This window comes from Nostoc sp. DedQUE09 (assembly GCF_034530915.1).
In the GTDB taxonomy this organism is placed as follows: Bacteria; Cyanobacteriota; Cyanobacteriia; order Cyanobacteriales; family Nostocaceae; genus Nostoc.
In genome coordinates this window covers 115,343-162,692 of the sequence record NZ_JAVRCE010000001.1, presented here as the reverse complement: position 1 = coordinate 162,692, position 47,350 = coordinate 115,343, and the positions used below count along the sequence as shown (strand labels likewise).

At 42.5% G+C, this 47,350-nt stretch carries 37 protein-coding genes; 22 read left to right on the top strand and 15 right to left on the bottom strand.

All coding sequences use genetic code 11. The features are described 5' to 3' along the window. Nucleotides 1-205: 205 nt before the first annotated feature. From RMY27_RS00645 to hetR, 3 genes are all read left to right on the top strand, one after another. A complete protein-coding gene (locus tag RMY27_RS00645) occupies nt 206-1,465 on the top strand; it encodes an inorganic phosphate transporter (protein ID WP_322659510.1) in 1,260 nt (419 codons plus the stop codon). Nucleotides 1,466-2,085: 620 nt separating this feature from the next. Then, a complete protein-coding gene (locus RMY27_RS00640; protein ID WP_322659508.1) occupies nt 2,086-4,500 on the top strand; it encodes an EamA family transporter in 2,415 nt (804 codons plus the stop codon). Between the two features lie 2,087 nt (nt 4,501-6,587). Next, nucleotides 6,588-7,487, top strand: a complete 900-nt coding sequence (gene hetR, locus RMY27_RS00635; RefSeq protein ID WP_322659506.1) for a heterocyst differentiation master regulator HetR — start codon at nt 6,588-6,590, stop codon at nt 7,485-7,487. Nucleotides 7,488-7,938: 451 nt separating this feature from the next. Here hetR and RMY27_RS00630 read toward each other — a convergent pair whose 3' ends face one another. Together RMY27_RS00630 and RMY27_RS00625 are read right to left on the bottom strand one after the other, a co-directional pair. After that, nucleotides 7,939-8,109: a hypothetical protein gene (locus RMY27_RS00630; RefSeq protein WP_322659504.1), complete on the bottom strand. Its 171-nt coding sequence runs from the start codon at nt 8,107-8,109 to the stop codon at nt 7,939-7,941. Nucleotides 8,110-8,453: 344 nt separating this feature from the next. Next, nucleotides 8,454-9,107 carry a hypothetical protein gene (locus RMY27_RS00625; protein ID WP_322659502.1) on the bottom strand — a complete coding sequence of 218 codons (654 nt, stop codon included), beginning with the start codon at nt 9,105-9,107 and terminating at the stop codon, nt 8,454-8,456. Nucleotides 9,108-9,568: 461 nt separating this feature from the next. Here RMY27_RS00625 and rpsD point away from each other — a divergent pair, with 461 nt between their 5' ends. Continuing rightward, nucleotides 9,569-10,177 (top strand): 30S ribosomal protein S4, encoded by a 609-nt coding sequence (gene rpsD / locus RMY27_RS00620; RefSeq protein ID WP_069071263.1) that lies wholly within the window; start codon nt 9,569-9,571, stop codon nt 10,175-10,177. A 59-nt stretch (nt 10,178-10,236) separates the two neighbouring features. On the opposite strand, the gene moaA is transcribed toward rpsD, so the two are convergent. Further along, entirely contained in the window at nt 10,237-11,226 is a 990-nt protein-coding gene (moaA, locus tag RMY27_RS00615) for a GTP 3',8-cyclase MoaA (protein WP_322659500.1), read from the bottom strand. A 162-nt stretch (nt 11,227-11,388) separates the two neighbouring features. Here moaA and RMY27_RS00610 point away from each other — a divergent pair, with 162 nt between their 5' ends. Then, nucleotides 11,389-12,420 (top strand): hypothetical protein, encoded by a 1,032-nt coding sequence (locus tag RMY27_RS00610; protein ID WP_322659498.1) that lies wholly within the window; start codon nt 11,389-11,391, stop codon nt 12,418-12,420. Between the two features lie 55 nt (nt 12,421-12,475). On the opposite strand, the gene RMY27_RS00605 is transcribed toward RMY27_RS00610, so the two are convergent. The 5 genes from RMY27_RS00605 to RMY27_RS00585 all read right to left on the bottom strand — a co-directional run bounded on the left by RMY27_RS00605 (nt 12,476) and on the right by RMY27_RS00585 (nt 19,843). Then, complete coding sequence (locus RMY27_RS00605) at nt 12,476-14,884, bottom strand: filamentous hemagglutinin N-terminal domain-containing protein (protein WP_322659496.1); 2,409 nt, start codon at nt 14,882-14,884, stop codon at nt 12,476-12,478. Between the two features lie 201 nt (nt 14,885-15,085). Beyond that, nucleotides 15,086-15,313, bottom strand: a complete 228-nt coding sequence (locus RMY27_RS00600; RefSeq protein ID WP_322659494.1) for a hypothetical protein — start codon at nt 15,311-15,313, stop codon at nt 15,086-15,088. 539 nt (nt 15,314-15,852) lie between these two features. Then, nucleotides 15,853-18,315 (bottom strand): filamentous hemagglutinin N-terminal domain-containing protein, encoded by a 2,463-nt coding sequence (locus tag RMY27_RS00595; protein WP_322659491.1) that lies wholly within the window; start codon nt 18,313-18,315, stop codon nt 15,853-15,855. 168 nt (nt 18,316-18,483) lie between these two features. Beyond that, nucleotides 18,484-18,810, bottom strand: coding sequence for a hypothetical protein (locus RMY27_RS00590; protein WP_322659488.1), 327 nt, complete (start codon nt 18,808-18,810; stop codon nt 18,484-18,486). Nucleotides 18,811-19,015: 205 nt separating this feature from the next. Beyond that, the gene (locus RMY27_RS00585) at nt 19,016-19,843 is read right to left on the bottom strand and encodes a carbohydrate ABC transporter permease (protein WP_322659486.1); all 828 of its coding nucleotides are present in this window, start codon (nt 19,841-19,843) and stop codon (nt 19,016-19,018) included. 180 nt (nt 19,844-20,023) lie between these two features. Between RMY27_RS00585 and RMY27_RS00580 the strand changes: the two genes are divergently transcribed. From RMY27_RS00580 to folE, 5 genes are all read left to right on the top strand, one after another. Continuing rightward, nucleotides 20,024-20,722: an aldehyde oxygenase (deformylating) gene (locus RMY27_RS00580; protein ID WP_322659484.1), complete on the top strand. Its 699-nt coding sequence runs from the start codon at nt 20,024-20,026 to the stop codon at nt 20,720-20,722. A gap of 126 nt (nt 20,723-20,848) precedes the next feature. Next, nucleotides 20,849-21,868 carry a long-chain acyl-[acyl-carrier-protein] reductase gene (locus RMY27_RS00575; RefSeq protein ID WP_322659482.1) on the top strand — a complete coding sequence of 340 codons (1,020 nt, stop codon included), beginning with the start codon at nt 20,849-20,851 and terminating at the stop codon, nt 21,866-21,868. Between the two features lie 121 nt (nt 21,869-21,989). After that, nucleotides 21,990-22,970 (top strand): acetyl-CoA carboxylase carboxyltransferase subunit alpha, encoded by a 981-nt coding sequence (locus RMY27_RS00570; protein WP_094349744.1) that lies wholly within the window; start codon nt 21,990-21,992, stop codon nt 22,968-22,970. Nucleotides 22,971-23,479: 509 nt separating this feature from the next. Next, the gene (locus RMY27_RS00565; protein WP_322659480.1) at nt 23,480-24,205 is read left to right on the top strand and encodes an SDR family oxidoreductase; all 726 of its coding nucleotides are present in this window, start codon (nt 23,480-23,482) and stop codon (nt 24,203-24,205) included. A gap of 91 nt (nt 24,206-24,296) precedes the next feature. Further along, complete coding sequence (gene folE, locus RMY27_RS00560) at nt 24,297-25,004, top strand: GTP cyclohydrolase I FolE (RefSeq protein ID WP_322659478.1); 708 nt, start codon at nt 24,297-24,299, stop codon at nt 25,002-25,004. 170 nt (nt 25,005-25,174) lie between these two features. Here folE and RMY27_RS00555 read toward each other — a convergent pair whose 3' ends face one another. Continuing rightward, nucleotides 25,175-25,852: a phosphoribosylanthranilate isomerase gene (locus RMY27_RS00555; protein WP_322659476.1), complete on the bottom strand. Its 678-nt coding sequence runs from the start codon at nt 25,850-25,852 to the stop codon at nt 25,175-25,177. A gap of 110 nt (nt 25,853-25,962) precedes the next feature. Between RMY27_RS00555 and psaK the strand changes: the two genes are divergently transcribed. The 4 genes from psaK to RMY27_RS00535 all read left to right on the top strand — a co-directional run bounded on the left by psaK (nt 25,963) and on the right by RMY27_RS00535 (nt 30,675). Continuing rightward, a complete protein-coding gene (gene psaK, locus RMY27_RS00550) occupies nt 25,963-26,217 on the top strand; it encodes a photosystem I reaction center subunit PsaK (RefSeq protein ID WP_322659474.1) in 255 nt (84 codons plus the stop codon). 413 nt (nt 26,218-26,630) lie between these two features. Then, nucleotides 26,631-27,827, top strand: a complete 1,197-nt coding sequence (locus RMY27_RS00545) for a site-2 protease family protein (protein ID WP_322659472.1) — start codon at nt 26,631-26,633, stop codon at nt 27,825-27,827. A gap of 339 nt (nt 27,828-28,166) precedes the next feature. Next, on the top strand, nt 28,167-29,537 hold the full coding sequence (der, locus tag RMY27_RS00540) for a ribosome biogenesis GTPase Der (RefSeq protein WP_322659470.1): 1,371 nt from the start codon (nt 28,167-28,169) through the stop codon (nt 29,535-29,537). 220 nt (nt 29,538-29,757) lie between these two features. Beyond that, entirely contained in the window at nt 29,758-30,675 is a 918-nt protein-coding gene (locus RMY27_RS00535; RefSeq protein WP_322659468.1) for an energy-coupling factor transporter transmembrane protein EcfT, read from the top strand. 366 nt (nt 30,676-31,041) lie between these two features. On the opposite strand, the gene RMY27_RS00530 is transcribed toward RMY27_RS00535, so the two are convergent. After that, nucleotides 31,042-31,278 carry a hypothetical protein gene (locus RMY27_RS00530; RefSeq protein WP_322659466.1) on the bottom strand — a complete coding sequence of 79 codons (237 nt, stop codon included), beginning with the start codon at nt 31,276-31,278 and terminating at the stop codon, nt 31,042-31,044. A 225-nt stretch (nt 31,279-31,503) separates the two neighbouring features. Here RMY27_RS00530 and pipX point away from each other — a divergent pair, with 225 nt between their 5' ends. From pipX to RMY27_RS00505, 5 genes are all read left to right on the top strand, one after another. Beyond that, entirely contained in the window at nt 31,504-31,782 is a 279-nt protein-coding gene (gene pipX, locus RMY27_RS00525; protein ID WP_069068710.1) for a transcriptional coactivator PipX, read from the top strand. Next, nucleotides 31,779-32,447 carry a YggS family pyridoxal phosphate-dependent enzyme gene (locus RMY27_RS00520; protein WP_322659464.1) on the top strand — a complete coding sequence of 223 codons (669 nt, stop codon included), beginning with the start codon at nt 31,779-31,781 and terminating at the stop codon, nt 32,445-32,447. Before pipX ends, RMY27_RS00520 begins: the two co-directional genes overlap by 4 nt. 367 nt (nt 32,448-32,814) lie before the next feature. Then, nucleotides 32,815-33,420 (top strand): cell division protein SepF, encoded by a 606-nt coding sequence (locus tag RMY27_RS00515; RefSeq protein WP_322659462.1) that lies wholly within the window; start codon nt 32,815-32,817, stop codon nt 33,418-33,420. 176 nt (nt 33,421-33,596) lie between these two features. Next, on the top strand, nt 33,597-34,415 hold the full coding sequence (gene proC, locus RMY27_RS00510; RefSeq protein WP_322659460.1) for a pyrroline-5-carboxylate reductase: 819 nt from the start codon (nt 33,597-33,599) through the stop codon (nt 34,413-34,415). 121 nt (nt 34,416-34,536) lie between these two features. Further along, on the top strand, nt 34,537-37,212 hold the full coding sequence (locus RMY27_RS00505; protein WP_322659458.1) for an RNA helicase: 2,676 nt from the start codon (nt 34,537-34,539) through the stop codon (nt 37,210-37,212). A 239-nt stretch (nt 37,213-37,451) separates the two neighbouring features. Here the strand turns inward: RMY27_RS00505 and RMY27_RS00500 are convergent, their stop codons facing one another. Continuing rightward, complete coding sequence (locus RMY27_RS00500; RefSeq protein WP_322659456.1) at nt 37,452-37,826, bottom strand: hypothetical protein; 375 nt, start codon at nt 37,824-37,826, stop codon at nt 37,452-37,454. A 679-nt stretch (nt 37,827-38,505) separates the two neighbouring features. Here RMY27_RS00500 and RMY27_RS00495 point away from each other — a divergent pair. Both RMY27_RS00495 and RMY27_RS00490 read left to right on the top strand, forming a co-directional pair. Further along, the gene (locus RMY27_RS00495) at nt 38,506-40,500 is read left to right on the top strand and encodes a heavy metal translocating P-type ATPase (RefSeq protein WP_322659454.1); all 1,995 of its coding nucleotides are present in this window, start codon (nt 38,506-38,508) and stop codon (nt 40,498-40,500) included. 95 nt (nt 40,501-40,595) lie between these two features. Then, nucleotides 40,596-41,273: a hypothetical protein gene (locus RMY27_RS00490; protein WP_322659452.1), complete on the top strand. Its 678-nt coding sequence runs from the start codon at nt 40,596-40,598 to the stop codon at nt 41,271-41,273. A 615-nt stretch (nt 41,274-41,888) separates the two neighbouring features. Here RMY27_RS00490 and RMY27_RS00485 read toward each other — a convergent pair. Then, nucleotides 41,889-42,977 (bottom strand): aromatic ring-hydroxylating dioxygenase subunit alpha, encoded by a 1,089-nt coding sequence (locus RMY27_RS00485; protein ID WP_322659450.1) that lies wholly within the window; start codon nt 42,975-42,977, stop codon nt 41,889-41,891. Nucleotides 42,978-43,372: 395 nt separating this feature from the next. Between RMY27_RS00485 and RMY27_RS00480 the strand changes: the two genes are divergently transcribed. Further along, the gene (locus RMY27_RS00480) at nt 43,373-43,756 is read left to right on the top strand and encodes a heavy metal-responsive transcriptional regulator (protein WP_322659789.1); all 384 of its coding nucleotides are present in this window, start codon (nt 43,373-43,375) and stop codon (nt 43,754-43,756) included. A 70-nt stretch (nt 43,757-43,826) separates the two neighbouring features. Here the strand turns inward: RMY27_RS00480 and RMY27_RS00475 are convergent, their stop codons facing one another. The 3 genes from RMY27_RS00475 to RMY27_RS00465 all read right to left on the bottom strand — a co-directional run bounded on the left by RMY27_RS00475 (nt 43,827) and on the right by RMY27_RS00465 (nt 47,263). Further along, the gene (locus RMY27_RS00475) at nt 43,827-44,477 is read right to left on the bottom strand and encodes a hypothetical protein (protein ID WP_322659449.1); all 651 of its coding nucleotides are present in this window, start codon (nt 44,475-44,477) and stop codon (nt 43,827-43,829) included. A 178-nt stretch (nt 44,478-44,655) separates the two neighbouring features. Beyond that, the gene (locus RMY27_RS00470) at nt 44,656-44,883 is read right to left on the bottom strand and encodes a hypothetical protein (protein ID WP_322659447.1); all 228 of its coding nucleotides are present in this window, start codon (nt 44,881-44,883) and stop codon (nt 44,656-44,658) included. A gap of 19 nt (nt 44,884-44,902) precedes the next feature. Further along, complete coding sequence (locus RMY27_RS00465) at nt 44,903-47,263, bottom strand: heavy metal translocating P-type ATPase (protein WP_322659445.1); 2,361 nt, start codon at nt 47,261-47,263, stop codon at nt 44,903-44,905. Nucleotides 47,264-47,350: the final 87 nt, after the last annotated feature.

Sequence of the window (47,350 nt, the reverse complement as noted above, 5' to 3'; positions counted from 1 at the left end):
AGCTAAAAGGTTCAACGATGAAGCTAAAAGGTTCAACGATGAAGCTAAAAGGTTCGACGATGAAGCTAAAAGGTTCAACGATGAAGCTAAAAGGTTCGACGATGAAGCTCAAAGGTTCAACGATGGAGATCAAAGGTTCAAAGTTCAACCTTACAAGCTCAAGTTTCATCCTTATCTCTCTCACTTTCCCCTTGTCTGCAACAAAATGCTTATTACCCTACTTTTCGTCGCTCTACTAGCTTTCTACGTCGCCTGGAATCTCGGAGCAAACGATGTCGCTAATGCGATGGGAACCTCTGTAGGTTCCAAAGCTGTCACCCTCAAACAAGCACTAATAATTGCTGGGGTATTAGAGTTTACGGGTGCTGTATTGTTTGGACATGAGGTAACGGAAACTCTCGCAACGAAAATTGCTAATCCCGCTTTATTCGCAGCTACACCCCAAATATTCGTAACTGGAATGGTAACGGTGCTAATATCCTGTGGTGTGTGGTTGCAAATTGCCACATCACGCGGCTTACCTGTATCGTCTTCTCATGCAGTTGTTGGTGCGATCGCTGGATTTAGTTGGGTAGCTTTGGGAGTAAATGCAATTGATTGGTCATCAATTGGCTTGATTACCATTGGCTGGATTTTAACGCCGTTAATTAGTGGTGCGATCGCTGCTTTATTTTACAGTCAAATCAAGCACTGGATTTTAGATCAACCCAATCAAGTAGTCCAGTTACAAGAATGGATTCCCTGGTTGAGTACTCTCCTGCTAGGTGTCTTCGGCGTGATTGTCTTACCATCGCTGACTGAACCGCTAACCAATTTTGTAATTGAGCAAGTTGGTTTTACAATCCCTGCTTACGACATCCCCCTGTTAACAGGTGCAGTAGCAGCAGTTGGACTCACAATTATTAGCTGGCGACAATTGGGAGATAAGGGAGACAAGGGAGAAATACTCTCCAATCCCGTAGAAAGATTATTTGGTCGATTTCAACTACTAAGTGCTTGCTTTGTCGCCTTTGCTCACGGTTCTAATGATGTGGGAAATGCGATCGCTCCTTTAGCTGCGATCGTTTACATCAATCGCACTGGTAGCGTACCTACTGATGGTATAACTATCCCGCTTTGGATTTTAATTCTTGGTGGTGCTGGTATTGTTGGTGGTTTAGCTGTCTGGGGAAAAAAAGTCATTGCTACCATTGGCGAAAATATTATTGCCTTGCAACCCAGTAGTGGATTTTGTGCCGAACTGGCTACTGCTACCACCATCCTTATCGCTTCTCGGCTAGGTTTACCAGTCTCCACCTCTCACGCTCTCGTCGGTGGTGTAGTTGGTATTGGATTAGTGCAAAATCTCAAATCGATTAAGTTTCAAACACTAAAAGGTATTGCCGCCGCATGGCTAATTACAATCCCTGTGAGTGCTGCCCTTAGCGCTGCCATTTTTAGCATCGCCCAGATTTTATTCTTCTAAGAATTATTAATATTTTCCCAACTTTTCCTCTATTGGAATTTACTCAAAGCAAAACCCAGACTGCAACAACGCCAAAAAAAGCGTACTTTTGCAGAATTGCTGCTCATTCATTAGAATGTTGTGCAGGGGATAACGTAACTTAGAATTTCCACAGAAGGATACTTTAATCCCCATTTAGAGATATAAACTGTCACACCAGTTACATTCCACACAAATTTACAGTTAGTTTCGCAAGTCAGACAATTTGGTGGGGATATCTAGCGACGAGTTACCTACGCAAAAGCATCTCTGAATCTTTGACAATTATTATTGGCAGCAAAACAATAAATATTTATTTGAAATAAGATTTCTTTGGGATCGCCAAGACGAGTGCTACCTCACCAAAATTCCCAATCTAATGGTTAAATACTTATCAATGCTGAAGAGGACACGCTGTAGTAACTTGTGTGGCAAACTTAGATGCTTTGCTAACTTGTGTCTAGTATGACAGAATTACGTTGAAACGCGGAAGTGCTGTTAAAATTTTTAATTTATCTGACAAAATACAGGAAATTAGGATGACCGCCAATCAAGTGTACGGGAAGCAGCTTTATCGTCAAAGTGTTAGAGGTTAGAAGCTAATGGGGCGATTCGAGAAGCAACCAGAAAACCCAAGAGTCAGAGGGGAGCTATCTAGAGCAGCAGAAAATGCTCTTTGGGCTGTAGTTGAAGACTTAGAAAATCTTCAGCAGAATGTCCTCAGAGGCTTGCAGGAAGACGTAAAGCGGCTTCAGTCAGAAAAAAATCGGTTATCTGATGAAATTCAAAGCTTGGTAGAGGAAAAAGAGCATTTACAACAAGTGCGCCAAATCACTGAGCAGCAAGTGTTAATTCGGCAACTCGCAGAAGTTCTGGCAAAGCATATATCTTCACAACTGCAATCCTCTCTGGCAACTTTAGCTAATCAAAGTATCGAGGGCAAATCTTACGAACAAGCCGCGCTGAAGTCTGCTGAAGTAAGCAGCAATGTAGTAGGTGAAATTGGTGAAAAAGTCGAACACATGTTTGACAGTTTGGATGATACCGTTACTATTACCTTTAATTCCTTACAACAGGAACTGAAAAACTATCAAAGTAATCTTTCCCAACAGTTGTCACGGATGTATAGCCAGCAGCAGCAAGGGGAAACGATTTTGGCGGAGTTTGTTAACCGCCTGCATGGAGAACTAGAAAAAACTATAGAAGAAACTACACGCAAATCAGCAACAGCAGGTATACCGACTGTTTTGCAGTTTACGGAGCCACAAAAAAACAGTTCTGTTGATACATCCTTGCCAGAGTTTGAGGAAGTAGTAAGAAATTCCCTTGAGCCAATTTCCCCGATCTCCAATAAATTTTCACCAAGGGAAACGACATCAGAGCCGCCGATTATTAAAGAAAACACCGCGAATCCAATTTCTTCTCCCAGCAAGGAGTTATCGGTAAGAGAAATAACATTAGAGCCGCCTATTGTTAAAGAAAGTACCACGAATGCAATTTCTTCTCCTAGCAAGGATTTGTCGGTAAGGGAAACAACATTACAGCCGCCGATTGTTAAAGAAAACGTTGCAAATCCAATTTCTTCTCCCAGCAAGGATTTGTCGCCAAGGGAAACAACATTACAGCCGCCGATTGTTAGAGAAAATACCACGAATCCAATTGCTGTCCCCAGCAAAGACTTGTCGGCAACAGAAACGCCATCAGAACCTACTGCGGCTGTAGTTCCGCCACCAAAGGATAATGCCACCGAGCCAATCTCTGTCCTAAATCAGGAATCGCCGGAAAACGAAACGAAATCAGAGCCTCCGATCGCATCTGTGCTACAGCCGAGAATAATCCGCCCTTCTCTAAAGCTTCCTACTGAACCACTTTCTGTCCGCCGTAAGAACGTATCGCAAAGCAAAGTTGAACCCTCATCGACCACTGCGCCAGAACCGCAGGCAGAAGCAAAACCCACACAATCGCGATCGCCTAATTCTTCTAACTCATCGACACTCAAAATCGGTTTGTTTTTGATCGTCTTATCAGCAGTGGTATCGTCGCTTTACAACGTAGCCATCAAAGTGATTTTCCACGAAGGTTCCCAGATTTTTGGAGTATTAGAGGTAGAACAATTGCTACCGCCGACTTTGGGCAATACTCTGTTAATTTTGACGCTACGGTTTATGGTAGTCGTACCATTAATGGTACTTTTGTCTCCGATATTGCATCCAAGACTGTGGCAAGACTTGGAAACTTTGTCTGCTTCAGTTCGAGGAAATGCCACACCTGCCAATGCAGCTACCAAGCAGATTTTGGTGTTGTCAATTGTGAGTGGGTGCTTTTTGTTTTTATCGCAGGTACTAATCTACATTGCGATCGCTCAAGTCACAACTGGAATGGCGATCGCACTGTTCTTTATCTATCCAATGGTTAGTGGTCTATTTTCGTGGTTTCTGTTCCGCGATCGCCCCACTCTATTCCGCATCGCTGCGATCGCCGCGATTTGCTGCGGTGAATTGTTGGTTTTAGGGGGTTCTCCCAGCATCGGGATCGGTAATACTTCAATGGGAAGCAGCACCGCCATTCTTTCGGGTGTGGCTTTTGCTGCCTACATAATCCTGACGCGAGTCTGTGCTAGCAAACTGCATCCGGTGACTTTTACTTTAATTAACTTCACTACGATGTTGTTATTGAGCTTTATCTGTTTAATGCTACCTTTGCCCAGCAGTTGGAACTTGGTAGTAGTTGACCCCTCGAAAATGCTGGAACTAGTTTTAAGCGCATTTATTTTAGGTGTGCTGACTCTTGCAGGTTATTTGCTCAATAATGTTGGTATTAGTAAATTAGGTGCCTCGCGATCGGCGCTCATCGGTGGTAGCATCCCAGTTTTAACCGTGATTTTCGCTGGGTTAATCATTCAAGAAAATTTGGATATTGTGCAGATTCTGGGAGTGTTATTTGTAACCTTTGGCGCGGCTGCTTTCAGCTTTGAAACAATGCGAAATCAGGTTAAACCCTCTAGTCCCACCAATTAAATGGCGAGTTCAATCAGCTTAAGAGTGATGGAAACTACTTTACCTTCCAATACGGTTCGGTTAAAGGGGAAAGGGGAAAGGGGAAAGGTTTTGAATACATCCTTTACCCTTTACCCCTTACCCTTTCCCCAGACCAGAAGGAAAGTGAAAAATGCTTATCCGAACCGTATTGCTTTACCTTCCATCACTCTCAACATCAATCCTGACGCTAATGCACCCCCTTGTAACTTCTCTAAATCATCTGTGACAAACAAGATCCCCGCCTTCTCAAAGAAGTCGGGGATTTAAATTTTTACGAATGATTTCAGAATGCTGTATAGGTGCAGATAACACTTAATAGCTCGATCAGCAGTAATCAGAATAAATCAATTTGTAATATATTTTTAAGGATTTAGCCTGATACAGGTAGGGAAAACACGTATATGTAAGCAATATGAGTAGTACTGACTCCAGCAATTGAGTACGAGTACTTGCTCACAGAGAAGATTCGTAAGGAGTTAAGACTATTGCAGTACATTTTGGAACTAAGAGATGGAGAAGTCGCAGAAATGTTTAGAGTAACTCGTTTTCTGAAGCCAAACGCACTTTGTTGATATTAGCGGTCGGCCTACCTGTTTTTTCGTAGGGAGGCAAATTAAGTGGGCAAGAATAAACCAACTTATGTTAAGCAATGTAAATTTAATTAAATTGCCTTGTCTGAAGGGCTAAAGCCCTTATCCCTCGGTTTTATTTGTCGCTAATGGGGAAGCCTCCCAGACCGCACTAAGTCACGAAAAATCTTTAATTATTCACACCCACTTACTAATTGTGTTTCGTAAAATGGTATCTTTATTTCTGTCGTTTTATACAAGTAAGCTTAATCTGCGTAGGCATAGCCCACCGTAGGTATCGCCCAGACACCTAGAAAAAGCAGCTTATATCGTACCTTGCTACGGATTATCATCCTTTTATAGCAACAAACTATCTAGGTAATTCAAGTCTATCAAATCTATAAAATAGCGAGGTAAAAACATACTTAAAAGTAGCCAATAAATTAGTTAAATCATGAAAGCTCTAAAATTTTTTCATGAAATAAATATAAATTTATTGCTAAACAATTTCTAAATAATCATAGGATGTAACCCAAAATGTTTTATTATATGTCTGGCTATTAACTAATCTTTCGGTTATTAGCAGGAGCCGCAAAGCCTTATAAATACGCGATTTGGTCGGAAGTCATCGCGGCTTTTTGTGTCCAATAATCATATATAAAATAATAAATAAAACTGGAGTTTAAGAGTAAATATAAAAATATCATCAAACCTTGATTTAAGCAGAATATAAAATATCTAAATACTCATCATTTATAAACTTTAAAATGCACAATTTTATTTCAAAACGAAAAAATAGTGATATGATAATGAACAATATTTGAAAAACAACAGGTATTTTGAAATTGGAATTATTTGCTCTACTTGATGTCTACTATGTTTCCTCAAGCCAACGGCTGATACTGCCGAGACATCACTGGAGGTTGTGAACGGAATGATAGTTTACAACGAGCTGTATAGCTTAACCTCTAAATGTGGTTACACCTGGAAAGCAATTTCTTTTGAGACTATTCCCAATTATTTCTAGTCATTTGTGTACTACAAATAATTCGCCAAAGCTGAAAACAAGCATCTTTTTCTAGTAACAGATATCCCAAATTAACCACGCAAACTAGTTTTTATTCTGAGTCGGCATAGTGCCATAATTAGGTATAAGCAGCTTGACGTTGTTGCTCTTGAAAGATGAAAAAACCAGATAAATAAAGGGCTTTGGAGATCAATTGCAGCATAGTTGACTGTTGGGAGATAAACCGCCGTTAAGCTAGATTTGGTGGTGTCTCTAATTTTCCGGTTAGATGCAGAAACAGTTATAGTCACAACTACCGACTCTGCTTTTGTACCAGGAAATATGCGAAAACGGTAGTTTGCGCTACCACCGATATCATCGTTATCGCATACTAATATAGTTTGAAGTAAAGACAGCTTTCAGCCAGGTGTATACTACCTATTTTCACTCGATTAAAAATTCTGTAAACGTGCTATTCAATTGTCTGTAATATGAGTAACGACATAGATCTGATCAAACGTCTTGACCCCAGTGCGATGGATCAGATCATGCTTTATCTGGCTTTTAGTGCCATGCGGACGAGTGGGCACAGGCATGGGGCATTTTTAGACGCAGCCGCAACAGCAGCAAAGTGTGCAATTTACATGACCTATCTAGAGCAGGGACAAAACCTGCGAATGACAGGGCATTTGCATCACTTAGAGCCAAAACGAGTAAAAATTATTGTAGAAGAAGTCAGACAGGCACTAACAGAAGGCAAACTGTTAAAAATGCTGGGTTCTCAGGAACCTCGCTATTTAATTCAATTGCCTTATGTCTGGCTAGAAAAATATCCTTGGCAACCGGGGCGATCGCGTGTTCCTGGTACTAGTCTGACAAGTGAAGAAAAAAGACAAATTGAGCAGAAACTGCCCAGTAATTTACCTGATGCTCAGTTAGTTAGCTCCTTTGAGTTTCTGGATTTGATCGAGTTTTTACACAAGCGATCGCAAGAAGACTTGCCACCCGAACACCAAATGCCTTTGAGTGAAGCTTTGGGTGAGCATATTAAGCGCCGTCTGCTTTACTCAGGAACGGTAACACGGATTGATTCTCCTTGGGGAATGCCTTTCTACGCGCTTACCCGTCTTTCTTATACCCCAACAGACGATGAAGAACGTACACACATCACCGTGGAAGATACTGCTCGGTATTTCCGCATGATGAAAAATTGGGCAGAACGGCGACGAAATGCCATGCGCTTGCTGGAAGAACTTGATATCCTCCCAGAAAAAATGGATCAGGCTATGGAAGAATTGGATGAAGTTATCCGTGCCTGGGCAGACAAATATCATCAAGACGGTGGTATTGCAGTGGTTTTACAGACGGCTTTTGGTGAAAAAGAAGACTAGTACAGCTAACTGTGCAAACTGTGCAAAATTCTAAATTCTCAAAGCTGAAAAACTGACGTGAGTTCAACTAACCTCTCTCCAACTCCTCTTGGCGTTGGAGAGGAGCATGATAATATTTTTCATTTATTTGAATGCTTACCTGGTAAGTGGACACTTTGGGAACAGTGCTAGGTATGGGAATGCCCATAAGTGACTGAAGTGGTACTGAAGTTTGTCTGAGCTAATAAAGCGTTTGACGGAAGTTGCATTAGTGTAAAATCCGCCTGAAGGTTCGCGTGATATCTTTCTAGTCTGGATAAGACTAGGTGTTGGCATAATCGAGAAGGGCAAAAAGACGGCTTTTTTGGGCGAGGTGCTGAAACTTCTTCAAACTTTCAATGATGATATAGATACAAAAGTAAGAAATATAGTAACTATTATTGCTTCAATTTCAGCTTGTTATGACTTGGGACTAGTGTGACAAAGCGATCGCTTTCTTTACGATCAAACTACCGATAATCTTTTCTTTGACGCAGATGGGATTGGTAAAGCTGCACAAGTTCAAATCGCCTAGTTCTCGAATCAGGCAATGGTGACTAATGTAAATATAGCTGTAAATATAGCGCTTCTTGCTTGAATTCAATACAGACCTAACCCCCAGCCCCTTCCCTGCTAGCATTGGGGAGCAAGATTCAAAGCCTCTCTCCTAAAAAGAGAGATGTTTGGAGAAAAGTCAAAGTGTATTGCTTCCATTCGAGAACCGCTATATTACTGTCATTGCCTAACCAAAGCTATATAGTCAGCAAAGGTAAATTATCCAGTCAGGTTGAGGCATTGTAATATATGAGGCTGGGTTTCGCTGTTGCTCAACCCAACCTACACATTAAAATCGGATGATTTATTTTTTGGTAGTCCCTGAATCAGGTTGACAAATAGCCACTCTATATTCAACCTGTATTTTCAATCAATTACACAAAGCACTGTAATCTAATTAGTGCCCGGTTGGGTTGGAACAACTGGTTGAGTTGGAACAACTGGTTGGGTTGGAAATGGGGTAGTCTCTAAACTTGGACTTGAACCCGCAGGAATTATTGTTGGCGGTGTAGACGAAGATGAAGCACCGATAACACTATCATCAGCACTGATACAAGTATCTAGCGCTTGAGTAGGGGGAAAGTCGATTTGACTACGCAAGCCAACCACACACTGCCCAAAGCGCACAGGTAACAAACTGCGTCCACAGTAATCTAAAACTGCCGGATTAGCTTCTTCCTTAGTACTTAAGCTAACGCCGACTACACAGGTTGCTAACTCTTCAGGACGCCGGGCCTTTCCACAAGAAGAAAGCGCATCTGTCGCAGCAATTTGGGTTTCCTTATCAATTTTCACCACGCAAGCAGCCAAATCTTTTGGACGCAGTGCTGCTGCACAACCTTCTGATGCCGCTTCTGCCTTTACACCTACACTCAGGAGGCGACCTGCACAGACACTATAATCATTCCTGTAGGAGGCAGCAACAGCCACATTAGGCAAGATTGTTAAACATCCAGCGATAGCCAAAACTGGTAATGTTAAAATCCTGGAGGTGGAACTGCCTTGTTTGTTCTTACCTTTGCTAACCACTTTTTTGCTCATTGACATTGCCATTCTCCAAACACCCAAAGTTATGCTAACTCAAATATCTTAAAAATCCTCTGTAATTCAATAATTTCAGAGGTAGTAAAGTGTAGACATAATTAATTATGTCGAAAATTGTGTTAATATAGCTGTTTGAAAGATAAGTAGGCAACGTAAAAAGTATTTCAGAGTAAGAATACTGCGTAAACCAATCTGATGATTGAGTAGTCTACGAAACTAAATAAACACAAAAAACTTATTGGCAGTAGTACGGCGGGGCACGTCGGAATTCAGGCTTGGAAGCCAGTTTGTCGGCTCAACCGACTTAAAGCAACTGGTGTAAAGGAGATGCCTCTACATTGGTAAGATACGTCATACCAATGTAAGCAACTTCAAAAAACCAAGAATCCGCTGATTTATGATCAGTGGAATGTCAAAATGGAATGTTTGGGTAAAGTTTAAACAGGATTAGATTAAGGAAACTCATGTCCCGATATAGAGGGCCCCGCCTCAGAATTGTCCGCCGCTTGGGCGACTTACCAGGATTAACTCGTAAAAGTGCCAGACGCGCTTACCCACCTGGGCAGCATGGCCAGAATCGCAAGAAGCGCTCTGAATATGCTATCCGTCTAGAGGAAAAGCAAAAGCTCCGCTTCAACTACGGTTTGACTGAAAAGCAATTGCTCCGCTATGTGCGAAAAGCCAGACGTGTTACTGGTTCTACCGGACAAGTGCTGCTGCAATTGCTAGAAATGCGCTTGGATAATACCGTTTTCCGCTTGGGTATAGCCCCGACTATCCCAGCCGCTCGTCAACTGGTAAATCACGGTCACGTAACTGTTAACGGTCGTGTCGTAAATATTGCCAGCTACCAATGCCGTCCTGGGGAAACAATTGCAGTCAGAGATCGGGCACAATCACGGAAGTTGGTGGAAGCGAACTTGCAATATCCCGGTTTGGCCAACCTCCCCAGTCATTTGGAGTTTGACAAAAATAAGTTGGTTGGTAAAGTCAACAGCGTTATTGAGCGCGAATGGGTGGCACTACAAGTTAATGAACTACTTGTCGTGGAATACTACTCACGACAAGCGTAATAGTCATTTGTCCTTAGTCATTTGTCCTTAGTTATTTGCAAGGGACAAATGACCAATGACTACCCGCCAATTTGCGACATGGTGCGGGTGTATGTACCTAAATTATTGCCAGAATCACGTTGTTTAAAGTTAATTTCTGGTTTGATTCCAAGTAAATGTCTCACCTGTTCTTGTAATTGAGCGGTGCTGACACCAGAACGCAAAGCAGTTTTTAAATCTATTTGACCAGTTTCATTTAATAAACAGGGACGCAGCCAGCCATCGGCACTCAGGCGCATTCGGTTACAACGATCGCAAAAACATTCTGACATCTGACTAATAAATCCTAGTGTCCCCTTCGCACCAGGAATTTGAAAGACATCGGCAGGGCCAGCACCACGAACTTGTGATTCTGTCAAGCCCCAACGATCGCGAATACGTTCTCGTAAATCGGCTGAAGATACCCAACCGCGATCGCCAAATAAATGCACATTACCAATGGGCATAAATTCAATAAATCGAACGTGCCACTGTTTATCAATTGTCAGGGCGGCTAAATCGAGAACTTCGTGGTCATTAACCCCAGGAATCACCACCACATTCAGCTTCAGGGGGTCGAATCCGACTTGATGGGCAGCTTGAATTCCCTGCCAAACTTGTTGCCAACGAGAACGCCCCTGATTACCAATAATTTGGTCAAAAATGTCGGGATCGAGAGAGTCCAGACTAATATTAATTCGTCGCAGACCAGCATTATAGAGGTTTTGTGCCATCGGAGCCAGCAAAAAACCGTTAGTGGTCATTGAGAGGTCTTGAGTTTGGGGTAAAGTTGCGATTGCACCGACTAAATCCACCACACGCGGACGCAATAAGGGTTCTCCCCCAGTCAAACGAAACCGGGTAAAGCCTACTGGAATAAATACCTCTTGAATTAAAGTGAGTAGTTCCTCATCAGTTAACAGTTGTTGCTTGAGAATATAGTCCAGTTCTACTCCCTCTGGCATACAGTACTGACAACGAAAATTGCAGCGATCGATTAAGCTAATGCGGAGGTAGTCTACCTGGTTCATCGTTTTATTTTTATTCTCTCTGATTAATTAAAGACTTTACAAAAGTGGTTTACTCCTTCCTACTATATTTGTTGTAACTCAAAATACCTTACTCCCCCTTAAGTATGAGTCCACAGATTGTGGCATAATAAGCCGATCGCATCCACTAGTTAGCCATCAATCGTGCAAGATACCGACTCCATCAACGACCTTGCTGCTGCTTTACTACAGCCAGCCGATATCAACTTTGAACTGCCCGATCCAGAAGATGAACAGATTCTAGAGTCAGATTTTCAACAGCAGCTAGAAATAGCTTGGCAGGTATGCGATCGCTTTGATTTGCAAACTGAAATCTGGCGGGGGCGAATTTTACGGGCGATCCGCGACAGAGAAAAAGTGGGTGGTGACGGACGCGGTACTGGCTTTCTCCGATGGCTAAAAGAGCGGGAAATCAGCAAAAGTCAAGCATACTCCTGGATACAACTGGCGAATAGTGCCGATACTCTGATTGAAGACGGTAAACTTGACCCCGGATCTGTGAATAATTTCAGTAAACGGGCATTTGTCGAAACCTCCAAAGCAGTCCCAGAAGTGCAACAGATGGTGAGTGAAGCTGCCCAAAAAGGCGATCGCATCACTAGACGGGAAGTGCGTCAACTCAATGATGAATGGACAGCCATGTCCTCAGATTTATTACCCGAAGCAGTTAAAGAAAAAGCCGCAGATAATACCCTTCCTCCACGCTATATCGCCCCACTGGTGAAGGAAATGGAAAAACTGCCAGAATCGCACCAAAAGTTTATCCAGAAGGAAATAGCTGCTAATCCTGATGTGGATACCCTGAAACAGGTAACTAGCGAAGCGCGTAACTTGGCGAAATATCTCAAAGGTGCGGCTCAAGTTCAGGCGTTAACGCAGGAAAATGTTGATATTGAAACAGCTTTAGAAGAAGCGCAAAGGGTCGGCTGTTTGAGCATTGCTGCTGATTTGGTAAATCAAGCATCGCAAATTGAACAAACGATCGCTAAATTGTACATGACTTGGAAACGGATCGGTAATTTAGCAGATCGATTATATGTAGATACTGGTGCAAGTACACCCAACTTGCGATCGCTCCTCACCTGTTTGGAACCTCTAGGTGGTGAAATCATGGAATTGCAACTTAGCGGTGCGACTGAACACACTGTTCGTTTGCAAATTCAGGAGACGAGTTAGGCAGCAGCGATCGCACTTGGCCGCGAAGTTACGAAATATCGCCATATCTCAAATTTTAATGAGCAGGGCAAGATGGAGCGGTGAGCGAGGAGTTATGGAGCGTTGTCGTGGGTACTTGAGCAACCAGAACTACGTTCCCATTGGCATCTATAATCCAGCCTTGGGCTTCTACAATTTGAGTAGGTTCATTGACAGAATTAACTTTCTGTGATTTTTCTTCTGTGTTTCGCTGCGCCTGAACAACAGCTATTTTCTGAATACCGCCAGCACGATTCTGACTCTCTGGAGGGAGGGCGATCCAATCTGCTAACACAGCATCATCAGCTATCAATGGCTCCGTGGGATCGGCTACTAGTCCTCCACGTCCAGTTGTAATAAATGAATTTCTTGCTATTTTTCCACCAGAACTACAACTAGCAGCGATTTGCTGAGAAACATCAACTAGATTTACGGGTAATTCCACTAATCCTTTACTGGGGTCAGCGTCCGGTGAGTTGATTTGTACAGTGCCATTTAATGAAGGGTCTTGCTGAGAAAATGCGGTAATATCACTGGTTGCAAGCTCACTTGGTTTTAGTTGATCTGGGTCTTTAGTATTTAACAGACTCTCTATATCTGTACGGGTGCGCTGCACAAAACCAAAAATATTCTTAGCAGTGATTGTGATTTTACCACCAGAGCCAGAGAAGGCATTGGCGGTGATATCGCTATTTCCCAAGGTAGAGGCGACAAGAAAGCCATTAGATGCATTGATGAAGATGTTACCACCATCTCCATCACCCTTTGCATTAGTGGTTATTTGACTATTGCGCCGCATCAGTAATAAGTCCCGCACCTGTAGAGAAATATTACCGCCCCGTCCTGACTTAGTGTCAGATGTAAGTTTTCCTTGGTTGTCCAGAAGTATCGAGCGAGCAACTATATTAAGCTCACCTGTTTTCCCTGGATTACTTGTATACCCTAAACTGCTCACACTTATTTCAGAACCGTCCCCAACAATCAATTGCTTTGTAGTAATTGTCACGTTCCCAGCATCTCCAGAACCGAAAGTCGTAGCAAATAAGCCACTGGGATTACCTGTTGCTGAAGTTCCAGTTATCTCTACAGAATCTAAAGCATCCACAGTTAAATTCCCTCCTTTGCCTGTAGCTACTATATATTGTGAGTTTTCTAATCGTTGACTAGACTCTGTTGATATTGTTGCTCCATCTTTAATACTTAACTGACTAGTGGTAATTGTTATGTCACCAGCCTGTCCAGCAGCGCCGGTTGTGCTAAACAATGCACTCGATATACCATCAGTAGAAGTACCAATGACATCCAGAGACTTGGAGGCATTAACATTCAAATTTCCTCCCGCACCCTCAGATATAGTAGAAGTTCCCACTTGTGCGCCATCCTGGACAATCAATTTCTCAGTGGTGATCGTTAAGTCTCCAGCCTTTCCGACTGCAAAAGCCTTAGTCCCAGTCCTTAAAGCTGTATCTCGGTCAATCAATTCTACGGACTCTGAGGCTGTCACTGTCAAATTCCCTCCTGGTTGCGATCCCAAAGTTAAAGTCCACATTCCTGAACCGCTACTGAGCAGCACCTGCCTACCCTGCACCTGGATATTACCGCCACCTTCACCACTGGCATCTACAATAGATGGAATCTCAAAACCATCAGTTCGCTGGATTAATTTAATATTTTGAAAATTTTGGACATTTTCATATCCCAAAACCCAGCCTTTGTTTATTGAGTTCAGACTAACAAGACTATTACTGGCGACACTTCCTAAGTCAATTCGTCCCGATTTTGCTGTTAAATTTCCACCCTCTAGCACAAGATCACCACCGACAAGTGCCAAGGTGTGACCTGGCTGGACCTGTAGACCAACAGGTTGCTCAAAGAGATTTTTTACGCCATCAACCTTTGCTTGAGATTGATTACGGATGGAATTTGCAGTTGCTCCAAATTGTAAGCCAATGGGTACACTTAATGTTAGCAGGGGTGTGCTTTGAGGATCTGTGGCACTAAACTTAGTACCATCGGCAAAGTTCAGACTACTTGCTGTACTAGCCAGGAATGAACCACCGACTTGTAAAGAAGCATTGGGACCAAAAATAATCCCGTTGGGATTAATCAGAAATAGGTTAGCTGGCCCATTAGTTTTAAGGATGCCATCAATATCAGAAATAGACTTACCCGTTACCCGGCTAATAATGTTCTGAATATCGCCAACATTTTGAAAATCAGCTGTACTATCCTTCATTACGGAAAACTCCTTAAAACTGTGGAACAGATTGCTTCCAGATCGGGTTCCTCCTTGAATAATTGTGATGTTACCTTGTTGTGTAACTTGAGAATTATTAGGTAAAGTATTATCTTGGGTAATTTGGGCAATAGCAGAGTTTGCAGAAAAAGCTGTTGCACCACCTATAATAACTCCTAGACTTTTAAACCAGACCCAACAAGTGCTCATACCTAATACACTCCAAAAAATTAACAGTTATTGAACAATGGTGATGCTGCACTTGTATTAAGTAGATTACATTAGAATCCCTAATCTGCATTTTGCTTTTTACCGACAAATAGTAAGCACTAAGGTACAACGTTGTTGCACCTTACAAAAAATCTGTCATTATTAATAAATTGAGATGACTGCCATGAAGTTGACAAACTATTACCTTGGTGGTGGGGGACATGGAATACAACGTCCAAATTGATCCAGACAACAATGCGCTAGATTCAAGTGAATTGTATTTGGGTCGATATCGATCTGTAAATCTAACGAATTGTCTTCTGATATACTGTCATTTTCGATCGCAACATCCACCTCAGAGTTCTTCAGACCTTCACTCAATTCGTTTTGAATATTGTTTGTTGACTGCTGTATCTTTTGAGAATTCATAATTTTCGCTCTTTTTGCAGATTGGTAAATGCGTGAACTTATCTTGTGATGTACTAAATTAACGTGAGTTTGATTAGTACTGTTTGGCAACGAAGGAATTAATAATACGAAGTCTAGAGTGGCACGAAAGCATTAGGTTTTTAACGCTCTTGTGAACTTCCATAATTATGAATTCAACTTGGCTAGTAATAATTACGCATTGTTTAACAAAACTTCATATATTTCTGCCGGATTTCCTTAAAGCATTGATGAATCTGGCTACTGACCGTTGATCGCTTAAGATGCTTGAGTAATTGATACCTCCTCAACTCTCACACTCTGCTTACGGTTTGGATAAGCCCGTAACCTTTCACGTGGGTAATAAGAGAATAAGGGTTGCAGGAGCGATCGCTTGCATAAAGTTCATTGTGAATCAGCGATCGCACTCACACCTATTTGAGTAAAAAAAGCGATCGCTCATATAAAGTTCATTGCAAAGATAGCGATGTCTACGACGGCCTACGCCAACGCACCTACAAAAGTTACGAAAATCTGAATTTTTAATTAGCACCGCAAGATGTAGCGACAAGCGAGGAGTTATGGGGCGATGCAGTGGGTACTTGAGCAACCAAAACCACGTTCCCCTTGGCATCTATAATCCAGCCTTGGGCTTCTACAATTTGAGTAGGTTCATTAACAGAATTAACCTTCTGTGATTTTTCTTCTGTGTTTTGCTGCGCCTGAGCAACGGCTCTTTTCTGAATACCCTCAGCCCGATTCTGACTCTCTGGAGGGAGTGCGATCCAATCTGCTAGCACCGCATCATCAGCTATCAATGGCTCTGTAGGATCGGCTTGTATTCCTCCACGCCCTGTAGTGACAAATGAACTTCTTCCTATTTCTCCACCAGAACTACAACCAGCAGCAATTTGCTGCGAAGCATCAACCAGATTGACAGGTAGTTCCACTAATCCTTTACTGGGGTCAGCATCTGGCGAGTTGATTTGTACAGTGCCACTTAATGAAGGGTTTTGTTGAGAAAATGCAGTGATGTCACTTGTTGGTACGTTATTTGGGTTTATATCTTTTGGGTCGAGCCTCTCCACCTCTGCACGGGTGCGTGACACAAACCCAAAGGTATTCTTAGCGGCGATCGCAATTTTACCACCAGAACCAAAGTTGGCGTTGGCGGTAATATCGCTATTTCCGAAGGGAGTCGCGACGAGAAAGCCATTAAGTGAATTGATGGTGATATTACCGCCAGTTTTATCACCTCCGGCATTAGTAGAGATTTGACTGTTGCGACGCATCAGTAATAAATCCCGTACCTGTACCGCAATGTTACCGCCCTTACCTGACTCACTATTAGATGTGAGTTTTCCTTTATCCAGCAGGATGGAACGAGCGTTTATATTGAGTTCGCCTGCTAGACCGAAATTGGGTACACCCCCTTGATAGTTAACATTTTTTCGAGCTTCACTGCTGACAGTTATTGCCGCACCATCTTTGATAATTAATTGCCCTGTAGTTAAGGTCAAGTTCCCGCCATTTCCAGGCCCTTGAGTCCCAGCAAACAAGCTACTGAGCCTAGAACCATTTGCTGAGGTTCCCATTAATTCTACAGACTCAGAGGCGTTCACTATCAAATCTCCTCCATTTCCTGTAGCTGGTATCAATTGGTTAGAAAACCGCCCAAGTATACCCTCAGAACTTGTTGATATTGCTGCCCCTCCCTCAATACGTAACTTTCCAGTATTAATTATTATGTTGCCAGCATTTTGAGCGGCATAAGTTGCACTAAATAATCCACTAGATATTAAATCACTACCATCTGGCAAAGGAGAAATGGGGATGCCTGCGATTAGTTCTACGGAATCTGAGGCGTTGATGGTCAATTGCCCCGCCAATCCAGACCCCAGATTGAACATTACAACTTGCGCTCCATCTTTAACAATCAAATTTCTGGTAGTGATATTTATATCTCCAGAGTTTCCAGTGTCGAAAGTTCCAGTAGACAAGAACGCATTTAGTCCAAGTTCTACAGATTGGGAAGCGTTCAGTGTCAAATTTCCTCCTGGTTGCGTTCCCAGGCTAAGAGCCCAAACTTGTGAACCGTCAGTTACCAGTACTCGTTGTCCTTGCAGGTGGATATTACCGCCACCTTTGCCACTGGTATCTACAGTAGATGGAATCTCACTTTGCTGGGTGAGTTCGATGTTCTGAAAATTTTGAACGCCTTCATATCCTAATGCCCAACCTTGATTCGTTGAATTCAGACCAACTAAACTATTGCCAGCAACGCTTCCTAACTCAATTCTTCCCCCACTTGCCGTTAAATTTCCGCCCTCTAGCGTTATATCACCGCCCACTAATGCCAAGGTTTTACCTTGCTGCACCTGTAGACCAACACCTTGTCCGAAGGTATTAATTGCATCATTGGGACTTGCTTGGGATTGATTGCGGATAGGTCGAGCATTTGTTCCGAATTGTAAACCTATAGGAACACTTTCTGTGAGTAGAGGTGCAGTTTGACCAGATGTAGCACTAAATTTTGTACCATTAGCAAAGTTCAAACTACTTGCCGTACTAGCTACAAATGAACCGCCGATATTTAAAGAAGCATTGGGCCCAAAAACAATGCCGTTAGGATTAATCAGAAATACGTTGGCTGTGCCGTTAGCTTTGAGAATGCCATCTATATTAGAAACAGAATTGCCTGTCACCCGACTGATGATGTTCTGAATATCGATTGCATTGTTAAAATGGGCTGTCCTTCCCGCAGAGACAGAAAACTGTTCAAAGCTGTGGAACAAGTTTTTACCACGAACTGCTCCACCATCAATCTGGTCTATAGGCTGACCATCGATTAGCTTTGGTGTAATGATTGAACTTTCAGATCCAAGTGTGGCATCTTTTTGAATTTGAGCTAAGGCAAAACTCTCAGCAAAAATGAGCACTCTAGCAATTACTAAAGTACTCACTATTCCTAACTTCCAGTGGCCACTGCTTCGATTTTGAGACATGAAAAACTTACGCTCAAAAAATCAGAGTTTATTAAAATACTGTTTTTTGCTAAATAGTGGTGTTAGTACGCTGATGTTATCTCTGTAACCTAACTACTACATAAAAGCAAAGTTTAGTATTTTTACATTCACTAGAATAAACTCTTTGCAGTCCGAAGATAAAATTATTTAGCAGTTACAGCCTAAAGGGCTACCAGTTGATGGGCAAGGGATACACAATGCTTTTTTGACTAACACAATTTCTGGTATTGAAGCTGTTGGAGTTTGTGCCAATAATGCATTGGGTTGCTGTTCATCAACTGCATCATCAGATTTGAGTTGATTGGGATCGAGATTACACTGCCAATGAATTCTCAAGACTCTATATTCTAATAAGCCGTACTTTTCAAGCACTGAGTGCAAGTCAGCGTTTTCTAGGCTTTCATTCATTTTCTGCTGAATCTCTTCTTGTAACTGCTGTAATATTTGAGGATCTATGACTTGTTGAGAACTCATAAGTGTTTTCGTTCCTGGCAGAATGTGTATAATTATTGCTTCAGTTTAGATAGCAATGATTACGCTCAGTGTCATAAAAGTTCATCTTTATCCTGCGGGATTTCCTTTACAGCTATTTTTAGGTAATACCAATTCAAATTATTGATTGTCGGGTGGGCATCTCGTCTAGTAACTAAAATCGGGCTTCAATTTACCGCCTTCCCCACTAATTCTTAATCCCTGTCGCCGCAATACCTTGAAGAAATTGACGCTGACCGATGAGAAATAATACCATCACTGGAACTGTCGCTATTGTCACTGCTGCCATCATCAAAGGCCAATTATTCGTAAATTGCTCCTGAAACTCAGCTAACGCTAGTTGTACTGTTCTTAATTCTGGTCTTGTGGTAAATACTAGAGGCTTAAACAAATCATTCCACTCACCGATGAAGGTGAACAAAAACAGCGTCACCAAGGCTGGACGAGCTAAAGGTAACATCACCCGCCACAAAATTTGCAGTCGGTTCGCCCCATCTATAGCTGCTGCTTCCTCTAACTCTACAGGAATTGTCTGGAAATACTGACGTAATAAGAAAATCCCAAATCCGCTAACCGCAGTGGGTAAAATCAGCGCCCAGTATGTATTTATCAGGTGTCCCCACTTCAACACCAAAAAGATGGGAATCACCAATAATTGAAAGGGAATCACTAAAGTTGCTAAAACGACTAATAGCAGTGCTTGGCGTCCCCGAAACTTCAAGCGTGCTAGGGCATAACCAGCCAAAGCAGAAGTGACAATCTGAAACGCCGTCACAGCGATCGCTACCAAGGTAGAATTAGCAAACGCCAGCAAAAATTTTCCCTGTTGCCATGCAACGCGGTAATTTGCTAAAGACCAGTTATTTTTGAACAAATTTTCTGGGCTGGCGGATGTCGGTGCAAAGGAGGTGAGAAAGACCACAAACAGCGGTAGTAGAACGATAAATGCCCCTAGCAGTAAGACTACTAGGCTCAAAAAATCACCAGATTTCACATTCAGGTTTGGTTTAGACATAACTTGAGCTGCAAAGCATTTATTTCGCTAGTACTAGAGCATTGCCCCCAGCAACCATTAATCTATAAACATAGTCTACTTGTTAAGTTAAATTAAACCACAATGATTGTTACCCTCAGTTCATAGGGTAAATCGAATTTTGGTGTCAAATAATTCAGTTTTACGGGAGTAAACATAACCATGCAGCAGCTTGCAGACCAATTTAAAGAATTAGATTTCAAGAGCGAAACATACAAAGATGCTTATAGCCGGATTAATGCGATCGTGATTGAAGGGGAACAAGAAGCCCATGAAAATTACATCACATTAGCCGAACTGCTGCCGGAATCTCATGATGAATTGATTCGTCTCTCCAAAATGGAAAGCCGACACAAGAAAGGATTTGAAGCTTGCGGACGCAATTTGGAAGTTACCCCAGATTTGCAATTTGCTAAGGAATTTTTCTCTGGACTACACCAGAATTTCCAAACAGCAGCAGCGTCCGGGAAGGTCGTCACTTGTCTGTTGATTCAGTCTTTGATTATCGAATGTTTTGCGATCGCAGCATATAACATTTACATCCCCGTCGCCGACGCTTTTGCCCGCAAAATCACGGAAGGAGTAGTTAAAGAAGAATACAGCCACCTCAACTTTGGAGAAGTTTGGTTGAAAGAACACTTCACAGAATCCAAAGCTGAACTTGAACTTGCAAATCGCCAGAACCTACCCATTGTCTGGAAAATGCTTAACCAAGTAGAGGGTGATGCCCACACAATGGCAATGGAAAAAGATGCTTTAGTAGAAGACTTTATGATTCAATACGGTGAAGCATTAAGTAACATCGGCTTCACGACTCGCGACATCATGCGCTTGTCAGCCTACGGACTCATCGCCGCCTAACAAAGTGCTGAGTAACGAGTGCTGAGTGCTGAGTAGTTTAAATTCAGAACTCAGAACTCAGAACTCAGAACTCCTAACTCTACTAAATTCCACGTCTCAAGACAGCACAAGCCTAATAATCACTACATGTTTGGTCTAATTGGACATCTGACTAGTTTAGAACACGCTCAATCGGTAGCTAAAGAATTGGGATACCCAGAATATGCCGATCAAGGGCTAGACTTTTGGTGCAGCGCACCACCGCAAATTGTCGATAGCATTATTGTCACCAGTGTAACTGGGCAAAAAATTGAAGGACGGTATGTAGAATCTTGCTTCTTGCCGGAAATGCTAGCTAGCCGTCGCATCAAAGCCGCGACACGCAAAATCCTCAACGCGATGGCTCATGCACAAAAGCATGGCATTAACATTACAGCTTTAGGCGGATTTTCCTCGATTATTTTTGAAAACTTTAAGTTAGACCAGTTTAGCCAAGTCCGCAACATTAAACTAGAGTTTGAACGCTTCACTACAGGAAACACACATACTGCCTACATTATTTGTAAGCAGGTAGAAGAAGCCTCAAAACAACTGGGAATCGATCTATCAAAAGCGACTGTTGCTATCTGTGGGGCAACTGGGGATATTGGTAGTGCAGTTACTCGCTGGCTAGATGCGAAAACAGATGTCAAAGAACTTTTGTTAATCGCCCGCGATCAAGAACGCCTCAAAGAACTGCAAGGTGAACTGGGGCGAGGAAAAATCATGGGTTTGACAGAAGCACTGCCTGAAGCTGACGTTGTAGTTTGGGTTGCTAGTATGCCCAGAGGCGTGGAAATTGACCCGACCACTTTGAAACAACCCTGTTTATTGATTGATGGCGGCTATCCGAAAAACTTAGCAACAAAAGTTCAGCATCCTGGTGTATTTGTATTAAATGGTGGGATTGTAGAGCATTCCCTGGATATTGACTGGAAAATTATGAAAATCGTCAATATGGACGTGCCAGCCCGCCAGCTGTTTGCTTGTTTTGCCGAATCAATGCTGTTGGAATTTGAGAAGTTATACACGAACTTTTCGTGGGGACGGAATCAGATTACCGTAGACAAAATGGAGCAGATTGGTAAGGTATCAGTGAAACATGGATTTAGACCGCTGCTGGTTTAGTCATTGGTCATTAGTCATTGGTCATTAGTCATTTGTTATTTGCACAAAGGACAAAGGACAACTGACAAAAGACAAAGAACAAAGGATAGATAACTTATAACTCGTACTTATAACCCCTACGATGGCAACTACCGAGCGTAAACCGCTACTGTTAGATTTTGAAAAGCCCCTAGCAGAACTCGCAACCCGAATCGATCAAATTCGGCAACTTGCAGAAGAAAATGGCGTTGATGTTTCTGGTCAAATTCGTCAACTAGAAGCACGAGCCATGCAACTACGTGAGGAAATTTTCACTAGTCTATCCCCGTCCCAGCGATTACAAGTTGCTCGTCATCCTCGTCGCCCCAGTACTCTCGATTACATTCAGGCAATTAGTGATGAATGGATGGAATTGCATGGCGATCGCTGTGGTGGTGACGATCCGGCTTTAGTTGGTGGTGTTGGTCGTCTGAGTGGACAACCTGTGGTGATGTTGGGTCATCAAAAAGGACGCGATACTAAAGACAATATTGCCCGTAACTTTGGAATGCCTTACCCTGGTGGCTATCGCAAAGCTATGCGGTTGATGGAACACGCCAACAAGTTTAGTATGCCGATACTAACTTTTATCGACACGCCTGGAGCTTGGTCTGGGGTAGAAGCAGAACACCAAGGTCAAGGAGAAGCGATCGCTTACAACTTACGGGAAATGTTCTGCTTGGATGTGCCAATTATCTGCACAGTCATCGGTGAAGGTGGTTCCGGTGGCGCACTCGGTATTGGTGTAGGCGATCGCCTACTCATGTTTGAACACTCAGTTTATACTGTCGCCACCCCCGAAGCCTGCGCTGCAATTTTGTGGAAAGATGCTGGTAAAGCTCCCCAAGCCGCCGTGGCTCTGAAAATTATTTCCCACGACCTGAAAAAGTTGGGAATTATCGACCAAATACTGCCTGAACCTACTGGTGGCGCTCATTCCGACCCGTTAAAAGCCGCTACCACTCTCAAGCAAGTGCTGATGGAGAACTTAGACGAACTCAATCGTTTAACCGCTCCAGAACGCCGCCAACTGCGCTATGAAAAATTCCGCAAAATTGGTGTTTTTACAGAAGTTGCCCACTAACGGCACTGCATAATAGACTTCTTGGCATTTGTCGGGGTAAAGGGGAAGGTGGGGCCCCCTCTGGGGATAAGGGGCAGGGGAAAAGGGTAAAAAAACTCAAAATCCTTGCCCTTTAACCTTTTCCCTTTTCCCTAAGAGTGCAAAAATATATTTTTGCAAGAGGTCTAATGATTTATTAGTAAAGCAGCAATGCTATAATTGCCTATGTGCTTAAAGATTTTTAACAATCTAGCCATAGGCATTTGTATGTTTGGCAAATCTACTCAATTTGATTGAGTGGGTTTTGTGTTATCAATTAATCTAATTTGAGTGTACGGCGTGGTTTTCCAGGCGATGATTTGTTGTCTTCATTGGTAAAACCCAAAATATGCCCACTATTGCACTGCATCATAACAGTTACTTAATGAAAATCATCAGATTTTTAGATTCCTTTAATCTATCCAAACCGACAAGTGTGAATAATTGGGTGTTAATAGGCTTTGGGAACTGCCAAAAAATTGGGAGACACCATGAGTGTTGAGCAAAAACGACGCGCCCTGATTACTGGGGCAAGTAGTGGAATTGGGAAAGCAACGGCTTTAGCCTTTGCGAAAGCGGGAATAGATGTTGCCTTAGTCAGCCGTTCTTTGGATAAATTGGAGGCGGTAAGAGAAGCCGTAGAGCATACTGGGGTGGAAGCGAAAGCTTACGCTGTAGATTTAGCGCGGATCTCCGAAGTCAAAGAAAAGATCCAAGCGATCGCTCTTGACTTTGGTGATATAAACATTTTGGTAAACAATGCTGGCATCGCTTATACAGGTGCTTTGAGCGAAATCCCCCTAGAAGGCTGGCAGCAGGTAATTGATTTGAATCTCACCAGTGTGTTTCAGTGCATTGTGGGGATTTTACCTTCAATGCGCGATCGAGGCACAGGCACAATTATCAACGTCGCCTCAATTTCCGCCAAGCAACCCTTTCCTGGTTGGGGAGCATACAGCGTTAGCAAAGCTGGTTTGATAGCCCTCTCTCAAACTCTGGCACAAGAAGAACGCATTCACGGCATTCGTGTCACAGCTATTTGTCCCGGCGCAGTTAATACCGAACTTTGGGATACAGAAACAGTCCATATCAACTTAGACCGTTCTAAAATGTTAACCCCGGAAATTGTAGCTCAGTCAATTCTCTACACAGTTCTGTTACCACAACAGGCAGTGATTGATGAATTGACCCTGATGCCCAGTGCTGGCGCACTCTAATTAGTCCTTCGTCCTTTGTCCTTTGTCTTTTGCAAATGACCAATGACCAATGACTAATAACTAATGACTAAACCATAATCAAGACTGAATCATGACTATTGCTAGTTCCAACGGTTCCAATTACTCTCAATCACCTCTGATTCCCGATTTGGCAGAAGCCATAACTCCTAGACCCGATCGCAACACCCACAACGGGCGACAAGCGGATGTATCCCCGCCAAAAGAGGAACATCTGGAGGAAATGAAGGACGCCGTGCGGACATTAATATTGGGAGTTGGCGAAGACCCAGAACGCGAAGGACTCCTCAAAACACCCAAGCGAGTGGCCGAGGCAATGCGGTTTCTTACCAGTGGCTACAACCAATCCCTTGAAGAACTCGTTAACGATGCCATCTTTGATGAAGGGCATAACGAGATGGTACTAGTTAGAGATATTAATTTCTTTAGTCTGTGCGAACATCACATGCTGCCATTTATGGGTAGAGCGCACGTTGCTTATATCCCTAACCAAAAAGTTGTGGGACTGAGTAAGCTGGCCCGCATTGTTGAGATGTATTCTCGCCGCTTGCAAGTGCAGGAAAGATTAACCCGCCAAATTGCCGAAGCAATCCAGACCATTCTAGAACCTCAAGGGGTAGCCGTTGTAATGGAAGCTAGCCACATGTGTATGGTAATGCGGGGCGTCCAGAAACCAGGCTCTTGGACTGTCACTAGCGCAATGGTTGGTGCGTTCCAAGATGAACACAAAACCCGCGAAGAATTTTTTAACTTAATTCGCCATCAACCAGCATTTTTTTGAGTGCTGAGTGCTGAGTGCTGAGTGCTGAGTACTGAGTTAGGAGTTAGGAGTTAGGAGTAAATTCACAACTGATGACTCCTAACTTCTAAGTAACTCAATAGACTTCTTGCAGAAGTGGGGTAAGGGGTAAGGGGTAAAGGGGAAAGCGGCGATAGAATTACCCTTTCCCTTTAACCTTTACCCTTTCCCCCCTCTTGCAAAACTATTTTTGCAAGAGGTCTAATGTTCTTGAGACTGTGAAATAGGAGTGCTACTTTATCTAAATCCTTATCTCCTGGTGTCCGTTCCACACCACTAGATAAATCAACGCCGCTAGGATTAACCTGATTTAGGGCTTCCACAATATTATCGGCTGTTAGTCCCCCTGCTAAAAGCCAAGGACAATTGGGGTTAAATTGCTCTAGCATCGTCCAATCTAAAGTTTTGCCTGTACCACCCAGTTGTTGCGGATGGTAAGCGTCAAGTAGCAAAGTATCGACGTATTTTGTGTAATTATGTGCTGTGTCAAGATGCTCAAGACTACGAATTCTCAGCGCTTTAATAATTTCAATACTGGGTAAAGCTTGACGCAATTGGTAGCAAAAATCTAGTGATTCATCTCCGTGTAACTGCACACCTGTCAATCCAGAATCAGCAACTATCTGGCTGATTTCAGCGATAGTAAAATTGGCAAAAACCCCAATTGTGTCAATATTTGTCGGGAGTTCTGCCACTGCTGCCCGAATTTGGGATGTAGTCACGTAACGAGGTGAGTTTGGCACACAAATAAATCCTAGTGCCGTTGCGCCTAGAGAGGCGATCGCTATAGACTGCTGTGGTTGAGTGATGCCGCAAATTTTAACACGCATATAAATTTAACAAATTTAAAATAATATCAACAAATTCTAAATTATCTGAAAAACTTTTGTGCCTTGGTAATTTTATAATCTTGTAGGTCTACATTTTAGGAGACAAAAGCTTGATTTCATCTATTTTACTAGCAGCCCAGGCAACTGTTCCCCCAACACCTGCGTGGAGTCCTACAGTCGGCATCATTATCAGCATCAGCAGCTTAGTAATAGTTTTACTAAGTACTAGGATTGAAAAACCTTTAGTTGGCCCCAAGTTCCCTATCCTGCCGATTAGTATTCCAACATTCGTTGCAGCGATGGCTTTTGGTCATATTATTGGCGTTGGCATCGTTTTAGGATTGACTAACATTGGCCGTCTATAGTTTTGTGATGACAGAGGTGTTACTTGTAACCCCGCTATCAATGCAAAACTTCTAAAACCGATTTTGGGTAAGGGAAGTAGGGAGCAGGGGAGGAGGGGAGCAGCACTTCTCTACGAGAGGCTGCACTTCGACTAGGCTCAGTGGCCACGCCAACGGCTACGCTCTGTTACCGAGGAGAAGTTGCAGTGAGTCTTTCCCTTCTGTCCCTCTCCCTCCGCTTCCCTGCCTCTTATGCCTCATGCCCAATTCCCAATTCTAGAATTTTGCTTACAACCATTAATTGTCTATTCTAGAAATAAGAGCATTTCGTAAATCGGCACTACCGAGTTGATGCTCAGAAGTATATGTATAAGTATATACGTAAATATTGCAGTATAGGAATTACTGGCGATATCTAGTTTTAGGGCAGTGTAATGCAAACAAATTGGAAAATTGGGTCATTATTTGGAATTCCCCTGTTTTTAGACCCGTTATGGTTTGTGATTTTAGGGTTGGCAACCCTGAATTTTGGGGTAGCTTATCAGGAATGGGGGCCTGTTGTAGCTTGGAGTGCTGGGATAGTTATGGCACTGCTGCTATTTGGTTCGGTGTTGTTACATGAGTTGGGTCATAGCTTGGTCGCCCGATCGCAAGGTATTAGAGTTAATTCAATTACCTTATTTATGTTTGGCGGGATTGCTGCCATTGAAGAAGAATCTAAAACTCCTTTCAAAGCCTTTCAAGTTGCGATCGCTGGCCCTTTGGTGAGTATCATTTTATTTGTCCTGCTCCGCTTGGCAGCTTTTGTGATACCTGATACTAATCCCCTCAGTGTGATGGTCGGAGATTTGGCGAGAATTAACTTAGTGGTGGCTCTATTTAACCTGATTCCTGGCTTACCTCTAGATGGGGGGCAAGTGTTAAAAGCAGCACTATGGCAAATCACAGGTAATCGTTTTCAAGCCGTACACTTGGCTGCAAAGTCTGGGCAGATATTGGGTTATGCTGCGATCGCTTTCGGATTTGTTGTAGATTTCGTCACCAGAGAGTTAGTACTTGGTTTGTGGATTGCGCTGTTGGGTTGGTTTGCTGTCCGCAACGCTAACACCTATGACAACATGACTACGTTGCAAGAAAGTCTACTCAAGGTGGTGGCAGCCGATGCGATGACTCGTGACTTTCGCGTAATTGATGCTGACCAGACATTGCGTTCCTTTGCCGATTTATACCTCTTAGAAACCAGTCCCTCACAAGTTTATTTTGCCGCTTCTGATGGACGTTACCGGGGTCTAGTTTCCATTGACGATTTCCGTTTAACCCAAAGGAGTGAATGGGAAACCGAAACTTTACACAGCATAGTGCATCCCCTGACAGAAATACCTACCGTTGCAGAGTCAACAGCGATCGCTGAGGTAATTAACAAGCTAGAAAATGAGCAGTTACCGAGAATTACCGTCCTTTCTCCTGCTGGTGCTGTAGCTGGTGTAATTGATCGGGGAGATATTGTGCGATCGCTGGTACAAAAGTTAAATTTGCAGATAACCGATGCTGAAATTAAGCGCATCAAGGAAGAAGGTAGCTATCCGCCTGGATTGCAACTGGGAGTAATCGCGAAATCAGCTACAAATTAAACGTCACACCCTCGTCATAGGTTTGCAATAGATACGTCAAAAGCGTGTGTGATATTTAATTTGGTATTTGGTTACAAAATGCTTTTTTTGGGTAAAAGGTAGGACTTCCTACCTTTTTTATTTTTCAAATTAACGTGAGTTCAATAACCTCTCCCTGCCTTGAACTTTAGTTCAAGTCTTTCCCTCTCCGAATCGGAGAGGGACGGTTTTACGTAGTAAAACCAGGGAGAGGTTTCTTTGACATCGCCTCAGATGATTGGGAAATTATTAAAACTTCAAGTTTAAAGCGAGTAAAATGTAAGTACGTGATATACTACGTCTCTCACTTACCCTGGTTTTATGGCACTGCCAATTGTTGCAATTATCGGACGCCCAAATGTGGGCAAATCCACCCTGGTTAATCGACTCGCCGGGGAACAAACGGCGATTGTCCATGATGAACCGGGAGTGACACGCGATCGCACTTATCTACCAGCTTTCTGGAATGATCGTGAATTTTTAGTGGTAGACACTGGTGGTTTAGTTTTTAATGATGATACTGAATTTTTACCACTGATTCGCCAACAGGCAATGACAGCCCTTGCAGAAGCGTGTGGCGCTATTTTTGTTGTCGATGGTCAAACAGGCCCCACATCGGCAGATTTAGAAATCGCCGAATGGATGCGCCAACAACCCGTACCTGTCTTACTAGCTGTAAATAAATGTGAATCCCCAGAACAAGGCTTAATGCAAGCTGCCGAATTTTGGGAATTGGGATTGGGCGAACCTTACCCCATCTCCGCGATTCATGGCAGTGGTACAGGAGAATTACTCGACGAGTTAGTTAATCACATCCCTGCTATTGAAGACATTCCAGAAACGAATGAAATCAAAGTAGCAATTGTGGGACGCCCAAATGTGGGCAAATCGAGCTTACTCAATGCTTTTGTCGGGGAAGAAAGGGCAATTGTCAGCCCTATTTCCGGCACTACCCGTGATGCTATTGATACCGTCATTGAACGAGCCGGACAAACCTACCGCTTGATTGATACCGCCGGCATTCGCAAAAAGAAACACATCGAATACGGCACAGAATTCTTTAGTATTAACCGGGCTTTCAAAGCGATTCGCCGCGCGGACGTGGTTTTATTAGTAATAGATGCTTTAGATGGAGTCACCGAGCAAGACCAAAAATTAGCTGGGCGGATTATCGAAGATGGTCGAGCTTGCATCATCGTCGTTAATAAGTGGGATGCTGTCGAAAAAGACTCTTACACAATCTACGACTACGAAAAAACTCTGCAATCACGGTTACATTTTACCGAATGGGCAGAAACAATTTTTGTGAGTGCCTTATCAGGACAAAGGGTCGAAAAGATTTTAGAATTGGTGAAAACTGCGGCTGAATCACACAAACGCCGTGTCAGCACATCAGTGATTAACGAAGTCTTAACAGATGCCGTGAGTTGGCATTCACCGCCGGCATCCCGTGGTGGGCGTCAAGGGAAGATTTATTATGGTACACAAGTAAGTAGCCAACCACCAACGATCGCACTATTTGTCAACGACTCGAAACGCTTCAACGACAACTATCGGCGCTATATTGAACGCCAATTCCGGCAACAACTAGGATTTAAAGGCACACCAATTATTTTACTGTGGCGGAGCAAGAAAGTCCGTGATGCCGAAAGTGGTAATGTTAATAGAGCAACTCGCGTCAAAATAAGTTAAGAATAGAGACGCGATGAATCGCGTCTGTACAAATAGAGATGCGATTAATTGCGTCTGTTAGGAAAGACGTGATAAATCGTGTCTGTACAAGAGTTATGAGTTAAAGCCAAAATTGCTAACTACAGAACCCTATCGACTTAAGTTTGATAGCGGCACAAGGTAAAAGTTATGAGTTAAAGTCAAAACTCCTAACTCTTCATTTCTCACTCGTAACTCTAAAATGGATTTATTGCGATCGCTGCCACTTGGACTTTATTTAGAACAACCCCAAACTTGGCTGCATAAAATCGATCCGCGAGTCAAGTTCGCCTGGTTGATGAGCTTTTTAACAAGCTATGTTTTAGCCAACAACAATTGGCGGGTGCTTCTGGTGGTAATTTTGATTATTGCCACCTTAATTGCCAGAATTCCTCGACGCGTATGGCAGCAGCAAATGGGTTGGCTATTAATGCTATCGTTTTTTGTGCTAGCGATCGCAGCCATTAGTCCTGATGGATTGGGTATAGATTATCAGTCACGTTTGCCAGCTAACGAACAAATCTTAACCCAGCCAGCAAACTCTAATAATATTCAAGAGCCAGCCCCTGAGAAAAAAGCATACAGCTACGTGCTATTTCACAAAGGCCCGGTTAAAGTGACTCGCTACTCATTGAGTTTGGCAGTACGCCTGAGTACACTTATTTTTACCGTTATTTACAGCACTAACCTCTATCTGCTGACAACCGCACCAGAAGAAATCACATCTGGCATAGAAAGCTTAATGCAACCCTTGCGACGCTTCAAGTTGCCTGTCACAGAAATCGCTTTAACTTTAACCTTGTCCTTGCGCTTCATTCCCTTGGTTTTAGAAGAAGTGCAAAATTTATTTCGCTCCGTAATGACAAGGGCAATTAATTGGAAAAAGCTAGGATTAAAAGGAACATTCAAGGTTTGGATGACAGTCGCAGAGAGACTTTTAGAAAATCTGCTCTTACGAGCCGACCAAATGGCAAATGCCATGATGGTGCGGGGTTTTACCAGTCCCAATGAGCATCGAGTCCAGTGGCACGATTTACGATTAAAAGGGCGTGACTGGCTGGCGATCGCAACTTTAATCTTATTCTGGGGAATACGACTAGCTATAGGAACTCAGGCGTAATTTTGCACTGAGAAAATGGTAAGAGGTAATACAGCAGAATTCAGGAGCGGAGCCGGAGACGCTCCGCCTCCGGTCAGAAGTAAAACATTAAATCGCCGTCTCTACCAAAGACTAATTATTGTAGAGACGGCGATTCATCGCATCTCTTGCCTTAACCGAGTATTGAGCTATAGGTAACAATATAGTAGGGTAATTTGAGTAGCTACCCAGCGATAAAATTGATCCCCTAGCATTTCTTGTAGATTTTAGATATTAACCAGCGTTACGCGAATACTACAAACGAATCTTAAGATTTTTGATTGAGTACTCTTATGAATCTCTGCACAATGCTCAGGCACCAATTCCACCACTGAAAATACTGGATAATCAATAGACCTTTTGCATAAATGGTAGTTTTCTTTCCAGTACCCAATTTTGTGCCATTGGGCGACAGTTGTGGCAGTATGGAAAGAAGTTGAAAAATTCGCCGTTGCCGTTGGGAATTTCAAAGGGTGTTTTTCCTTGCCACATCAAACTTTCAACCAGAGGATCGGCAATCTTTTGTGCCTTGTCCCTACAGATTACTAAATTGAAGTCACCAAAGCAGATGGTGATATTTGTCAAACAGCCTCTACTCTTTGAATCTACGCTTCGCGGCTTCTGTTGTACTATTGCGCTTCACTACCACTAGCTTCATCTGCTCATTAGGAACTAGATCAAGGTCTTCGTAACCGCAGCTTCGCATTTTAACCAAATATTCTGGCGAATGTTGGTATTATCGTCTGAATGTTTGGAATTCACTGCGAAAAGATATATATACTTCCACTTTGACTACACCTTGACTCTTAAATGAATCCAGAAAACGCAGAAACTTACATAAACCATCCAACTTGGGGTTTACTCTACAAAATCTGTATGGTTGATGAGAACCAGGATTTGTTCACCACACTTTATGCCCAGCGCTTATTTTTTTTGGTGGCAAATGATGTTAAAGGTGTTAAATTCCAGTCTCTAGGACGTACTGAGGCGAGAATGATGTTGGAAAATCGCTTACGTACCCTGCGGCGCAGTGGGCATTCTCAGGAGTACGATCAGCTTCAGAGTGTTTTCCAGCGCACCTTCCAATGAACAGTTCGATTTCCGAACGTATTGTTACTATTCGTTCCTCACTGCCAACTTCAGTCAAATTGATTGCTGTTAGCAAGCAAGTTTCTGTCCAGGCCATTCGGTCTGCATACAACGCCGGAATTCGTGATTTCGGGGAAAGTCGTATCCAAGAAGCTGCCAGCAAACAAGCCGAGTTGCAAGACCTACCGGATATTACCTGGCACTTTATTGGACATTTGCAAAGCAATAAAGCCAAAAAAGCCATCGAGCATTTCCCTTGGATTCACTCCGTGGATAATTTGAAGCTGGCACAGCGCTTAGACCAATTGGCGCAACAGCTAGGAGTCAGTTCCCAGGTTTGCCTGCAAGTGAAAATTCTCCCCGACCCCAACAAGTCTGGTTGGAGTGTGCCAGAACTTTTGGCTGATTTACCCACACTCAATCAATACAAAAGTTTACAAATTCAAGGTTTGATGACAATCCCGCCATCAGGATTAAAAGATTCCGAAATTCTCAGTGTGTTTAATCGCAATCGTGAGCTAGCCAAAGAAATCCAGGAGCAAAACTGGTCGCATATTAAAATGCAGCACCTATCTATGGGTATGTCAGGCGACTACGAACTGGCAGTGCAAGCAGGCGCAACGATGGTACGATTAGGAACAATCTTGTTTGGCGATCGCTCTTAGCCGATTAATCATCAGCCTTGCTCTTCAGTATTAATCGAAGCTAAGGATTTGTTGACAAGAATTTTCTAACAGACTGGTGCAATCGGAAACAAAGGATATAGTATTGACAAGAGTAATCGCCAAGAGAAAATGGGGTATAAAGAAGTTTCCTTCGGATAAACCTTAGGATATAATCTTTACTCATTATTATGTTTAGGCGATGCACAGACCTTTCCAATAAGTGTCAGTTCATCGCCAAAACCCGTAGTATAGGCTACAACTAGCAATACAGTTGCTGAAGTATCCACCGATGTAGCGAGTGCTCCTATTCCAACTAATCCTCAGCCAAGTCAATACAGGCTATTCGCACCAGGAGAGTACACACACAATGAACAACATATTTTCCAAACTCAGAGACTTTGTGGGTCTAAATGAGCAAGTAGAATACGAGTATTACGAAGAAGAACCAGAAACAGATAATAATAATTACCAAAATCTGTATCAGCAAGAAAATCCCCAACCAGCACCACAAGAGAGTCCAGCTGCTCAAAATCGACGCTGGCGGGAACCAGTGCCTACAATGGGAGATGATATGACAGCAGGTTCAAAGCCAATGGGGAATGTGATTGGTATGCCAGGAGCAATTAACGGAATTTCGGAAGTTTTAGTACTCGAACCACGCACCTTTGAAGAAATGCCCCAGGCAATTCAAGCGTTGCGCGAACGCAAGTCAGTGGTATTAAATCTGACAATTATGGACCCGGATCAAGCTCAACGAGCAGTAGATTTTGTTGCAGGTGGTACTTACGCACTAGATGGACATCAAGAGCGTATCGGTGAGAGCATCTTTTTGTTTACACCAAGTTGTGTCCAAGTTAGCACCCAAGGTGGCGTTCTTCATGAAGTACCACAACCACCAGTACGTCCCTCTCGTCCGACAACAGGTACTCCAAATCAAACCTGGGGCAACGAGACTAACCGGATGGCACAATAAAGTTAAATTAGTATTTAGTCGTTTGTCCTTTGTCCTTTGTCATTTGTCCTGGGTTTTGCTCATGGTGACAAATGACAAACGACTAATGACTAATGACCAATGACCCTTACGGGTTCGCCAGTCACTCATGGGGGAAACCCCCAAGACCGCGCTGGCTCACTAATGACTAATGACTAATGACTATAAAATTTGGCTTAATTGGTGGTGGGGTAATGGGAGAAGCGCTCTTATCCCGCCTTATCGCGCGTGGAATTTATCAATCATCAGAAGTCATAGTTAGCGAACCGCTATCTTCACGCTTAGATTTTTTAAAACAGCAATACGGTGTTGCTGTAACGACAGATAATAGCCAGGTTTTCACCGAAGCAAAAGAAGTTCTATTTTTGGCGGTGAAACCGCAGGTGTTTAGCGCGATCGCTCAAGAATTAGCAGATATTGATATTCTTAATAGAGAACATTCACCTCTAATCATTTCTATTTTGGCGGGTGTGCCCTTAAGTCAGCTAGAAGCTGCATTTGTGCAATTGCCAGTGATTAGAGCAATGCCCAACACCCCAGCAACAGTGGGAGCAGGAGTTACCGCGATTTGTTTAGGTGCATATACCAATGCCTTGCATCACCAAATAGCACAGCAAGTTTTTTCTGCCGTGGGTGAAGTCGTGGAAGTTTCAGAAGCGCTGATGGATGCAGTTACAGGGCTATCTGGTAGCGGCCCCGCTTACGTGGCGCTCATGGTAGAAGCACTTGCAGATGGCGGAGTAGCCGCAGGTTTACCTAGAGTAATTGCCAATCAACTAGCCTTGCAAACCGTACTGGGAACAGCAAAACTGTTGCAGGAAACCAAAATGCACCCAGCAGAACTCAAAGATCGCGTTACCAGTCCCGGCGGTACAACCATTGCGGGGATTGCCAAGCTAGAACAGGCAGGATTTCGTTCCGCTTTAATTGAAGCAGTCAAAGCTGCCACAGAGCGATCGCAAGAACTGGGAAAATAATTTAAGAGTCCTTTGTCATTTGTCCTTTATCCTTTGTGAAAAACTAATGACTAATGACCAATAACGAAGTTGACAAAAGACTCGTTAGTATAGTAAACAATCTGGTTGCAAATGTGATTGAGTGAATTATCCTGCACCGTCTCCAGAACTTGACTTAGGGTTTATATTTCCCTTTGAACTGGATCAGTTTCAAAAAGAAGCGATCGCGTCCCTGAACGCTGGGCGCTCCGTAGTCGTATGTGCCCCCACAGGTTCGGGCAAAACATTAGTCGGGGAATACGCCATTTATCGCGCCCTAGCGCGAGGAAAACGCGTATTTTATACTACTCCCCTGAAGGCGCTGTCAAATCAAAAATTACGTGACTTTCGGGAAAAATTCGGCTTCGAGCGAGTCGGGCTGTTAACTGGAGATGCTTCCATTAACAGAGATGCACCGATTTTGGTGATGACCACAGAAATTTTCCGAAATATGCTCTATGGCACACCCATCGGGCAAATTGGCATCTCATTAGTAGACGTTGAAGCGGTGATACTTGATGAGTGCCACTACATGAACGATCGCCAGCGCGGTACAGTTTGGGAAGAATCAATCATCTATTGTCCCCGTGAAGTGCAACTGGCAGCCCTCTCAGCAACGGTTGCCAATAGCGATCAACTCACCGATTGGCTAAATCGCGTTCACGGCCCAACTGACCTGATTTACTCCGATTTTCGCCCAGTCCCCTTAGAATTTCACTTTTGCAATCCCAAAGGGTTATTTCCCCTGCTGAATGATAGCAAAACCAAAATTAACCCCCGCCTTCAGAAGAAGAAGGGAAAAGGGGGAGAAAGGGATAGAGGGAGAAATGGCAGACCTGAAGCTCCAGGTATAATTTTTACCTTGAGCCAATTAGAGCAACGGGATATGCTACCAGCGATTTACTTTATCTTCAGCCGCCGGGGATGTGATAAAGCGGTGGCGGAAGTGGGTGATTTATGGCTGGTAAATAATGAAGAGTCTCAGATTTTGCGGCAACAGATTGATGACTTTTTAGCCCGCAATCCCGAAGCAGGACGTTCTGGGCAAATTGCACCCCTGTATCGGGGAATTGCTGCCCACCACGCTGGGATTTTACCTGCTTGGAAAGCACTGGTAGAAGAACTATTTCAGCAAGGGCTAATTAAAGTAGTATTTGCCACCGAGACATTAGCAGCTGGAATTAATATGCCCGCCCGGACAACGGTAATTTCTACCCTTTCCAAGCGGACTGACACCGGACACCGCCTGTTGAACGCTTCCGAATTTTTGCAAATGGCGGGACGAGCAGGCCGCCGGGGGATGGATAAACAAGGTCATGTGGTAACAGTCCAAACTCCCTTTGAAGGAGCTAAAGAAGCCGCCTATTTGGGAACATCCAAGCCAGACCCACTAGTAAGCCAGTTTACGCCCAGTTATGGTATGGTACTCAACTTGCTGCAAACTCATACCCTAGAGCAAACCAGGGAACTAATAGAGCGCAGTTTTGGGCAGTACATGGCGACCTTGCATTTACGGCCAGAATACGATGAGATTGCCGAATTGCAAACCCAATTAGCTCAACTTCATGAACAAATCGCCGCAGTTAATGAAAATGAACTGGCTGTTTATGAAAAATTGCGGCAACGCCTGAAGGTGGAACGCCAGATATTGAAAACCTTGCAAGAACAAGCACAGGAAAACCGCCAAGAAGAATTGGTGATGATGTTGGGCTTTGCAGTGTCAGGAACTCTGTTGAGTCTCAAGGGCAAAAATATCATGGTGTCTTCACCTGTAACAGCAGTTTTAGTAGGAAAATCACCTGGTTCTGGTCAAGCTCCTTACTTGGTATGCTTGGGGCACGATAACCGTTGGTATGTGGCAACTACAGGGGATGTAGTCGATTTGTATGCCGAACTACCGCGAATTGAAGTGCCGCCTGATGTACTACCACCACCAGAGATGCCTTTGAAGCCAGGACAATCGCGCCGTGGTAACGAAGAAAGCTTTGCGATCGCTGTGCGTATTCCCAATCCGATAGAATCTTTGCATCTAGCACCAGAAGTAGCAGAACAACTCAGTAAAGTTACCGCTGTTCAAGAGCAATTAGAAGCTCATCCCTTACATCAATCAGGCAATGCGGCAACGCTTTTCAAACGTCGGGCCCGCTATGTCGAACTAGAAGCCGAACTCGAACAGTTGCAGGGGCAAGTAGAGCAACAGTCACAACGTCATTGGGAAGAATTTCTCAATTTAATTGCCATTCTGCAACATTTTGATGCTTTGGATAACTTAGTTCCCACACAATTAGGGCAAATCGCTGCCGCCATTCGAGGGGAAAATGAATTGTGGCTGGGTTTAGTATTCGCTAGTGGTGAATTGGACAATTTAGATCCGCATCATTTAGCAGCAGCAGCAGCGGCTTTGGTGATGGAAACGCCCCGCCCAGATAGCAAAGTTAATTTTGACCTTAGCAATGAAGTGGCAGAAGCCTTGAAAAAATTGCGAGGAATTCGCCACCAAATGTTCCAACGACAACGGCGGTATAACGTAGCGCTGCCGATATGGTTGGAATTTGAGTTGATTGCTATAGTCGAACAATGGGCCCTGGGAATGGAGTGGACAGAACTCTGCGAGAACACTACCTTGGATGAAGGCGATGTAGTGAGAATTTTACGCCGGACTTTGGATTTATTGTCGCAGATACCCCATATTCCCCATTTGCAAGACTCTTTCTTGCGTAATGCCTATCGGGCGATGCAGTTGATTGATAGATTCCCTGTGAATGAGGTAGTTGAATAAATAGGACGCTCCGACCCAGAGTATTTAATCATTTCTGTGCCTCTTTTTCTCTCAGTACTTACACAAAAATAGATACTGTTGGGGCAATTCATGAGTTGCCCCAACAATGAGTTTACATGTAGCCAAATAATAGTAGTGGTACTTAGTTAAAAATGCTTTTTTGATTTCGTATATCTTTTATACGTGATTAATCACGTGTATCTAACAAAAGTTATAGTCGCTATCAGCGCTATTCAACTTTAGTACACCAAGTTTCCAGTACCGCGCAACTGACGCAAAGAATTTACACACAATGGACAGTCACAACCAAACGTCTTAATTGCAGCATCGCTTTCCTCTTCTGTAAAGTTCAACATAGCAACATTCTGATCTGATACTGATGTGGCAATAGTTGAGGAACGTGTAGAGGTATAAGGTTGCTTTCTCTCTGAATCTCGAATGCATACAAAATCTTTTCCACCATGTGGGTTCGTAATACAGGTACGACCATCTTGTGTGTGCATTAATCGCAGAGCCATACTAGCATGGGCAGGGTTAAAAGCCGCTAGCGTAGACATCATCGACACAAAAATTGAGGAAGTGGAAAGCAAATTCAGAAGAATTTTTTTGTTCATAAATTTCCTTGAGAAAATTGTCTACTAAATTAGGGTATTCGATTAACTTTCAAACTTCAAGTGAATTTTCCCTGAGAATAGCTAGATAGACACTTGTTACCCAAGAAAGTTCCACCTCTTCACCAGTTGGAGCGGAAATTATTTACTACATCATAATTCAACAATAAAACAGGCTTGATATCTAGCTTTTAGACGCAACGTTATGTAATTCAGCAAATTTAAATCCGTTATATATTCCGACGATGATTATTTGCTTGATGTAAGTATAAGAGCTTAATTAAATTAGAGCGATAAATCGCTCACTACGAACAAAAGTTAGATTTTACATAATTTTATACAATTGAAAGCCACTGTAGCTATCTTTACAAGATTAAAAATCTTAATTTTAATTCACAAGATATTTGATGTATTTAGTAATAAGTTTTAGATAGATTTTAATACTGTTCGGTTAAGACAAGAGACGCGATGAATCGCCGTCTCTACAATAATCAGTCAGTTTTTCGTGTTGATGGCGATTTATGGCATCTTTAGTGATCTAGAATTTTCATCAAAAAAACTTAACCGAACCGGATTGATAGAGATTCTCGTTCTTAAAATACCAACTTGTAAAAACTTCTTTTTTTCATTACATTTAAAAAAAGCTCATATCTCAATTAATTTACTAGCCTACATAGAAAAAATGAAGCAGAAAGTACATTTGGAATCTTCAGATTGTTGCAGCTGTGAACATGACCATCACGAGAATCATAACCATGTTCATAATCACAATCATGATGAGAATCATAACCATGACCACAATCACGAACACGATGGAGAATTCAATCTGAAAAATGAGATATTGCCTTTGGTAGCGATTTTAAGTTTATATGCACCTGGTATAATTTTTGAAGATCAATTACACAATACATTTTACTCAATAGGTGAATATCTGCTTTTTATTCCTGCTTATTTATTAAGTGGATGGAGTGTTTTAAAAACTGCTGGGCGCAATATAGTCAGAGGTAGAGTATTTGATGAAACGTTTTTAATGACAGTAGCAACATTAGGGGCGATCGCAATTCATAAATTACCCGAAGCTGTCGGAGTCATGTTATTTTATAAGATTGGAGAATTGTTCCAAGATATTGCCGTCAGTCGCTCCCGTAACTCGATCAAATCATTATTGGAAATCCGCCCAGACTATGCAAATATCCAAATAGAAGGAGAACTGAAGAAAGTATCGCCAGAAACAGTAAAGATTGGAGATGTTATAGTTGTCAAGCCGGGAGAAAAAATTCCCTTAGATGGCGAAATTATAGATGGAAATTCGCAAATTGATACATCTGCATTAACTGGAGAATCTGTACCACGAACGGTAAGAACGGGAGAAACAGTTTTCGCTGGGACGATCAATAAAATAGGTGCGCTCGTCATTAGAGTCACAAAACTATTTGATGAATCTTCCATTGCCAAGATTTTAGACTTGGTGCAAAATGCCAAAAGCAAAAAAGCAGCAACAGAAAAGTTTATTACTAAATTTGCTCGATATTACACCCCAATTGTAGTTTTTACATCTTTAGTACTTGCAATATTACCTCCTTTATTCATTTCGGGTGCAACGTCTTCTGAATGGATTTATCGTGCCCTAATTTTACTAGTTATCTCCTGTCCTTGTGGACTCGTTATCAGTATTCCATTAGGTTACTTTGGAGGTGTGGGAGGTGCAGCTAGACGTGGTATTTTGGTTAAAGGCTCTACTTTTTTAGATACTTTAAATGCAGTTAATACAGTTGTTTTTGATAAAACTGGAACGTTAACAAAAGGGGTATTCAAAGTAGTAGAGATAGTACCATTAAATGGCTGGAATGAACAAGAACTGCTGCTATTAGCTGCCAAAGTAGAATCGCACTCAAATCATCCCATCGCTCAATCTATCTGCAAAGCTTATGGTGGAAAAATCGATGAATTTGAGATCGGAGATTATGAAGAAATAGCAGGCTATGGAATTAAAGCCAAGATTGAAAATAGGGTAGTAATAGCGGGAAGCGATCGCCTATTACATAGAGAGAAGATTTCTCACGCTAATTGCCAATTAGAAGGAACAGTTATTCATCTAGCAGTGGATGATATTTACGCTGGATATATTGTAATTGCTGATGAACTCAAAGAAGATGCTAGAGAAGCTATTCAAGCACTCAAGCGAATGGGTGTAGAAAGAACAGTAATGTTAACAGGAGATAATCAAGCGATCGCTTCCCGCATTGCTCAACAGCTTGGCATAGATACCTACGAAGCAGAGTTATTACCTGAAGAAAAAGTGAATGCCATTGAGAAGTTACTCAGCACCGCCAGCAAGCGTGGTAAAGTTGCCTTTGTTGGGGATGGAATTAATGATGCCCCAGTGATTGCTAGAGCAGATGTTGGCATGGCAATGGGTGGATTAGGCTCAGATGCAGCGATCGAAACCGCCGATATTGTAATCGTGACAGATGCACCATCCAAAGTGGCAGAAGCAATCCAAATCGCCAGAAAAACAAGGCAAATTGTTTGGCAAAATATTGGGTTTGCCTTAGCAATTAAAGGTGTATTTATTGGATTGGGTATTTTCGGGATAGCGACAATGTGGGAAGCTGTATTTGCTGACGTTGGAGTAGCAATGCTAGCAATTTTAAATGCAACTAGAGCGATAAAATAAAATTTTTGTGAAATTGGGAATCTATAATTGGGAAATTGTAGTAGTTAAACTATGAGTACTTCTCACTCATATTCTGCTACCCAATAGTAAAACCGATGAATTCATCAATCAAAAGCATTGCTATAGCTACTTTAGCTTTACTGCTAAACTATTCAGCAAACCCAGCCTTTGCACTACCTCAGAAAATCAATCACCCAATTACTGTTGCTAAATTGCAACCCTCAAAAGACACCTTAATTGTTCCTGGGGAAAGAGTAGGCCCGATAACACGCACAACCACCAAGCAGGATTTAGTCAAACTGTTTGGTGCATCCCATCTCGTTGATAAAACTATCTCTGGTGCTGAAGGAATAGGTAGCTTTGCAGCTACTCAGTTAAATCTAAATCAGGGGCGATCGCTCTTGGTAGTCTGGAGTGATAATACTCGTACTAAACCCCTAGATGTGCGTAACCTGGCTTGGGCTTGGAAAACCCGCGAAGGTATTGGAGTGGGAACCCCATTGAGCGAGTTACGCAAGAAATTAGGTGATTTTAAACTCTATGGATTGGGTTGGGATTACGGCGGCACGATTTTGTTAGATAGTAGTAAATTATCCCGTTATCAAGGCAAACTCATTTTACGAGTAGATACGGTTCCCAATGCTTCTGAAAAGTTCCCCAATGATTACCAATCAGTGTCTGGGGATGGTACTTTTTCTTCCAGCAATCCCCACTGGAAACCTTTAGGGATTAGGCTTGCAGAAATTATCGTTGTATTGAACCCAAGTCAGTAGTGGTATGTTAAATATCAGTTTGCCTGCTAGAGCTTAGAGTAACTATGAAGACAAGGTTCTCATACTGAGTCTTTGAGGCTGGTAAAGCAGTTAAGTTTTAATTAGAACAGCAACTTCTTGATGAAGAGATAAAACTGGCACTTCTTAAGCGACGATCTGGATCATATTGAGTCTGGATTGCAATCACGAGATTTATGTAAATATACAGTTATTTGGTGCATAGAAATCAGAATTTACTCACCTAGAAACAAGGAAAATAGAGATATTCAGTTAATTGGTGTTTGTTTATACTATTTAAATTTTTTGTAGTGGTTATACTCATAACTTAGGTTCTACCTGGGAATTAGGAAGTGGCTTTGCCACTTCTTTTTATTTATCTAGTATTCGAGTAAAAAATCGATTAAAAGTTAAAAGTAACTTTGTTGAACTTTTAACCTTTATTAATTGTTATACTATTTCACAAAATATCTGCTAGACATTCATTGGTAGAGGCGTACATCTATACACCTCTACAAACGATTCATTTCTTGCAAAGATTGTTGATAATAGTTATGATACCGTGTGCGTTTAACTGGCCAAGCAGTCTGGCGGAATTTTTGTCATATAAACATGATGTTAATCATTACTCATTGTATCTTGCCATCTCTCACGCCTGGGCTTGCTCTCCACATCGCGCGATCGCATTTCTTGCCAAGTCCCCCACATTAGGGATTGCTGTTTTTCAACATGGTTAATAAACTGCATAATTGAGTGATCTGCTTTGATGGGAGTTTTCAAATCAAACTGAATTGTTTGAAGAATTTTGATGTCACCCATGAGAAAGTACTTAGCTGCAATCTTAGTCAGCCATAGCACAACTCGATTGCATAACCAACCAAAAATTCCTTTACGTTTTTTAGTCATCAACAGAACTTGACCTTCAGTTTTTCCCCCTTCGTGGAGGCGAACTGCAACCATCATGTGGACATGAAAGAAATCAGGGCCAAGTGTCACAATGCCAATGCTACCGTACCAATAGCAAATACTGTAAGTTATGACATTTTTGTAGAAAAGACGGATGAGCTTAATCAAAAAGAAATTGTCTTTGATGGGTGTAGTATTACTGAAGATAATCGCATTCTCGTTTAGTTCGTGTCTTTCAAAAATAATTTCTAATGGCAATTGGTGAACTGTATTGAGGTGTTGAGCATCAATTGCATTAATCATCACTACATTGGGGTGACAGTTCAGCAAGAAGTGGGAATGGATGGCGACATCACACTCTTTTTGTTCTAATTCTGGAACAAAAGGTAGAGGTTGCTGTGGTATTTCTCCAGTCCAAACCCAAATCATCCCATATTTTTCAGCAGTGGGCCAAGTTTGTAATTTTAGGGAAGGTGGTACATCTAAACATGGGATATCAATACACATCCCCTCAGCATCAAACTTCCAGTGGTGGAAAAAACAACGTAGTGCATTACCCTCAACTTTGCCTTCAGCAAGGTGAGCGCCCATGTGTGGACAGTAAGCATCAAAGGTAACTACTCTTTTGTCTTTACCCCGGTAAATCACTAGTTCTCTACCCAAAATTGTGACAGGTTTTACTTCACCCACCCGCAGATTTTCAGAGGGTATTACCCAATACCATCCCTCAATAAAACGCTCTGGATTATTGAAATTTTTAGGTTTACGGTTTGAGCTAAAAGTCTGCGAATTGAGATTCATTTTTATGGTTTCACTTGAGGTGAAGCTGTTGATCTAGAAGTAACATGAGGACTAGAAAAAAACAGTTACTTTCAGTACCATGACAAACAGTCACCCAATCAATAGCTCAAAGCAGAGAGGCAAAATATTAGGTAGAATTTATTAAATTTGTTAAAACTATACTAGTCAGATATCAGCTTATATAAGCTGATATCCATTGAGAATAGATATTTGCAAAATTACAAATTAGTAACAGTTATAATTAGATAAAAATTTAAACTACTACGCCAATTTTTTTTAAAATCTCAAATGACTTAATGAATTAAAAAAATATGTCATAATAATTACAATATTTGAGAAAATCTGCCGTGTTAACTCAGGAAACAGAACTGCTTTTAATTGGTTAGGTAACAGATATAAGCGGAATCTCCATTAGGACAATTCGCTATTACGAGAGTTTAGGCTTAATCCAATCATCAAGACGAACAGAGGGAGGCTTCCGCCAGTTTTCATTGGATGTGCTGACTCGTCTAGCATTCATTAAAAGGGCACAAAATCTTGGTCTTAGCTTAGAGGAGATTGGAAATATTCTTCAGGTTTATGACCAAGGACAAGCTCCCTGTGGTGAAATTCAAGAAAAGCTCGAAGACAAGCTCTTGCAAATCGATCGCCAAATCGATCAGTTGTTAACTTTACGGTCTGAAATAAAGGGGTTACTTTCAGGTTGGAAGAATATGGGCGGACAGCATGAAGATACAATTTGTCCGATCATTCAAAATACTCTCAGTACTGAGTGCTGACAAAAAAGTAAGAAATGAAGAAACACCTAAAGATTGTATAAATGGGGCTGGTAGTCAAAGAAGTACTACATTATTCCCAAGGGAGATTAGGAATATCTTGAATAATATCCGGGAAAGCAACTTCTGCAATCTGATACAGGTATCGAACCGCATAAAATTCACTAATAAACCCAATTGGTTTTATCTCATTCATGCTTTTAGGGTAATAGCAACTATATGCACACCAAATTCTTTTATAGCACTCTTGAATATATCCAATAAGTGCATTCAAGTATTCCAGAAAAATAGCTTTTTCAGGTTGTTCTTGAACAAGTTTCTTATGTTGCCAAGGAAGATCGGGTACAGAATCATACGCCGTATCTGGAAAAGCAGCATCCATAACTTGATGCAAGTATCGAACCGCGTAGAATTCTTTCTTGAAGCCACTTACTTCTACCATGTCCATGTAGCCAAAAGAATAACAACTATGTGCTAGCCATGTGCCGTCGAAGCATTCTCGAATATATCCAAGCAGCAATCCCTTCTCTCCTACTACAACTGTTTTCTCAGGACACTCTTTGATAATTAGACCTTGTTCGCGCATGGCTAATAGCTCTTCTCCTTGCCATGAATGTCCTTGCCGATCGTAGCCACAAATTTGCTCTGGATAATCCCAACCAGAAGTATAAAATTTATAGTTACTAAGGCAAGGACAGTGAAATACTTGAAAGTGCAAACTCATAAGAGTTAAGGTTTTTTTATAATTCTACAAAAGATGATGACGCATTTAAAAGTCAATCAAATTGCCAAGCACTAAAATTACGTTTATTGCAGGAGATGCCTCCACTAGGAGTACCATTTAATTGAACTCTTGGATATAGTCTTAAGTTCAAGCAATTATTTCATTATTCACTCAGAATTTAGGACTCAGGACTTTTATAAAGAAGAAACCACCACAACTCTAATCCAATCAAGGCTAAACCAGCGATCGCAACACCAACTTTCAAGCCTAAAGGTTGCTCGATACTATGAAATTGGCTATTTTGCTCTGGTGAATGGGCTGGCATTTCTGCTAATGCTACGCCTGATGTTCCAGCGAGCAGCACTAAAACTGTAAGGCTTCCCCAAAGCGTTTTTTGATTGAACATTTCCTCAATTACCCTGCAATTATGAGCTAATTTTTGGTTGAAAGTTACGCAATCTTAGAGCATTGCTAACAACAGAGAGCGAAGAAAGAGCCATCGCCGCCCCGGCGATAATTGGATTGAGTAACCAACCAAAGATGGGGAACAAAATTCCCGCCGCAATGGGAATACCAATGACGTTGTAAACAAAGGCAAAGAAGAGATTTTGCTTGATATTGTTGATGGTGGCGCGACTAAGTTGAATTGCTGTGACAATTCCTTGCAAATCTCCAGAAATTAGTGTGATATCGCTAGCTGCGATCGCTACATCTGTTCCCGTACCAATAGCAATTCCCACATCAGCCTGTGCTAACGCTGGCGCATCATTAATGCCATCACCTACCATTGCGACAATTGAGTGCTGAGTTTTGAGTGAGAATTTACGAGAATTCTCTTTCCTTACTCCCCTGCTCCTCTGCTCCCCTGCCCCTCGGTCACTGAGCGTAGCCGAAGTGCTGCCCCTCTGCTCCCCTTGCAAAGATTGGATAATCGCCGCCTTTTGATCTGGACGCACTTCGGCAAAGATTCGCTGGATGCCAACTTGTAGAGCGATCGCATCAGCAGTTTTACGATTATCTCCGGTAAGCATTACTACTTCTAAACCTAACTTCTGTAAGGCTTTCACCACTGCTGCTGATGAAGGTTTTAGGGCATCGGCAATACCCATTATTCCTTGTAGTTCGCCATCTACAGCAATCAAAATAACTGTTTTACCAGCAGCTTCCCAGGCATCTTTATACTGCTGGAGACTCATGGTGTTAATTCCAAGTTCTGTTAACCAGCGTTGTGTACCAATTTGCACAAGCCGATTTAAAACAACTGCTTGGACACCACTACCTGCATTAGCTACGAAGTTTTTTGCATCTATTAAACTCACTTCTTGAGACTGGGCGTATTTCACCACCGCTTCAGCTAAAGGATGTTCAGAATTTCGTTCCACCGTTGCTGCTAACTGTAAAAGCTGGATTTCATTACCATTAGCTGTGCCGTTGACAGTTACAAAGTCTGTAACTGTAGGTTTACCCTGAGTTAAAGTGCCAGTTTTATCTAGAACGATGGTTTGAATTTTGTGTGCTAGTTCTAAACTGTCAGCACCCTTAATCAAAATGCCATTTTCTGCACCTTTGCCCGTCCCCACCATTACAGAAGTGGGAGTAGCTAAACCCAAAGCACAAGGACAAGCGATAATCAGTACACCCACCGTTGTCATTGTGGCTAGGGTGAGGTTGCCCGTAAAATTAAACCAAATGACGAAAGTGGCGATCGCAACGGCAATTACAGCTGGTACAAACCATCTTGTAACTTGATCTGCCAAGCGCTGAATTGGTGCTTTAGAACCTTGGGCTTGTTGCACTAGTTTGACAATTTGAGCCAAAAATGTATCATTTCCGACCCGTGTCACCCGAAACTGAAATGCACCCGCACCGTTAATCGTGGCCCCAATCACCTCATCTCCTGGCTGCTTTTTAACTGGCAAACTTTCACCAGTCACCATCGCTTCATTTACCGTTGAAGCGCCTGTAATCACTTCGCCATCCACCGGAATTTTTTCACCAGGACGCACTAAAATCACATCGTTGATTCTAACTTCGACGATGGGAACATCAATTTCTCTACCATCACGAATAACTCTGGCATCTCTAGCTTGCAGTCCGATGAGTTTGCGGATAGCTTCAGAAGTTTGTCCCCTAGCCCGATTTTCCAGCAACCGCCCTAGCAAAATTAAGGTGATGACAATGGCGGCAACTTCGTAATAAATATGAGGAATCAAGCCTTGAGCAATAAAAAATTTTGGAAAAACAGTGACAAACAAAGAATATAGATATGCTGCACTTGTACCCAAAGCAATCAGCGTGTCCATCGTTGCCGTATGGCGCTTGAGAGATTTCCAGCCATTGCGGTAAAAAGATCCACCACACCAGAACACGACAGGGGTTGTCAACACTAACTGCATCCAAGAATTTTGCAAGAAGCTTGGAATCAAGGGTAAATTTAGCCCAGTCATCATGGGCAACGACCCCAAAAATAAGAAAATGCTGATTACACCTCCCACCGCTACCTTGAGGGAGAGTTGGCGTTGTAATGCTTGCCGACTTGCTTTCTCACCATCATCTTCGGTGAGCAATTCTTCCTGAAGTGAGTCAGAAGAGTATCCCGCAGCTGCGACCGCACCTTGGATTTTCTCTAAATTGGCTAGAGAGCGATCGTATTTGATCGTAGCTTGCTCTGCTCCAAAGTTAACGTTACAGTCAATTACCCCAGAAACAGAGCGAATTGACTTTTCAATGTTGTTGGCGCAAGCGGCACAACTCATGCCTCGAAGTTTGAGTGTGAGAGTATCCATAACTAGATGAACCCCTGTGATTAGTGTGAGAGGAGCGTGAAGAAGGCAGGAGGCAGTGAAACACTGCCTCCTGCCTTTCTTGCTAAA

Excerpts from the sequence above, each read along its gene's own strand:
- RMY27_RS00570 (WP_094349744.1), top strand. The coding sequence starts at position 21,990 with ATGGCAACTACCGAGCGTAAACCGCTACTGTTAGATTTTGAAAAGCCC.
- RMY27_RS00590 (WP_322659488.1), bottom strand. The coding sequence starts at position 18,810 with ATGAGTTCTCAACAAGTCATAGATCCTCAAATATTACAGCAGTTACAA.
- der (WP_322659470.1), top strand. The coding sequence starts at position 28,167 with ATGGCACTGCCAATTGTTGCAATTATCGGACGCCCAAATGTGGGCAAA.
- RMY27_RS00470 (WP_322659447.1), bottom strand. The coding sequence starts at position 44,883 with ATGTTCAATCAAAAAACGCTTTGGGGAAGCCTTACAGTTTTAGTGCTG.
- RMY27_RS00585 (WP_322659486.1), bottom strand. The coding sequence starts at position 19,843 with ATGTCTAAACCAAACCTGAATGTGAAATCTGGTGATTTTTTGAGCCTA.
- RMY27_RS00565 (WP_322659480.1), top strand. The coding sequence starts at position 23,480 with ATGAGTGTTGAGCAAAAACGACGCGCCCTGATTACTGGGGCAAGTAGT.
- RMY27_RS00640 (WP_322659508.1), top strand. The coding sequence starts at position 2,086 with ATGGGGCGATTCGAGAAGCAACCAGAAAACCCAAGAGTCAGAGGGGAG.
- folE (WP_322659478.1), top strand. The coding sequence starts at position 24,297 with ATGACTATTGCTAGTTCCAACGGTTCCAATTACTCTCAATCACCTCTG.
- RMY27_RS00605 (WP_322659496.1), bottom strand. The coding sequence starts at position 14,884 with ATGAGCACTTGTTGGGTCTGGTTTAAAAGTCTAGGAGTTATTATAGGT.
- RMY27_RS00495 (WP_322659454.1), top strand. The coding sequence starts at position 38,506 with ATGAAGCAGAAAGTACATTTGGAATCTTCAGATTGTTGCAGCTGTGAA.
- RMY27_RS00475 (WP_322659449.1), bottom strand. The coding sequence starts at position 44,477 with ATGAGTTTGCACTTTCAAGTATTTCACTGTCCTTGCCTTAGTAACTAT.
- RMY27_RS00555 (WP_322659476.1), bottom strand. The coding sequence starts at position 25,852 with ATGCGTGTTAAAATTTGCGGCATCACTCAACCACAGCAGTCTATAGCG.
- RMY27_RS00500 (WP_322659456.1), bottom strand. The coding sequence starts at position 37,826 with ATGAACAAAAAAATTCTTCTGAATTTGCTTTCCACTTCCTCAATTTTT.
- moaA (WP_322659500.1), bottom strand. The coding sequence starts at position 11,226 with ATGAACCAGGTAGACTACCTCCGCATTAGCTTAATCGATCGCTGCAAT.
- RMY27_RS00520 (WP_322659464.1), top strand. The coding sequence starts at position 31,779 with ATGAACAGTTCGATTTCCGAACGTATTGTTACTATTCGTTCCTCACTG.
- RMY27_RS00575 (WP_322659482.1), top strand. The coding sequence starts at position 20,849 with ATGTTTGGTCTAATTGGACATCTGACTAGTTTAGAACACGCTCAATCG.
- RMY27_RS00515 (WP_322659462.1), top strand. The coding sequence starts at position 32,815 with ATGAACAACATATTTTCCAAACTCAGAGACTTTGTGGGTCTAAATGAG.
- RMY27_RS00535 (WP_322659468.1), top strand. The coding sequence starts at position 29,758 with ATGGATTTATTGCGATCGCTGCCACTTGGACTTTATTTAGAACAACCC.
- RMY27_RS00580 (WP_322659484.1), top strand. The coding sequence starts at position 20,024 with ATGCAGCAGCTTGCAGACCAATTTAAAGAATTAGATTTCAAGAGCGAA.
- RMY27_RS00490 (WP_322659452.1), top strand. The coding sequence starts at position 40,596 with ATGAATTCATCAATCAAAAGCATTGCTATAGCTACTTTAGCTTTACTG.
- RMY27_RS00645 (WP_322659510.1), top strand. The coding sequence starts at position 206 with ATGCTTATTACCCTACTTTTCGTCGCTCTACTAGCTTTCTACGTCGCC.
- rpsD (WP_069071263.1), top strand. The coding sequence starts at position 9,569 with ATGTCCCGATATAGAGGGCCCCGCCTCAGAATTGTCCGCCGCTTGGGC.
- RMY27_RS00545 (WP_322659472.1), top strand. The coding sequence starts at position 26,631 with ATGCAAACAAATTGGAAAATTGGGTCATTATTTGGAATTCCCCTGTTT.
- RMY27_RS00465 (WP_322659445.1), bottom strand. The coding sequence starts at position 47,263 with ATGGATACTCTCACACTCAAACTTCGAGGCATGAGTTGTGCCGCTTGC.
- proC (WP_322659460.1), top strand. The coding sequence starts at position 33,597 with ATGACTATAAAATTTGGCTTAATTGGTGGTGGGGTAATGGGAGAAGCG.
- RMY27_RS00625 (WP_322659502.1), bottom strand. The coding sequence starts at position 9,107 with ATGTCAATGAGCAAAAAAGTGGTTAGCAAAGGTAAGAACAAACAAGGC.
- RMY27_RS00600 (WP_322659494.1), bottom strand. The coding sequence starts at position 15,313 with ATGAATTCTCAAAAGATACAGCAGTCAACAAACAATATTCAAAACGAA.
- RMY27_RS00595 (WP_322659491.1), bottom strand. The coding sequence starts at position 18,315 with ATGTCTCAAAATCGAAGCAGTGGCCACTGGAAGTTAGGAATAGTGAGT.
- pipX (WP_069068710.1), top strand. The coding sequence starts at position 31,504 with ATGAATCCAGAAAACGCAGAAACTTACATAAACCATCCAACTTGGGGT.
- hetR (WP_322659506.1), top strand. The coding sequence starts at position 6,588 with ATGAGTAACGACATAGATCTGATCAAACGTCTTGACCCCAGTGCGATG.
- RMY27_RS00485 (WP_322659450.1), bottom strand. The coding sequence starts at position 42,977 with ATGAATCTCAATTCGCAGACTTTTAGCTCAAACCGTAAACCTAAAAAT.